Origin of the sequence: Marinobacter sp. ATCH36 (assembly GCF_023555055.1) — a bacterium.
Taxonomy (GTDB): domain Bacteria; phylum Pseudomonadota; class Gammaproteobacteria; order Pseudomonadales; family Oleiphilaceae; genus Marinobacter.
Window position 1 is genome coordinate 171,142 of the sequence record NZ_JAMJPL010000006.1, and the last position, 53,001, is coordinate 224,142.

Genomic DNA, 53,001 nt, shown 5'->3' on the forward strand with positions numbered 1-53,001 from the left:
GCAATCACGGCAGCTCTCCGCACACGGATACCATGGACTATCCCTCGATGGCGGACGATGTGCTGGCGTACATGGATGCCCGGGGGCTGGACAAAGCCGCTATCCTCGGCCATTCGATGGGCGGCAAGACTGCAATGCAGCTGGCGTTGAGGGCCCCGGAGCGCGTTGACCGGATTATCTCGGCAGATATCGCGCCGGTAACCTATCGGCCCCGTCATGATGTTGTTCTGGAAGGGCTCAAATCCCTGGACCTGGGCGCGATCCGCTCACGTCAGGATGCTGACAGGGCGCTGGCTGACTATGTTGAAGAGCCCGGTGTGCGGCAGTTTCTGCTGAAAAATCTGGTGCGCGTAGCCGACGATGAGCGCAACGATTATCCCGGGACTTATCGCTGGCGGCTTAACCTGCCAGTTATCGAACAGTGTTATCCGAAACTTGCCGAGGCGCCCGAGGGTGATGGCCCGTTCGAAGGCCCGGTGTTGTTTATCAAGGGCGCTGACTCTGCCTATATTCAGGAGAAACACCGCGACGAAATTCGCCGGCTTTTCCCCAATGCCGATTTGCGGATTATCTCTGGTACCGGGCACTGGTTGCATGCAGAAAAGCCCGACAGCTTTGCCGCGTTGTGTCGTCGTTTCCTTTCCGACTAGACAGTGTCCCGCCTGGCTGGCGGCGTGGTTACGAGTTTAGCCGCTGGCAGGGGTCTGGTAAGGTGGCAAGACTATATCTGACAGGAACAGGCATCATCTATGAAGTGGCTTCTGGGAGCGTTGCTGATCGGTTTTCTGGTGTTGGGCAGTTTTCTGTTGTCGCCTTCGCCTATCAACAGCCAGTCCTGGAACGCGCCCTCGCCCCAGCCACTAACCGGCGCATTGGCCCCGAACGAGCGCCTGCGGTTGGCAGATCTTCTGGCGAGGGGAGAAGTCCATGGCCCTGAAGACACCACCGTGGATGATAATGGCGTGCTTTACACCGGCACTGCAGATGGGTGGATTGTCCGGGTGCGGCCGGATGGCCAGGTTGAAAACTGGCTGGAAACCGGGGGGCGCCCACTGGGTATGGTGTTCGACCGGCACGGCAATCTGATCGTTGCGGATGCCATGAAAGGGTTGCTATCCATTACGCCGGACAAAACCATTTCCTTGTTGACCCGCGAAGCCGAGGGGCTGCCTTTTCGCCTTACCGACGATGTGGATATTGCCCCGGACGGCCGGATCTATTTTACCGACGCCAGCTCCCGTTTCCGCCTGCCTGATTACCAACTGGATTTGCTTGAAATGCGGCCACACGGCCGTCTGTTGCGTTACGATCCGAGTACGCGGCGAACCGAAGTGCTGCTGAGTAATCTGCATTTTGCCAACGGCGTAGCGGTGTCGCCGGATGGTGAATACGTGCTGGTCAACGAAACCTGGAAGTATCGCATCCTCAAATACTGGATTGGCGGACGCAATCCCGGCCAGGCCGAGGTATTCGCCGATAACCTTCCGGGGTTTCCCGACAACCTGGCCGTCGACGGAAAAGGCCGCTTCTGGGTGGCCTTCCCAACCCTGAGGAATCCTCAGGTTGACGCCATGCACCGGCAGCCCTGGCTCAAGGATCTACTGGCTAAATTGCCCGATTACTTCCTGCCAGAGCCTCAGGAATACGGGCTGGTTGTGGCAATGGACGAACAGGGCCGGGTGATTACCAGCCTGCATGACACCCGTGGTACCCATCTGCAGGAGATAACTTCGATTAACCCCCACAATGGCCACCTGTACTTTGGTTCACTTCACAACGACCGCATCGGCCGGTTAGCGTTGTCGGCCATTCCTGGCCTTGGAGAAGGCAATGATGAGTAATGGCAACCCGGTGAGCTGGGATCTTCCTGAGCCGTTTACCATGACTATTGATGTACGTGATGAGGATACTGACAGGCTCGGCCACGCCAACAACGTGGTCTATGTCCGTTGGCTGGAGGAGATCAGCTGGCAGCATATCGAGAGCCTGGGGATGACCTGGGAGTTGCACGAAAAAACCGGCAAAGCCATGGCAATCACCCGCACAGAGATTGATTACCTGTCTGCCGCCAATGCGGGCGACCGGCTGGTGCTGGCAACCTGGCTGACCGGCTTTGATGGCCGTTTTCGCTCGGCGCGCCAGTTCCAACTGGTTCGGGAGTCCGATGGCAAAGCCCTGGTACGTGCTGTATCCACCCACGCCTGCGTAAACATGAAGAGCCAGCGGCCGTCGCGGATGCCCGTGGAGTTCGCCGAGATCCTCGGTGGTGCGATGGTGCCGGGAGGGCACGGCTTTGATACCACAAGTTGAAGTTTCTGCTAGTCTGAACAAATAATTCTGTCCTGTCCCTGAAGCTGTCTGGAGAACATCATGGAAAACACCGTTGATACGAACGCTGGCAATGCCACGCGCCGGGTGGTCTATGACCGCTTTGGCGATGCCGACGTACTGCGGATCGAATCTTCTGCGATTCCTGAACCGGGTGCCGAGGAAGTATTGTTCAGGGTAGCCGGTGCCGGGTTGAATCCCATTGACTGGAAAACCCGCAAGGGGCTGGGCTTTGTCGCCCGGCAGATTGAAGATCACCTACCCTGGACCCCGGGTTTTGACGCCGCTGGCGAGGTAGTTGCGGTTGGTCGTGACGTAACCAACCTGGTACCGGGTGACCGGGTTATGGGCATGGTGGGCTTTCCCGCCCGCGGCGGGGGCTATTCGGAGCATGCCGTTGCCCGTGCTGACGAGCTGGCCATTGTGCCGGAAGAGCTCGACCTGGTGACCGCAGGTGCCTTGCCCCTCGCCGCGCTGACGGCCTGGCAAGCGCTGTTTGAAGTGGCGGAACTCGAGGCAGGCCAGAAAGTGCTGATTCATGCCGGGGCTGGCGGAGTCGGCCATTTTGCAGTTCAATTCGCACTCGAGCGGGGAGCCCATGTTATCGCCACTGCCTCTGCGAGCAATCGTGATTTTCTGGCCGCCCTGGGTGTCCATGAGGTGATTGATTACCACACCACCGATGTGGTCGACGAATGCTATGGCCTGGACGTGGTGCTGGACCTGGTGGGAGGTGAGGCAGGGAAACGTTCCCTGCACACCCTCAGCGAGCATGGCGTGCTGGTGACGATTCCTACGGTAACGGCAGATGAAATCATTACTGCGGCGGAAGGCCTGGGGCTAAGGGCACACGGCATGACTGTCCGCCCCGATGTTTTTCATCTTGATGAGATTGCCGAGCTGATCGAGGATGGCGACGTGCGGGTTCACATCGACGAAACCTTCTCGCTGGATCAGGTGGCCGATGCTCACCGCATGCTGGAGGGCGGGCACGTCAGGGGCAAGCTGGTTCTTGATTGCCGTACCCGCTGAGCTGCTCAGGCAGGAGCGGGTTCCGGAGCCTCTCCGGTATCCCGTTCCTTACGTTCTTTCCTTGCCTGGGGCGGCACCAGGCTGACCAGGGTCCAGTCTTTCTCGGGTTTGATACTATTCATGCTTTTGACGGGCGTGATGTGTCCGCGAGGGTCGAGCACAAACAGCACCATGGCCTGGCGGTCGTATTTTTCCAGAAAGTCGTCAAACGTGAATTCTTCACTGAGCTGGGTGGTTTTGACTGAATACCCCTGGCTGGCCAGGCTGGCAAGCTTGGCGTAGCTCACCCCGCCAAACAGTCCCCGTGTCATCTGGATTTTTTCCGCCGTCTGGTGCCTGGCTTTCTGGTCCTGGTCCCCTTCTGCCAGAGTCAGTACCGAGTCTTTGCCGAACCAATCGAGAAAGTGATACGTCGCCAGTGAGTTCATGTGCTTATAAGGAGAAATCACCAACAGGTTTCCAATGCCGGTCAGGTCGAGATGGGTGGAGGCATGCTCTGACACCGGGTTGCCGAAGTACACCTGCAGGTCCTCCATCCGCGCCTGTTTGACGTTTTCCCAGTTGGTATCAGCCAGCGTGACCGGCACCTCCAGTTTTTTCAGTGCCAGGCCGATTTTACGTGCCACCGGATTCGCGCCGAGGATGAGAAAGCCGTACTCCGCGGGCTCGGCCACTTTCAGCAACTTGGCCAGCGGTCGTGCAGTCAGGCTTTGCAGGGTGACGGTGGCAATAATCAGCATGAACACCAGCGGCACCAGGGCACCGGCACTCTCGTAGCCCAGTTTCTGCAGCTGGAATGCAAAAAGGGCTGATACCGCGGCGGCCACGATGCCCCGGGGCGCAATCCAGCTCAGGAACAGTTTGTCCCGCCAGTCAAGACTGGTGCCAATGGCAGACAGAAAGATGCTTAGCGGGCGTGCCACCAGCATCAGTAACGCAAGCACGATCACCAGACCCCACCCCAGTTGGGCGATGGCTGTAAATTCCACCCGCGCAGCCAGGATGATGAAAAGCGCGGATATCAGCAGCACACTCAGGGATTCCTTGAATTCCAGAATGCTGTCGATGGGTACCTGTTTCATATTCGCCATCCAGATACCCATGACGGTGACCGTTAACAGGCCGGACTCATGGGCCATCTCGTTGGAAAGCGCATAGACGCCGAGCATGAACGTGAGGGTGCCGGCATTATGCAGGTACTGGGGTAACAGGTGCTTGCGCAGGGCAATACCGTTCAGCCAGCCCGCCACTGCACCCAGCACAAATCCCACCGCCAGCGTTTTTCCAAAGATATACAGAGAGTGGCCGAAAACGTTGCCCTGGCCCCAGGACACGATACCTTCAAAAACCAGAACCGCCAGCAGGGCACCCACCGGGTCGATGATGATGCCTTCCCAGCGCAGGATATTGGCAAGTTTGGCCTCCGGTCTGACGGATCGCAGCAATGGGGCGATTACTGTTGGGCCGGTGACGATGGATATGGCGCCGAACAGCAGCGCCACCTCCCAGGACACATCCAGGATCCAGCGCGCCGCCAGGGTACCGATAAAGCAGGTAACGACGGAGCCGATGGGAATCAGGTTGCGGACCATCTTGCCGTGGCCACGGATTTCTTCATACCGTAGGGTCAGGCTGCCTTCGAACAGAATGATAGCGACTGCCAGGGAGATCACCGGGAACAACAGGTCTCCGAACACCTGTTCCGGGTTCAGAAAGCCGAGCAGTGGCCCCGCAGCAATACCTCCAGCCAGCAGGAACAGGATGGCCGGCATGCGCACGCGCCAGGCGAGCCACTGGCAGAAAAGGGAAAGCACACCAATGCAGGCAAGTAGAAAAACAGTGCTGACGGTCATAATGGCATCAGGTCCGTTGATTCATGGGTTGGTTCTGTCGTCTGATTCCGCCTTGCGAGCGAGCCTTGCAAGAAGCCTGGCTGCTGCAAAAAAACCGAAGCTGGCGGTCACCGGGCTGGCAGCGCCAAATCCTGAGGCGCAATCCAGTCTCACCGGGCCTTCGGTGGCTGGTTTCTGGAGGCAGACCTCACCGTCTCCTGCAGGATACGTGAGCTGTTCGAGGGAGTACACGGCTTCGATTCCGAAACGGCGTTTGGGGTTGCGTGAGAAGCCATACTCCCGTCTCAGCAGGTTACGAACCTTGGCCAGGAGTGGATCCTGGGTGGTCTTGCTGAGGTCGCTGACGCGAATCTGGGTGGGATCCATCTGGCCGCCGGCGCCACCAGCGCAGACCAGCGGAGTTTTCTGGCGTTGGCAGTGCGCAATCAGCGACGCCTTGGCCTTGACGCTGTCAATGGCATCAACCACCCCAGACATCTCCGGGGTAATCAGTTCACTGACATTCCTGGTGTTCAGGAACCCGAAGTGGACACGGATATCGGCTTCGGGGTTGATGCCCCTCAGCCGTTCCGCCATGGCATCCGTTTTGGTGCGACCATACTGGCCGGCAAGCGCGTGTAGCTGCCGATTGGTATTGGACACGCAGATGTCGTCCATATCGATCAGCGTCAGTGTACCGATGCCTGAACGGGCGAGGGCTTCGGCAGCCCATGAGCCGACACCACCCAGGCCGACAACGGCAATATGGGCATGACGGAAGCGCTCAAGGGCCCTGCGGCCATACAGTCGCTCTATACCACCGAAGCGGAAGTGGAAATCGTCACCCGTCATGCTGCAACCCCGCGCAAAAGCCACGATTGTAACCCAGCCCTGCCGTCCGTCTCTATTCCGCGAACGGTCAGGTATCGGAGAGAGCGATTATCAGCCACAAAAAAGGCCATGCAAGAGCATGGCCTGAAAGCAAGTATCAAAAAGTCGATCACGCCGCCCAGTGGTCGTCCTCGAAGGCCATGAGGGAGTCCTTGCCGCTCTCGATGTCCTGCTGCAGCCACTGGATCTCCGGCAGCAACTTCTCGAAATAGAAGCGGGCTGAAACCAGTTTGCCTTCCAGCAGAGGCGTGTTGCCCTCGCCGGCATCCAGTTGCTTCTGCGCTACGCCAGCCATGCGCGACCAGAGGTAAGCGATGACGGTCAGGGCCATCAGACGCAGGTATGGCGTTGCTGCCGCACCGGCCTGCTCCGGATCTTTAGGGGCATTGCTGGCGATCCACAGTGTGGCAGACTCCAGTGACTTGATGGCGCCCTTCAACTCCTCCCGGTGCGGGGCCTCCGGATTCTCCTTGAGGTAGGTGGTGAGCTCGGAGAACAGGGTGCGGACCAGTTGACCACCCTTGAGGCTGAGTTTGCGACCCACCAGGTCCATTGCCTGTATGCCGTTGGTTCCCTCATAGATGCGGGCGATGCGGCCATCCCGCACCAGTTGCTCCAGCGGCCAGTCGGTGGTGAAGCCGGAACCGCCCAGTACCTGCAGGCCGGTGTTGGCGTTGTTGAACCCTTCGTCGGTGAGGAAGGATTTCACCACCGGGGTCAGCAGCTGCACCAGATCGTCCGCGGATTCACGAACAGACTCATCGCCGTGGGCAACAGACAGGTCCAGTTTGTGTCCGGTGAACAGAGCCAGAGCACGCATGCCTTCATTCAGCACCTTCTGTCGCATCAGCATTCGGCGAACATCCGGGTGCACGATGATCGGGTCTGCCGGGCCGTTGGGGTTCTTGGCGCCGCTCAGGGAGCGGCTCTGCAGGCGCTCGCGGGCAAAACCGAGGCTTTCCTGGTAGGCCATCTCGGCCAAGCCCAGGCCTTGCATGCCAACCATCAGACGGGCCTCGTTCATCATGGTGAACATGGCACGCATGCCGTCATTGGGCTCGCCCACCAGCCAGCCTTTGGCACCCTCGAAGTTCATCACGCAAGTGGCGGAACCCTTGATGCCCATCTTGTGTTCGAGGCCGCCACAGTAAGCCGGGTTGCGATCGCCGGAATCCGGCAGCACCTTGGGCACGACGAACAGGGAAATACCCTTGGTGGTGTCCGGTGCGCCGGGAAGCTTGGCAAGTACCAGATGCACAATGTTGTCCACCAGATCGTGTTCGCCACCGGTAATCCAGATTTTGGTACCTTCAATGGCGTAGGAACCGTCATCATTGGGGGTTGCGCGGGTGCGGATCATGCCGAGGTCGGTGCCACACTGCGGCTCCGTCAGGCACATGGTGCCGGTCCATTCGCCAGAGATCAGTTTTTCCAGGTAAGTATCTTTCAGCTCGTCAGAACCGTGGGCATACAGGGCGCTGATGGCTCCGTGGGTCAGGCCCGGGTACATACCGAGAGACAGATTGGTGGAGCAGACCATCTCGTCTACCACGAACTTGAGGGTATGGGGCAGGCCCTGGCCACCGTATTGTAACGGTGCGTCGAGTGCCGTCCAGCCGCCTTCGACGAACTTGGTGTAGGCCTCGCGGAATCCGTCCGGTGTGGTAACGTCGTGGGTCTCAGGATTGTATTGGCACCCCTGGCGGTCGCCGGCCTGGTTGGTGGGCTGGATTACTTCCGCCGCCAGTTTACCGGCTTCGTCGATCACCGCCGAAATCAGGTCGGGAGTGGCGTCCGTGTATTTTTCCAGCTCGTGGAGCCTGTCCGCGCCAAGGACATCAAACAGCAAAAAGCGAAGGTCGTTCGCCGGGGCCTGATATTGCATGGAATTCTCTCCTCAATGCAGGTAATTGTGTCAACGCTACTATTCATACGCCCGTTTTAATCTCTGGTTCACTCTGGCGGTCGGTCTGAAGCTGAAAATATTCGTACCAATTCAGCGGGGCCATCAAATTCACGGGCAGGCCCTAGATGCCGGGAGGTTCTATGAAGCAGGTGTTGATTGCCGGGATGTCCGGGGCTATTGGCCTCGCACTGGCCAGGCGACTGTTGGAACAGGATTCAGAGTTATCCGTGGTCGGGCTGTGTCGTGACCCGTCGTCGGTTGCTTTGAGTCAGGAGCAGGTAAGTCGGGTCACACTGATTCCGTGGGATGCGACCCAAAACGGAAGTGCCCTGGATGTGGTCGAAAAGCTCAAGGCAGTCCTGCCACCGGAGGCAGGGCTGGACACGATGATCTACGCGGCCGGGATACTTCATGGTCCGGGCATGACTCCAGAGAAGCGACTGGAAGACCTGGATGCGAAGGCTTTTGCCCATGCGTTTGCAGTGAATGCTACCGGCTTCGCGATGCTGGTTCAGGCCATCTCCCCCTGGCTTCGTCACCGTGGCTTCAAGCGCATACTGGCTGTTTCTGCCAAGGTCGGGTCTATTACCGATAATGGATTTGGAGGCTGGTATGCCTACCGAAGCTCAAAGGCAGCGCTGAACATGCTGGTACGCAACCTGTCTATTGAATTGCCCAGAAAATACCATCCACTGGCCTGTGTAGCCGTGCATCCCGGAACTACACTGTCGCCATTGAGCGAGCCTTTTACCCGCTCATTGGCGCAACTTCAGGTGCACCAACCCGAGGAGACGGCGGACAATATCCTGCGTGTGGTAACGGGTTTGACCGAAAAGGATAACGGAACCTTTCTGAGCTGGGATGGCTCCGTTATTCCCTGGTAACCGGAAACGGCTGGGGCGGCAAACCGTCTCAGCGTATGAAAGGATTCAGTAACCGGGTGAAGGTGCCGGTGAGTTTTACGGGTGCGCTCAGTACCGACAGGGTGATGCAGTCTTCGCAACCGACGGCAACAGGCTTGTGCTCATCTTCCTGGTTGAGAACGACAAAATCCCATTGGTTGAACACGCCTTTCTGATCAGCAAACGCACCCTGAAGCACGATGGTTGTCTCGTCGCCACGGTGGGTGTGGGCAGGGGCCTTACCACCAGCCGCCAACTTCTGCAGCACAACCTGTTCGCTCTGGCCCGGGAATCGTTCGCTGATATCCAGCACACTGACATCGCCCAGCTGACGTTTCCAGGGCAGGTCGTTCAGGTTATCACCCAACAACTTCTGCAGCGGGCTCTTACGCTTGGCCTGCGAGCTGATGTACTGCTCGGTCATATCCGGCTCGCTGTCAATGCGCGACAGGATGGAATCGAACATGTCAGAGGAAACACCCACCTGGGGCTGGCTTTCCATCATCACAGCACCCAGGCTGTCGAGCGTGTCAACGCGGCTGCGACAGTGAGAGCACTGGTCCAGATGAAGGCGAATACACAACGCGTGGGGCTCACTGAGATTGCCCGCACTGTATTCCATCAGGGTTAATGTGTCTGGATGATGCCGTGTCATACGTTCTGATCCTGCAGAATCACTTTCAGTTTGTTCAATGCCAGGCGGACCCGACTTTTAACGGTGCCCAGCGGAATATTAAGCTCGTCGGCCACCATCTGGTGCGACTTGCTTTCCATGTATACCTTAGCAATAACGGTAATCTGTTCTTCCGGGAGGTGGCTGAGAGATTCCCTGACCCGTCGCTCTGACATCAGGCGGTGCAGCGATGTAACCGGCTCATCCTCGTTTTCACCGGGAATCTGCCACAGATCTTCGGTTTCGACCGGCATCTCTGCGCTGGTGCGCTTCATCTTGCGCAACATATCAATGCGTTGGTTGCGGGCGATGGTAAAAATCCAGGTGGATGCGGCGGCCTTGCGCCAGTCGTAGAGACACGAGCGGCGCCAGATCGATACAAAGACCTCCTGGACCAGCTCTTCGGCATGACTCGCCAGGCCGTTAGCCATGGCGTAGTACTTGATTTGCGGGCCAAAATGTTCGAACAGAGCATGGTAGGCCTGGCGGTCTTGGTTCTTTCCCACCTTTTCCAGCATCTGGCTCCAGGGATCCTTGCGGCCCTCGGCCCGTGCCGGTTTCTGATCCAGTGTGGTCACCGGACGCTCCTTGACTGTTGCATGATTTGAAATTGTTCTATTCATCATTCTATGCACTCGCCCCGAGTTTGTCAGTGTGTATATCTACGGGGCAGAGAGACAGCCGGATCAGCCTGGGGCAGTTTTTTGTGGCTTATTTTTTCGCTTTCCGGTCTCTGTTTATTCCTCCAGGTAGGTATATCCCTCCAGCCCAGCGCCAAGCTCTTCCAGAAGGCTTGTCTGTTCATTCATGGGTAGCCCGCTGGCCACAAATTTCTGCTCATAGGCTCGCAACAGAGCGGCTGGTTCAAAGTTTACGTATTGCAGTACCCGGGCTACGGTATCGCCGTGGATTGGTTCGCTTACCGTATGACCGCCGTCAACGTTGCGCCGCACATCCACCGAGTGGGTATCGCCGAACAGGTTGTGCATGTCGCCCAGGATTTCCTGGTAGGCGCCGGTCATGAAAAAACCCATAAGCATGGGTTCTTCGGGCGCGTCCTCCGGAAGCGGGAAAGTGGTTTCGACCCCCTGACCATCCACGTAGCGGTCAATCCGCCCGTCGGAGTCACAGGTAATGTCCTGTATAACCGCGCGCCGGTTCAGGGGTCGATTCAACCCGTTAATCGGCATGATCGGGAAAATCTGGTCAATACCCCACACGTCCGGCAGTGACTGGAACAGGGAAAAGTTCACGAACAGCTTTTCCGCCAGCTTCTCGTTGAGCTCGTCAATGATTTCCCTGTGTGCCCGGTTGGCTGAGTTCAGCTGGCTTCGGAGTGCCCGGCAGCAGTTGGTGTAGAGGGTTTCCGCACGCGCCCGGTCGGCCAGCGACAGCAGGCCATGAGCAAACTGGGTATGCACATCGGCCATGGCATGAAGTACGTCGTGGTAAATTTCCGCCAGGGAACGGGCGGATTTTTCGTCTTGCAGGCTTTCCAGATCCCGCCACAGATCCTGCAAGGGTGCCGGTGCACTTCCTGCGGGCTGCTCTGGCTGGCGCGTGTCGGGTACTTCCCTGTCGATCACGTTGGTGACCAGCACCGAATGATGAGCTGTCAGTGCCCGCCCCGATTCGCTGATCAGGTTGGGGTGGGGAGTGCCGGCCCGCTCGCATTCCGATTGCAGAATGTGAATCACGTTGTAGGCATACTCATGTACGCTGTAGTTCATGGAACAACTGCTACGGGAACGGGTGCCCTCGTAATCCACACCCAGGCCGCCTCCGATATCCACAGTGCCTACCGGCGCCCCCATTTGTCGCAATTCACTATAGAAGCGGGCGCATTCTCTCAATCCGGTCTGAATGTCACGAATGTTGGCAATCTGCGAGCCCAGGTGGAAATGCAGCAATTGCAGCGACTCCAGCGCTCCGGCGTCGCGCAGGGTCTCAACCACATCCAGTACCTGGCTGGCGGAGAGCCCGAATTTCGACTTCTCGCCACCCGTATTCTGCCAGTTGCCTTTGCCAATGGTGGCCAGCCTCGCCCGTACGCCAATCAACGGGGTCACGCCGAGGCGACGGGCCTGCTCGAGGATCAGTGGCAACTCGGACTGCTTCTCCACCACGATAAATACCCGGTGGCCAAGCTTCTGCCCGATCAGTGCCAGCCGTATGTATTCCCGGTCCTTGTAGCCGTTGCAGATAATTACCGAGCCAGGGTGTTGCGACAGCGCCAGCACCGCCATCAGCTCCGGCTTGCTGCCTGCCTCCAGTCCGATCTGGTTATCGCTGGCGGCCGGCTCCGCACACAGAAGTTCTTCAACCACTCGCCGCTGCTGGTTGACCTTGATGGGGTATACCGCTGTATAGGCGCCCCGATAGCCCTGTTCCCGGGCCACCTTGTTAAAGGCACCGCATAGCGTGTTAACCCGGTCATGGAGAATGTCGGTGAAGCGGATCAGAACAGGCAGCTGTACACCGTTGCTGACAAGGGAACGAGTCAGGTCCGGCAGGTTGATGTCCTCGCCACTGTGGCCCCTGTCTGGCCGGATCAGCACCTCACCGCGAGCATTCACATCGATATAGCCATCACTCCAGTGGGCGATGTTGTACACCTTGTGGGCGGTATTGCCGATTGTTTCACTCATTGGACTGTCCTGTGCCGAATCCGGAACCGGCATGGTGCCGGCGTATGGCGCTCATTGTATGGATTCCAATGGTCTGCTGAAAGAACTGCGCGGGAAAATCCGGCCCCCGACGCGATGATAGTCCTTTAGGTGTGCGAACTCCCCACCTACAATACCTCCAATACGAACAGGCCCCACAAGTAAATCCGGAGAGACGAAATGACTGCACTGAACGACGGCTGGTTTACCGAAGTATTCCAGGACCAGGGAACTGCATTTTCCCTGCAGGTGAAGAAAAAACTGCACGAAGAGCAGACCGAGTTCCAGAAACTGGAAATCTGGGAAACGGAAACCTTCGGCAACCTGATGGTATTGGACGGCTGCGTGATGCTCACCAGTCGCGACAACTTCCTCTATCACGAAATGATGACTCACCCGGCCCTGTTTACCCATAGGGATCCGAAGAAAGTTGTCATCGTCGGCGGTGGTGACTGTGGAACCCTGAAGGAAGTCCTCAAACATCCGGGCGTGGAAGAAGCCTGGCAGGTCGAAATCGACGAGCGCGTCACCCGTAACTCCGAACAGTACTTTCCTGAACTGTGTGAATCCAATACCGATCCCCGCGCCAACTTCTTCTTCGGCGACGGCATCCAGTGGGTACGCGACGCCGTGCCCGAAAGCCTCGATGTCATCATCATCGACAGCACCGACCCGGTCGGCCCCGCCGAAGGCCTGTTCGCCCTCGACTTCTACCGCGACTGCATGATCGCCCTGCGCGACGGCGGCATCATTGTCCAGCAGAGCGAATCACCGCTGCTGCACACCAACACCATCATCAAGACCATCCACGACGACATGAAAAAGGCCGGCTTCGACCACGTCCGCACCTTGCCGTTCCCGCAACCGGTCTACCCCACCGGCTGGTGGAGCTGCACCATGGCAGGCAAGGAAAAGCCGGTGGTGTATTTCCGCGAAGAAGACGCCGACCAGCGTCCCTTTGTGACCCGTTACTACAACGCCGATATCCACCGTGGGGCTTTGGCGATGCCGCAGTTCATGGTGGATGCGTTGGAGGATAAGGTAATGTCAGACGAGGGCTAGTCCCTGGCTGGCGGAGGAGGTGGGAGGCCGCCTTTCCGGGATCGTCAAAAACAGGGATGTTTTTGTCGAGCGTACATGGACGTATTCACCGCGTATCCCGGAAAGGGGACCTGCCACCTCCGGCATACTCCCAAGCTGTTAACTGCAGACCCCAATAAAAAAGGGGCACCCGCAGGCGCCCCCTTTTCAGATCCAGTGTCAGCCAATATTACTTGCTGCTGACAAACTCCGGATAGGCCTCCATACCACACTCGGACAGATCCACACCTTCGTACTCTTCCTCTTCGGTAACCCGGATACCCATAACCGCCTTGAGGATGCCCCAGACAATCAGGCTGGTTACGAAAACCCAGATGAAGATGGTAAGCATGCCGACCAGCTGGCCCATAAAGGTTGCGTCTGCGTCGGACAGGAGAACCGCGAAGATACCCCAGATACCAACCACACCGTGCACCGAGATAGCACCAACCGGATCATCGATGCGAATCTTGTCCAGAGTCACGATCGAGAACACCACGATGATACCGCCGATGGCGCCGATGATGGCTGCCAGTAGGGGCGACGGGTCAGCAGGCTCAGCCGTGATGGCCACCAGGCCAGCCAGCGCGCCGTTCAGGGCCATCGTCAGGTCAGCTTTGCCAAACATGATGCGGCCGACGATCAGGGCTGCAATGAGACCACCGGAAGCGGCCGCATTGGTGTTCAGGAACACGTTGGCTACCTCGTTGGCAACACCAATACCACCCAGCTTCAGGGTAGAACCGCCGTTGAAGCCGAACCAGCCCATCCACAGAATGAACATGCCGAGGGTAGCCAGGGGCAGGTTTGCACCCGGGAATGCCTTGATCTGACCGTCTGCACCGTACTTTCCTTTACGGGCGCCCAGCAGAATAACGCCTGCCAAGGCAGCTGCCGCACCAGCCATGTGCACAATGCCGGAACCGGCGTAGTCGCTGTAGTTAAGCTCGTACATGCCGAAAACCGCGTCGCCGTTCCAGGTCCAGGCACCCTGCATCGGGTAGATGAAGCCACACATGACAACAGCAAATGCCAGGAAGGCCCAGAGCTTCATACGCTCAGCCACGGCACCAGAGACAATCGACATGGCAGTTGCAACGAACACCACCTGGAAGAAGAAGTCGGAAGCACCGGCGTATTCGCCCATCTCGCCGAAGCCAGCTTCGTTGGAGGCAGCGAGAACGCCGGCAATGGCCGCGTCATCCATTTGTGCAACCGTGGTAACACCGCTGAGGAAGAGGCCGCCGCCATACATGATGTCGTAACCGCAGATCAGGTACATGGTACAGGCCACGGCAAACAGGGAGACGTTCTTGGTCAGGATTTCGGTGGTGTTCTTGGCACGCACCAGACCTGCTTCGAGCATCGAGAAGCCCGCGGCCATCCACATGACCAGGGCACCGCAAATCAGGAAGTAGAAGGTATCCAGTGCATACTGGAGTTCAAAAATATGATTAAGATTGCTTTCCATGTGAAGCCCTCCGCACGAGGCTTTTCAAGTTATAAGTTTTTGCGTTGGCTGTCTGATTGATCAGGCTGTGATCAAACCGCTTCTTCGCCGGTTTCCCCGGTTCGGATCCGGATGGCCTGTTCCAGTTCGGTCACGAAAATCTTGCCGTCACCAATTTTTCCGGTGTTGGCTGCCTTGGTAATGGATTCAATGACCTGGTCCAGCAGGTTGTCGCCGATAGCAACTTCAACCTTGACCTTGGGCAGGAAGTCCACCACGTATTCTGCGCCGCGATAGAGCTCGGTATGACCTTTCTGGCGACCGAAGCCTTTGACTTCAGTGACCGTTACGCCTTGTACGCCAATTTCGGATAGTGCCTCACGCACATCATCCAACTTGAAAGGCTTGATGATCGCTGTCACAAGTTTCATTGCTTTCTCCTTGGTAAAGCCGTCTCAACATATGGAACTCATCGGCCCGTTGTTGAGCTCGGGATGCTGCCACCTCGCACACCAATTGTGCGGATTGCGTACAAGGCTTTTAGCATCGTGTGTGCCAACGCAAAAAAATATATTTATATCAATATCTTAAGTACATGCTGATCCAAAATGGACCGCCATGATGCACCAATTTGGGGCCTGACTGTCTAAAGCGAACCAAAATGATGCACAAGACAGGGGCAGGCACTACAAGGTTGCCACAGTCGCATTATACTGCCGATACCGTACAGTATGGCAAAGCAGGCAATGTGTTACACTTCTGACTTTGGCACCGGTATCAGATCCGGACAGAGTTCGAGCCAGTGAGGTGATTTGTGAAAGGTCCGCAGGATTTCTTTACCCAACTCCAGGGCCAGTTTGGCCAGTTTGTTCCAGACATGGCCCGTGCCGCCCGAGAGGATTTCGAGGCCCAGGCCCGGGCAACGGTAATGACCGTACTATCGCGCCTTGAGCTGGTGACTCGTGAAGAGTTTGATGCTCAGCAGGCGGTACTGATGAAAACCCGGGAGAAAGTCGAGGCGCTCGAAAAGCGCGTGGCCGAGCTGGAACGGCAATCCCCGAACAGCTGACTGGCAGGAAGCCCGTCAAGCGGCTGAGCCGCTGATACCCGTCACCATGGAAGGTTTTTATGTTTGCCGTCGTCCATACCCGCGCCAGCATCGGCGTCTCCGCTCCATCCGTTACCGTTGAAGTTCATCTATCTGGCGGTTTGCCTGCGCTTTCCATTGTCGGACTTCCTGAAACCGGGGTTCGGGAGAGCCGCGAGCGTGTTCGTAGTGCACTGCTCAATGCCGGTTTCGAGTTTCCCGCCCGCCGAATAACCATTAATCTGGCCCCTGCTGATTTGCCCAAGGAGGGCGGTCGTTTCGACCTGCCTATTGCCTTGGGTATTCTTGCCGCCTCGGGTCAGATTCCGGCCGAAAGCCTTGCTCAATACGAGTGTGTGGGGGAGTTGTCCCTTGACGGTGCACTGCGCCCCCTCAAAGGTGTGCTTCCCGCTGTATTGGCCGCGCGTGGTGAGGGGCGGCAATTGCTGGTTCCCCAGGCTAATGCAGCCGAAGCCGCTCTTGCCAGCCAGGACGATGTGCTGCCGGCCGGTCATTTGCTGACGGTGTGTGAGCATTTGTGTGAGCGGGCACGTATTTCACCTGTGTCTGCGGCTATTCCGGAGCAAAGTGTCAGGCCTGGCCCTGACCTGGTCGATGTGCGGGGCCAGGCCGTGCCGCGCAGAGCGTTGGAGATCGCCGCAGCCGGAGGGCACAATCTGCTGATGTTTGGCCCGCCGGGAACCGGGAAAAGTATGCTCGCCAGCCGATTGCCCGGCATCCTGCCACCGTTGACCCTGGAGTCTGCGCTGGAGGTAGCCAGCATCCATTCCGTGGCTGGCATGCCGGTTGAAGACGGAGACTGGTGCCGGCCGCCTTACCGGGCGCCCCATCATACCGCCTCGTCCGTCGCCATGGTTGGCGGTGGAGGTAGCCCGCGGCCCGGTGAAATCTCGCTGGCCCATAGTGGTGTATTGTTTCTCGACGAATTGCCGGAATTCGGACGACGTGTGCTGGAAGTGCTGAGAGAACCCATGGAATCTGGTGAGATTGCCATCAGCCGTGCGGCCAGACAGGTGACGTTTCCGGCCCGCTTTCAAGTGATAGCGGCCATGAACCCGTGCCCCTGCGGTTATCTGGGGCATCCTTCGATTGAGTGCCAGTGTACGCCGCAACAGGTGCTCCGTTATCGGGCAAAGATTTCAGGTCCATTGCTGGATCGTTTTGACCTGCACGTTGAAGTTCCGGTGCAGAGTGGCGAGGTGCTGATGCAGCGCGAGGGGGAAGGGGAGTCCAGTACCCAGGTTCGCGAACGTGTCAATCAGGCCCGTCAGCGGCAGGTACAGCGGGGTTGTGTGAATTGCGCCCTGAGTGGAGCGGAGCTCCATGAGTATTGCCGGCTGGACCCGGCCGGTGAAGCAATGTTGTCCTCGGCGATGGAGCGCCTGGGTTTGTCCGCCCGGGCCCTGCATCGCATTCTTCGGGTGGCGCGAACCCTTGCAGATCTGGAGGGTGAGGAATGTATCGGGAATGGCCACCTGGTAGAGGCGTTAGGCTATCGCAAGCTTGATCGGCAGCAGACCAGGAATGCACAGGTCTCCGTGTAGTTGAATCTGACCCGGCAGGGGGCTGACGGGCACAGAAAGCTGGCTGTATAGTGGCGTCTGCAGCAAGTCACTCTGGTAAACTGTCGACATAACCCATTGAAGATGAACCGCGAAAGGGCGGTTGAGGACGTCAGATGACCGATCATAATGATGTTTCCGGCGATTCACCTGTTACCACACGCCGTGGTGTGCGCAGTTTTGTGCTGCGTCAGGGGCGGATGACAGAAGGTCAGAAAAAGGCCTATGAGCGCAGCTGGCCCAAGTATGGCCTGACCCGAGAGCAGGGCATGATCGACCCGCGCCAGGTGTTCGGGCGGGACAATATGCTGAATCTGGAAATCGGCTTCGGCATGGGCCAATCCCTCGCGGACATGGCGGAAGCAGCGCCGGAGCAGGATTTTATCGGTGTGGAGGTGCATCTTCCGGGTGTCGGTGCTCTGTTGAAGGAAATAGAAGACAGGGGGCTGGAAAACGTCCGGATCTATGCCATTGACGCCAACGACGTGATTGACCTGTGCCTGCCCGATGCCGCGCTCGATCGGGTGATGGTGTTTTTCCCGGACCCCTGGCCAAAGAAGCGGCACCACAAACGCCGGCTTATTCAGCATGAGTTTGTTCAGCGACTGCGCCACAAGCTTCGTGTGGGGGGGATCCTGCACCTGGCGACAGACTGGGAGAACTACGCGGAATACATGATGGAAATCATGACTGAGTCGGAGGGCTTCGCCAACACTCAGGAGCGTGGCCAGTATTCACCTCGCCCTGACGATCGCCCGATCACCAAATTCGAGAAGCGCGGAGAAACCCTGGGGCACGGGGTATGGGACCTGGTGTTTTACCGCACCAACTAACTAACACTTACCCAGCGGCGCTACCCGTGGGCCATCGGGCGGCGCCTGGCAGCGCGGATAATGACCAGTCCGGCAGCCCCGAGCATTAGCCCTGTAAACTTGACAAGTGCGCAGATGGTTGCAGACAGGCTGAGCATGTCCGTAGGCGGGTCCATGTTGTTCAGTAACAGGATATTCTCGCCCATGTCGGCGGTACCGGCCGCCACAAACAGGGCCTTGACCCAGCGGGCAACGTTACGCTCTCGTACGCCAGGGCGGTCGCGGGTCAGATGGTTGGTGAGGAAAATCAGCGTCACCAGGTAAGCCGGGACAAACAGGAAGTCCAGCCAGAGGGAAACATGGGCCCATAGCAGGTCACCCTGGCGCCAGCTCCGGATGATGGCCATGGATTGGTCTGCGGTGGCCGCCATCTGGAAGCTGACAATACCCTGCGGTGCTGAGCCCGTCTGCAATGGCTGGTTAATCAGCACCAGAATGATGAGCAGGGCTGCAGTTACCAGAAGACTCAGGTTAAGCCTTTTGGGAAACAGGGTCAGAAGGCGCGGCAGTGGCATCAGAGGAAGCGCTCCAGCAAGCTGTTCAGGTACCGCTGTCCGAGTTCCGTGGTCTGAATTCTTCCCGGTTCCAGCAGGTTTTCTGTTCTTAATGCCTCAAGTTTTACCGCAACTGTGCTCAAGGGTAAACCTGTACGTTCTGTGAACAGGTTTTCCGGTACACCGGAAGTCAGCCGCAAGGCATTCATCAGGAATTCCAGAGGACGTTCGTCAGCCTCGATTACCTGGCTGCCGGCAGTGCGGCTGCCAATCCGGTTCAGGTAGGCATCGGGTTGCCGGGTTTTCCAGAAACGCCGAATTTCGCCGTTGCGCAAGGTGATTTTTCCGTGGGCTCCGGCGCCAAGCGCCAGGTAGTCGCCAAACATCCAATAATTCAGGTTGTGGCGGGAGGCCATTCCGGGCCGGCTCCAGGCTGATACCTCGTAATCCGTGAAACCCTGTTGGTGCAGATAATCCGAGCCCTGGCGATAAATTTCCCACAGGTGGTCTTCGTCCGGTAATTGCGGCGGGCGGCTGTAGAACTCGGTATTGGGTTCGAGGGTCAACTGGTACCAGGACAGGTGTGGCGGCTCCCACGCCATGGCAGCCTCCAGGTCGGCAATGGCCTGTTCCGGTGTCTGGCCCGGCAATCCATGCATAAGATCCAGGTTGAAGTTATCAAAGCCGGCGTTTTGGGCCGCTTCAATGGCACTATGAGCCGCCTTGTCGTCGTGGATACGGCCCAGCGCTTTCAGGCGCTGGGCGTTGAAGCTCTGGATGCCGATGGACAGGCGGTTTATTCCCGCTGCCCGGAAGCCCTGGAATCGGTGTTGTTCTACCGTTCCCGGATTGGCCTCCAGGGTGATCTCGGCACCATCAGCGAAATTGAGGTGTTTCCGCAGCTGGTGGAACAGGCGCTTATAGAAGTCGGGCGACATCAGTGACGGTGTACCACCCCCGATGAACACCGTTTGGATGCGGCGGCCCTGAACCAGCGTCAGGTCGCTGGCGAGATCCTCCACGATGGCTTTCAGGTAGTGGTCTTCCGGGATTTCACCGGTCAGGACGTGTGAATTGAAGTCACAGTAAGGGCATTTTTTCACGCACCAGGGAACGTGTATGTAGAGGCTAAGCGGGGGTAGCTCGTTGTTCCGCCAGGTATCCGTGAGGGGCATGGTCACGCCGCCCCGGCACCCAGTTGCTCTAGGAGCTGGGTAAGCGCTCGTCCGCGATGGCTTATTCTGCCCTTGTCTTCCCTGGACAGCTCAGCGGCGCTGGTTCCAGTCTCCGGAACCAGAAATACCGGGTCATACCCGAACCCCCCTTCTCCCCTGGGGTGTGCCAGTATATGCCCGGGCCAGCGACCGTGGCAGATAACCGGTGTCGGGTCATCGGCATGGCGCAGGTAGACCAGTACGCAGTGAAACTGGGCGGTGCGCTGATTTTCAGGCACCTCTTCCATCGCCGACAACAGCGCCCGGACATTGTCCTCGTCGCTGGCGGATTCTCCGGCATATCGGGCAGATCTTACGCCTGGCTCACCACCGAGTGCGTCGACCGCCAGCCCTGAATCGTCCGCCAGGGCGGGTAAGCCTGTGATGCGGGCAGCATGTCGTGCTTTAAGTATGGCGTTTTCCACAAAGGTGACTGCCGGCTCTTCCGCTTCGCCAACTCCGAGTTCGCCCTGAGCAACGGGCGTCAGCCCCAGGGGTTTCAGCAGCTCGGCGAGCTCGGCAATCTTGCCTTTGTTGTTGCTGGCTATTACCAGTCTGTCAGTAGTTTCAGTCATCAGTCATTAAACAACGTGTGGGCGAAACGAATGGGCAGGTCTCCACTGCTTCCGGTGGGCCGGGCGGTTATCTGGAAGGTCATCAGTTCGGCGTTGCTGTACTGATATTCCGCGATGAAGTAGACAGCATTACCTTCCTGAATTCTGCGGAATCCCAGGAACTTCACCTGTTGCACGTCGTTCAGTACCTTGCCTTCCACTTGCCCTGATACTGGCTCCAGACCACCGGTTTCGGTTTCCTGCATGATGGAAATATTAACGATCCCAATGCTTTTGCTGCGATTGAGGTTGTTCTCGCGAGCAACCTCGGGTGCCAGGAAGGTGCTGGGGAACACGCTCCAGTGTACCTGGAATTCACCGAAATCCTTCGAGCCGGCGTGGCTCTGGGTGGCGAAAAAAGCCAGACAGGCCAGTGATACAAGGGCAAAGTAATGATTACGAATGGTCTTGGTCATGATCCCTCCCGGGTTATCCGGTAAATGGCAATTTGTCCCAACATGTTGGGCCACAGGCGGCTTAGCCAGCGATCCTGGTGTTCACCATCTACCACCGTACGAGTCAGGATGCGGAAGCCTTTGCGGTAACACAAGGCCTCAAAATCCTTGAAGGTGCACAGATGGATGTTGGGCGTGTTATACCATTTATACGGCAAAGTTTCGGATTCGGGCATACGGCCCCGACGCATCAGGTACCAGCGTAGCTTCCAGTAGGCAAAATTGGGGAAGGTTACTATGCCTTCGCGACCAACCCGCATCATTTCATCAAGCACCATGTCGGGGCGACGCACAGCCTGCAGTGCCTGGGTCATCAGCACAGTGTCGAAAGTATGGTCCTCGAAGTTGCCCAACCCCTGGGTATCGAGATTCTGTTCGATAACCGATACACCACGGCCCACGCAGGTTGTTATGTGCTCCTGGTTGATTTCCAGGCCGAAGCCGGTGGCCTGCTTTTCCTGTTGCAGGTAATCCAGCAGGGTACCGTCGCCGCAACCCAGGTCCAGCACATGGCTTCCGGGTTTGATCCATTGCTCGATGATTTTCAGGTCGGTTCTCATGCGCCGGCCTCCCTTGCTATCCGGTCCATGTACGCTTCGAAGATAGCGGTGTATCTGGGGGTTGGTATCAGGAAGGCATCGTGGCCCCAGGGCGCGTCGATTTCCGCATAACTGACCTTGCAGCGAGCCGAAATCATGGCATTCACCAGCTCTTCAGACCTTGCCGGTGTAAATCGCCAGTCGGTGCTGAATGACAGCACCAGGAATTCGCAGCGGGCGCCGCGCAGAGCTTTCGCCAGGTCGTTGTCGTGTTCGTAGGCGGGGTCAAAATAGTCCAGCGCCTTGGTCATCAGCATGTAGGTGTTGGCGTCAAATGATTCGGAAAAACGTTCACCCTGATATCGCAGGTAACTTTCCACCTGGAATTCGGCGTCGAAGCCGAACTTGTAAGCCTGGTCCCGCAACTCGCGGCCGAATTTTTCGCCCATGGAAGCGTCAGACAGATAGGTAATGTGCCCGACCATCCGTGCCAGCATCAGTCCGCGCCGGGGCAAGGTGTTGTACTCGTAGTAGCGGCCTTCGTGAAATTCCCGGTCTGACGTGATGGCCTGTCTTGCCACCTCGTTGAAGGCAATGTTCTGGGCGCTGAGGCGTGGGGTAGACGCAATAACCACGGCGTGTCGCAGGCGATCAGGATAATCCAGGCTCCATTGCAGGGCCTGCATGCCTCCCAGAGAGCCGCCAACTACCGCAGCCCAGCATTTGATCCCCAGCCGGTCGGCAAGCAGTGCCTGGCTGTGGACCCAGTCTCGAACGGTGATAACAGGAAAATCGGGTCCGTAGGGCTGACCGGTTTGGGGGTTTGTGCTGCCCGGGCCGGTACTGCCATGGCAGCCGCCCAGGTTGTTCAGGCTGACAACGAAAAAACGGTTGGTGTCGATAGGCTTGCCCGGGCCAATGCAGCTGTCCCACCAGCCGGGTTTCCGATCCTCCTTGCTGTGATAACCGGCTGCATGATGGTGACCGCTCAGGGCGTGACAGATCAGCACCGCGTTGCTGGCATCCTCGTTCAGTCTGCCATAGGTCTCGACCACCAGGTCATAACTTTCCAGTGTCCGGTTGCACGCCAGGGTGATCGGCGTGTCGAAGTGCAGTGTCTGTGGGGTAACTATCCCTACAGAATCCGTTGGCAAGGGATCGGGCATTGGCGCGACAGGTTCCTGATTCGGTCCATAGTATCTGCAAGAAGATTGAGGCAATGGCCGCGCCGGATAGCCCGTTTGAAGGCAGGCTCGATGAAATGGCCGGCTGATTGCCAGCCAAGCAGTTTAAAGGCCGGCCTGCGTGGCTGCAACCGCCGTTTCCGGCGCTTATCAGACAGCGCCGGAAATATTGACCACTTTCTGCTGGATCAGGGTTGGTGCCGGTTTGCGGATCTGCCTTTGCATGGCATCGGCCAGTTCCAGTTGTCGCTTCAGGTCGTTGATGGTGTTTTGCAGCCGTTCCCGCTCGGCGCGGCTGTCGCGGTCACTGCGCACCATGTCCCGTAGCCGGCGAATCTGATGTTCCAGTAACTGCTTCTGTTCCATGGAGTACTGCATGATGGGTAAGAGTGCCTCTGAAGGCCAGCGCTCTACATCCGTCCGCACCCGCAGGTGCAGCGTGCGCGCTTCCTCCACCATGACATTGAAAAATCGGCGCACCAGTAGTGACTGTTCTGTCAGCAGATTTTTCGGGCTGATACGGAATCGCCTGGCCTTCTTGCGTAGTTCCCTCACGGCAATCACGTGACGCCCCGCCCGCAGGGGGATAGGTTCCAGGTGTCGGGCACGGGTATCTTCGTTGTAGCGGCGATAGATGGCTGCCACCATTTTCTCTGCCAGGCGCCCTTCGCTGAGCAGGTTGGTCAGGTCACTTTCCAGTAATTCGAAAAAGTGATCCATGCCGTGATTCATACCGGCGGTCGTCCAGCTTTTGGACATCTTCCGGCGGGTATTTTCGGCGTGGGCCTCAAACCTGTCCTCGCTGACCAGCCCCTTGAGAATATCGCCCTGGGAGTCCATCAGCCGGCGACTGGAGCGCAAGGTGATCAGCTTCTTGTAATAGAAATCATAATCATGCTGGGCGCGGTCCGCCAGGCGACGCAATGCGTCCTTGTCCATGGTGACGCCGGCACAGGCTTCCAGCTCTTCCTCAAGTGCATCAAGCCGGGTCTGCATGGCGGCCTGGCTGTTCTGTAGCATACCCAGCAAGTCATTGATCAGGCTCTGGGTGATCAGCTGTTCCTTGTGCATCAGAATACGCTGGACAATCAACTGCTCCAGCTGGCCAATATTTGAGCGCCCGAAAAGCTCCTCATTACCTTTGACCCGGGCCACCAGGCCCTGCTTTGCAGAGAGCGGAATAACATCATTCTGGCGTATGCCCAGATGATCGGCGGTATAGCCGCGTACACGGTCGATTGCTTCCTGGGTATGCTTTTCGCCCTGCAGATCATCCCAGAGCACGTCGATCTTGTTCAGTACCGCAAAGCGCCCGGCGCGGTGGTCTGCATGCTCAGTATCGATATGCTCTTTCCAGATGGTCATATCACTGGCGGTAACACCGGTGTCGGCGCTGAGCAGGAAAATAATGGCGTGGGCACGGGGTAGCATACTGATGGTCAGTTCCGGCTCGGAGCCCAGTGCGTTCAGCCCCGGGGTGTCCAGAATCCGCAGGCCACGCTCAAACAGGGGGTGGCGAATACTGACCTGGGCATTGCGCCAGGCCGGAACCAGTACGTTCCCGGGCCGGTTGCGGTCATGCTCCAGCATGTCTTCATCAAATCCGAGGCCACGCGCTTCCTGGGGGTTGACGCTCTTGACCCGTGCCACTTCGGCCAGTACTTCCCGCATGATTTCAGGGTCGCGCTCATCCAGGTCATGTTTGACCCAACGCTCGGGTTGTTTGCGCAGTTGCTGCAGAGAAAGCTCGCCGGTGCGGGTTTCGATGGGAAGCAGCAGCAGGTAGTTGCTGTTGGATGTGCGATCGAAAAACAGCTCGGTTGGGCACATGGTGGTGCGGCCTGCCTGGGAGGGCAGCATGCGCTGGCCGTATTCGGAGAAGAACAGGGCGTTGATCAGTTCCGTTTTACCGCGGGAGTACTCGCCGACAAAGGCTATGGTGAGCTCGTCTTCGATCAGCAATTCCAGACCATGACGGATGCGATTGCTGACATCGTCCGAAAACAGATTATTATCCTGCAGCCACAGGCGATACCGGCCAATCTGGCGAATTAGTTCCTTTTTCCAGCCGTGGTAGGCCTCTACCTGCTGCGACAGGGTTCCTTGCTTGTTCATCGGACTATCCTTCTGCGCGACTTCCGGGCAACTGCTCAGGGCATTGGTTGGATAAAGTTGTGCCAAAAATATAGTTAATGTTACCGCAATGTTCCGGTAAGTCTGCGGGGCCGATCACAGATCTGTACGCCAGGGCTACGTGTCGATGGCAAAAAAAGCAGCTGATTCAATAAGATGAATCAGCTGCTGGAAAGGGTGTTTTATTGTCCCCATGTGTAACGGAATGTGTTTTTGGGAAGTAGTCTACATTCCGACGATGGATCCCATGCCGGCTGCAATCTTCATGTGGTCAATCACCACCGAAATCACGTTGAGGATCAGGAATACAATAATGGGTGACAGGTCCAGACCACCGAGGGATGGCATCACGCTGCGCACCGGCCGCATGACCGGTTCGGTAATCTGGGCAACCAGCTGGATGGCAGGATGGTTGCTTTGCGGTGCGATCCAGCTCACCACCACAACGGCGATGACGGACCAGAAGTAGATTTTGACGATCAGGTCCAGCACATTGAGTATCGACCAGCTCAGCAATGTCAGGGGGTTGATCGCCGGAATACCGCCGTTAAGCGCAAAAAGGATCAGAAAAAAGGTGATGGCCTGAATGATGACGGCCAGCACAAGCGCGGCGCCGTCGATGCCGCCCCAGCCGGGAATAAAGCGGCGCAAAGGGCGTAGCAGCGGATTCGTTGCCTTCACCGCGAACTGGGTGATCGGGTTGTAGAAATCGGCTCTTGCCAGTTGCAGCAGGAAGCGCAGCAACACGATGGTCAGGTAAAACGTCGAGGCAATGAGCAGAATGGTGATCAGAATGTCAGCCAGCATGAAGCCGTGTCTCCCTTTATCGGTTACTGTTTTTTGGCAAGTTCTTTGGCCATTTCCCCGGAGCGCTTATAGGCTGCCGAATAGGCTTGTTTCACCAGATCCCTGAGGCCACCCTGTTCAAAGGTCTGGATGGCCTGTTCCGTTGTCCCGCCGGGAGACATGACATTGCGCTTGAGTTGGCCCGGGTCATGCTCACTTCGTCCGGCCATTTCAGCGGCTCCGGCCATGGTCTGAATGGCAAGCGCCCTTGCCGTTTCGCTGGCAATGCCCGCGTCGGTGGCGGCTTCTTCAAGTGCTTCCAGCATCAGGAAGAAGTAGGCCGGACCACTGCCAGAGAGAGCAGTGACAGCATGCAGCAGCGTTTCGTCCTCGACCCAGAGAGCCGTGCCGATGCTATTGAAGACCGATTCAACCATGGTCTTCTGCTTGTCTTTCACCTGGTCATTGGCGTACAGGCCGGCCGCCCCCTTGCCTACCAGTGAGGGTGTATTTGGCATCACCCTTACCAGCGGCAGGCCACCGCCCAGCCATTCGTCCAGAGTGGACGCTTCCAGGCCGGCAGCGATGGATACCATCAGCGGGCGGGTATTCTGCACTACCGGGGCGATATCCTGACAAACATCCGCCATAACCTGTGGCTTGACCGCCAGAACCACCATATCTGCCTGCTGGGCGCAGTACCGGTTGTCAGTGGTAACGCTGACGCCAAACTGCTTGCGGATGGATTGAAGGTGATTGTCATCGGGGGCGCTGACCCAGATATTGGCGGCCTGGAAGCCGCTGTCCAGCATGCCACCGATAATAGCGCTGGCCATGTTGCCGGCGCCGATAAAGGAAATCGTTGGTGATGTGCTCAAGGTTCACTCCGCGTTTGGATCAGTAGTGGTCAATTGTCGATCTGCTGGTGATGATAACAGGAACTTCGCCTATCAGCCTCCGCTTACCGGGGGCCGAAAAGGGCGGTTCCAACCCTGACCCAGGTAGAGCCTTCTTCAATGGCCATTTCCAGGTCGTCAGACATACCCATGGAGAGCGTGTCCAGAGGGCCAGACGCAGGTGCTTCCTGCCGCAATCTTTTCAGGGCATTGGCCAGTTTGCGGAAGCTTGATCGCAAACTTGCTTCTGGCTGATCAGGGTCCGGAATCGCCATCAGGCCCCTGAGAGACAGGTTTGGCATCTCTTCAATGGCGTCCGCAAGTTCAATGAGATCCTCCAGTGAGCAGCCGGACTTGGACTCTTCATTATTGATGTTCACCTGAAGGCAGATATTCAGCGGCGGATGGGCGTCCCCGCGTTGCTCATTCAGCCGGTGAGCAATCTTGATCCGGTCCACGCTGTGAACCCAGTCAAAGGCCTCAGCAATCTGACGGGTCTTGTTGGACTGGACCGGGCCAATAAAGTGCCACTCAATGGTTGCCAGGTCGGCCAGGGCTTCCATCTTGTCCAGCGCTTCCTGAACATAGCTTTCGCCGAACGCACGCTGGCCGGCAGCGTGGGCATCCCGAAGGTCGTCTGCCGGTCTTTTTTTGCTCACAGCGAGCAAATTCACCGACTTTGCGTTGCGGCCGGCCTTCAATGTTGCTTTTTGTATGCGTCGGGTTACGGTCCCGATGTTGTCTGCTATGCTGCTCATAGTGCGAATCTGCCGACTCCGGTCTGTCACTGATATGGTGACACGTTACCCGCAGGTCACTGAAATGCCAAGTGAACCTGTTCGGGGCCTGCTGCCGGAAGCCGGCGCATACCGGGATAAAAGAAAAAAGCCTTCCGAGGACCCCTATGGATATTACTGAACTGCTTGCCTTTTCGGCCAAACAGGGTGCATCCGACTTGCACCTTTCGGCTGGTCTCCCCCCGATGATCCGTGTTGATGGCGACGTGCGCCGTATCAACCTTCCGCCCATGGAGCACAAAGAAGTCCACGGGTTGATCTACGACATCATGAACGACAAGCAGCGCAAGGACTACGAAGAGTTTCTGGAAACCGACTTTTCCTTCGAAGTTCCGGGCGTAGCCCGCTTCCGCGTCAACGCATTCAACCAGAACCGGGGCTCCGGCGCGGTCTTCCGTACCATCCCGTCAAAAGTGCTGACCATGGAAGACCTGGGCATGGGCCAGGTTTTCAAGGATATTGCATCGGTGCCACGTGGTCTGGTGCTGGTCACCGGCCCGACGGGTTCCGGTAAGTCCACCACGCTGGCGGCGATGGTCGATTACATCAACGACACTCGCTATGAGCACATCCTCACCATCGAGGACCCCATCGAATTTGTTCACGAATCCAAGAAATGCCTGCTCAACCAGCGGGAAGTGCACCGTGACACCCTGGGCTTCAACGAAGCATTGCGCTCGGCATTGCGGGAAGACCCCGACATCATCCTGGTAGGCGAGCTGCGGGACCTGGAAACCATCCGCCTGGCACTGACTGCGGCTGAAACCGGCCACCTGGTATTCGGTACTTTGCACACAACCTCCGCCGCCAAGACCATTGATCGGGTGGTGGACGTGTTCCCGGCGGAAGAGAAGTCCATGGTGCGCTCCATGTTGTCGGAGTCTTTGCAGGCGGTTATCTCCCAGAGTTTGATGAAGAAAATGGGCGGTGGCCGGATTGCGGCCCACGAAATCATGATTGGTACCTCAGCGATCCGAAACCTGATCCGCGAAGATAAGATTGCGCAAATGTACTCGGCAATCCAGACCGGTGGTTCGATTGGCATGACAACCCTGGATCAGTGCCTTGAGAAACTGTTGAAAAAAGGCCTCATCTCCCGCGAAGCTGCGAGAATGAAGGCGAAAATGCCAGATAATTTTTAATCTTTGCCGAAGGCTCGGCACTCTGTTCGGAGGGTGTCGGGCAGGGCTGGCCCAGGGCCAGCCCTGCCCGACGCCCAAACACCGAAAGCCAGAAACACAGGTAAAAAATCATGGAATTCGAAAAACTACTTCGTTTGATGGTGGACAAGGGCGGTTCGGACCTGTTTATAACGGCTGGTGTGCCGCCGTCCATGAAAGTGAACGGTAAAGTGTTACCTGTCACCAAGAATGCACTTACCCCGGAGCAGACTCGGGAATTCGTTTACGGTTCCATGAACGACAAGCAGCGGGCCGAGTTCGATGAGAGCCACGAGTGCAACTTCGCCATCAGTGCCCGTGGCATCGGCCGTTTCCGTGTCAGCGCTTTCTTCCAGCGTAACCTGTGCGGCATGGTGCTACGGCGGATTGAGGTGAAAATCCCGCAGATTGACGACCTTGCCTTGCCCGAGGTAATCAAGGAACTGGCCATGACCAAGCGTGGCCTGATCATGTTTGTGGGTGCCACCGGTACCGGTAAATCCACTTCGCTGGCGGCCATGCTCGGGCATCGTAATCGCAACAGCCGCGGTCATATCATTTCCATTGAGGACCCGATCGAATTCGTCCACCAGCACCAGGGCTGTATTGTTACCCAGCGGGAAGTGGGCATTGATACCGAAAGTTTTGAAGTGGCATTGAAGAACACACTGCGTCAGGCGCCCGACGTCATTCTGATTGGCGAGGTGCGTACCCGCCAGACAATGGAATATTCAGTGCAGTTTGCCGAAACAGGCCACCTCTGCCTGGCCACCCTGCACGCCAACAACGCCAACCAGGCGCTGGACCGGATTATCCAGTTTTTCCCGCCGGAGCAGCACAACCAGATCTGGATGGATTTGTCCCTGAACCTCAAGGCCATCGTGGCTCAGCAGTTGATTCCGACACCGGACGGGCAGGGTCGGAAAGCGGTTATCGAAGTGTTGATCAACACGCCTCTGGTCGCAGACATGATTCGCAAGGGCGAAGTGCACAGGCTCAAGGAGCTGATGTCCAAGTCCAACGAGACTGGCATGCGCACCTTTGATCAGGCGCTATACACCCTCTATGCCGAAGGTTCCATCACCTACGAAGACGCCCTTGCCCATGCCGACTCTGCTAACGATCTGCGCCTGATGATCAAGTTGGGTGCCGATTCCCAGGGGGCGGATAAACTGGCGTCCAGTGTCGACAAGTTGTCTATTCAGGACGACTGAGTGCTAATAAGACTTTAGTATTAGATAGATAGGCCCCTGAAACAGTAGGGTTGGCAATTGAGGCCATCGACTCACCCTGCGTATACTTCGCCGCGTCACCACACGGAGGAATTATGCGCAACAAAAAGTCCAACCTTTACTCTGCTATTAGGTACACCACACTCGCCGCTGCAGTCGCGCCGGCGAGTGCCCTGGCCGGCGGTTTCGCGCTCAACGAGCAAAGCGCCAGTGCCATGGGTGTTGCCAATGCCGGTACCGCCGCCAACCCTGAAAATGCCACCACCGTTCTGTTTAACCCTGCTGGCATGAGCCAGCTGTCCGGAACCAATCTGTCGTTCGGTGCAGCTGTGCTGGATATTGACGCGGAAGCCAAAGAGGGCGTAATCGCTCGTCGCAAAGATGGCACCACCTTTAGAGATGGCCGCGGTGGAGATATTGCTGATCCTGCTGTACTGCCAAACCTGTATATGACCCACGAAGTGAATGATTCCGTCGATGTAGGGTTTGGTATCCATGCGCCTTACGGACTTTCCGCAGATTACGACGATGATTTTACGGGCCGCTACTTTGCCGACGAAACGGAGCTGACCGTGATTTCATTCAGCCCATCCGTTTCCATCAACAATGGTGAAGGCCTCTCTATGGGGGCGGGCATCAATATCATGCATGCTCAGGGAAAGCTGACGAAGTTCCAGGACTATAGTGATCTGCAGGCACTTGCAGGCACTCCTCTGGAAGATGGTTATGCCGATATCGAGGGTGACGATGTAGCGGTCAACTTTCGCGTTGGTTTCCTGTATGAGCTATCAAAGCGAACGCAATTTGGTCTGACGTTGCAAACCGGAACTGAGTTTGAGCTAGATGGCGATGCAGAGGTTTCGAATGTTCCTGATCTCGCGCCGAACCCTGACCCTGTCACCAGCCCACAATTCCCTGTCGTTCCAACGGGCGGCCAAACTGACCAGTCTGAAAAAGTTACCGTACCGCTGGCTATTCCCGAGAGTGCTACCTTCGGTGTTCGCCACCAGCTAACTGACACCATAACCCTGCTGGGTGGCGCTACCTATGCCAAGTGGAGCCGCTTTGAAGAACTCGATGTGGTAAGCAGAGAAGGCGGGCAAGGCGCAATTTCTTCGGCTAGCGGCGATCCTATTTCGCACGTCACAGAAGATTGGCAGAATACCTGGCAGTTCAACCTTGGTGGTATCTGGCAGGCGACCCCCGAGTGGGCCTTCAAGACTGGTTATGCGTTTGACGAGTCGCCGGTTAATGAAGACTACGTGACTGCCCGAATCCCCTCCAATGATCGTCACTGGCTGACGCTTGGTGCACAGTGGAGTGATGATAGCAGTGGCTGGACCGTTGATGTGGCCGCTGGCACCCTGATCTTTGAGGATGATGCGAAGGTCAATGAATTTGAATACGACCACGACGACCCAACAGGCGAACCTGTGAACGCAAGCAACTATCAGGGCGAACATGAACTCGAGGCCTGGAGCGCAGGCATTCAAGTCAGCAAACGGTTCTGATCATAGTTGCCGAAGGCTGACCGGATATTTCGGTCAGCCGACCACTTGCCCGCGATAAATTCGCTTCGATCTTTGCGGCTGGGGCGTTTGCCCTTCCGCATCCATTTCTCTGCCAGCCTCTCGGTCTTCTGCGATGACCTGTCCACGGCTATTTCGCTTGACTCCCTCTTCGTCTTCTTCCGGTTCAGCAAGCCTGAGCTGCGGAACCTGCTCTGTCAGTGTGGCCCAGATGCGGGAGAGTTGGCTGGAGCGCGTTTTACGGGCGTAGTCAGCCAGTTGTTGTTCCAGGTGTTCATCGGTGAGATGCAGCTTTACGCCGAATTCTGTGTGAATCAGGCGTCGGCACTGGTGGACCAGCTTTAGTGGGCCAGGCTCCATCAGCCAGCTTCTTTGAGATGCCAGGTATGTCATGGTAACGGCCTCGGGAAAGATGTGTCACAACCTGGTCCCTGCCTGGTCAGGCAGGGACCGACAATCTTAATAGCAAGCGAATTTCATGCCGTCTTGTGAAAAAAGCGTGGTTGTGCGATTCCGTGCGCAAATGGTGGTCATAAATGGGGCGTTTCAGTGTCAGGCTGCTCCAAAATGGACATGTCTAGTGTGCTTCGTCCCAGTTATTGCCGACGCCGGCTTCCACCAACAGCGGCACGTCCAGCCTGGCAGCGGCTGACATACGCTTCTCGAGGCCTTCGCGGATTTTATCCACCGCTGATTCGCGCACTTCGAGAATCAGTTCGTCGTGTACCTGAAGGATCATCCGGGCGTCATTCTGATGATTGTTCAGCAGCCAGTCTTCCACGCTTACCATGGCCCGCTTGATGATGTCTGCTGCGGTGCCCTGCATGGGCGCATTGATGGCAGTGCGCTCCGCAGCCTGCTGCATCTGCTTGTTGCGGGCGTTGATTTCTGGCAGGTAGAGGCGGCGACCATAAAGCGTTTCCACGTAGCCGTCGTCGTGAGCCTGTTTGCGAATGTTGTCCATGTACTTGAGGACACCGGGATAACGCTCGAAATAACGGTCGATGTATTCCTGGGCCTGGTTACGGCCCACATCCAGCTGGCGGGCCAGGCCAAACGCCGACATGCCATAAATCAGCCCGAAGTTGATGGCCTTGGCGCTGCGGCGCTGGTCGCCGGACACATCCTCAACAGCAACGCCAAAAACTTCTGCTGCCGTTGCGCGGTGAATATCCTCGCCTTTCTCGAACGCGGTCAGCAGGCCCTTGTCGCCAGACAGGTGAGCCATAATTCGCAGTTCAATCTGGGAATAGTCCGCGGCCATGAGTTTGTACCCGTCCGGCGCCACGAATGCCTGGCGAATACGACGGCCCTGTTCACTGCGGATGGGGATGTTCTGCAGATTGGGTTCCGACGATGATAGCCGCCCGGTGGCCGTCACTGCCTGATGATAGGAGGTGTGTATCCGGCCGGTACGATGATGGATAAGCTCCGGCAGGGTGTCTGTGTAAGTGGATTTGAGCTTGCTCAGGCTGCGGTGCTCCAGTATCAGCCGCGGCAGGGCGTGCTCATGGGCGAGTTCCTGAAGCACCGGCTCCGCGGTGGAAGGCGCGCCTTTTGGCGTTTTCTTCACTACCGGCAGCCCCATCTTGTCATAGAAGATGGTTTGCAGTTGCTTGGGGGAGCCCAGGTTGAAGGTTTCGCCTGCTTCCTCATGGGCTTCCTTTTCCAGTTCCGCCATGCGCTCCGCCAGTTCCTGGCTATGCTTGCGGAGGGTGCTGGCACTGATCATCGCGCCCCGTTGTTCCATCCGGGAGAGCACCGGCACCAGTGGCAGGTCAATGTTTTCATACACTTCCCGCAGGCGGCCGGTTTTTTCCAGTTGCGGGCGCAGCACCTGATGCAGCCGCAGGGTGATGTCGGCATCTTCGGCGGCATAGGGGCCTGCCTGCGCCAGATCGATCTGGTTGAAGGTCAGCTGCTTGGCACCTTTGCCGGCAATGGACTCGAATGTAATCGTCTGTTCGCCCAGGTGCTGCATGGCCAGTGAGTCCATGTCGTGGCGGGAGCCCACGGAATTGAGAACGTAGGACTGCAGCATGGTGTCCTCGGCAATACCTTCCAGGCTGATGCCGTGGTTGGCCAGAACATTCTTGTCGTATTTGAGATTCTGGCCGAGCTTGGGCCTTTTGGGATTTTCCAGCAGAGGCTTCAGCTGTTTCAGTACCTTGTCCCGGTCCAGTTGCTCCGGGGCGCCCATGTAATCATGGCCGAAGGGTACATAGGCGGCTTCGCCTGCCTCGATAGCAAAGGAGACACCAACAACTTCTGCGTCCATATAGCGCAGGCTGGTGGTTTCGGTGTCGAATGCAAACAAATGTGCCTTGCTGAGACGTTCAATCCAGTTGTCCAGTTCTGCCTGGTCAGTGACAACCGAGTACTTCTTGATTGTTGAGGCAGACTCTTCGCTACGGGTGTTGTCGGCACTGCTCGTGTTGGAGGCGCCGTTGCCACTGCTTTCCAGCTCCGCAATCCAGGACCGGAGCTCGTATTCCCGGAACAGTTCGAGCAGCTTGTCGTCATCCTGGGTTCTCAGCTCAAGATCTTCCAGCCCGAACTCCAGTTCCACATCGGTTTTAATGGTGGCCAGCTCACGGCTCAGCGGCAGGGTTTCCTGGGCCTCGCGAAGGTACTCGCCAATTTTGCCTTTGACCTCGTCGGCATGCTCGATAATGCTGTCCAGGTTCTCCCAGGTCTGTAGCCATTTAACCGCGGTTTTGGGGCCGCATTTGTTAACGCCGGGAATGTTGTCTACCTTGTCGCCCACCAATGCCAGGTAATCCACGATCTGTTCGGGGGCAATGCCGAACTTTTCCACCACGCCGTCGCGGTCCATGCGTGTGTCGGTCATGGTGTTGATCAGGGTGACGTGGTCGCTCACCAGTTGTGCCATGTCCTTGTCGCCGGTCGACACCACCACATCAATGCCTTTGCTGGTGGCTTCGTCCGACAGGGTGCCGATCACATCGTCAGCTTCTACCCCGCTGATAATCAGTAGCGGCAAGCCCATGGCGCGAACCATGTCGTGAATGGGCTGGATCTGCACGGCCAGGTCGTCCGGCATGGGCGGGCGGGTCGCCTTGTAATCTTCGTACAGGTCGTTGCGGAAGGTTTTTCCCTTGGCGTCAAACACCACCACCATTTTCGAGCCCGGAAAATCCTGCTCCAGCTTCCGGATCATACTGATAACGCCCTTGATAGCTCCGGTTGGATGCCCCTTGCTGGTCATCAGAGGTGGCAGGGCATGATAGGCGCGGAAAAGGTACGACGAACCGTCGACAAGAACCACGGGCGGAGTCTGTTGTTGTGTCATATCAAAACGGATCCGGATTCTGATTGAAGCGTTGAATGGCTTGTGCAACTCTGACAGTACGGAGGCATTGGTTCGCAGTGTCAGGGCGGCTTTGAGCGTCTTTTAACAGAATGGAAGAGTAACATGAAAATGAAACGTATCGCGTGCTCGGGTCTTGTTTTGAGTGTGTTGGCGGCGCCGGTGATGGCACAGGAAGGCATGGATGACAGTGACGTTGTCCAGACGCCTCAGGAGCCCCTGGTGGTATCTGACTACCAGCCATCTGCCGACGGCCCCCAGATCGTGATCCGCCCCGGTGATGATGAAGTGTTCTATGAGTACCGGGTGAACGGCCAGCTGATGGAGATCAAGGTGGTGCCGGAAGTGGGGCCGGAGTATTACCTTGTGCCCGCGGACGGTGGCGGATGGATTCGCGAGAATGAAACCGACATGCTGGTGCCAAGCTGGGTTATTTTCAGCTGGTAATCGTTCAGGTCAGGTCAACGTGGACCACGTCGGAACGAAAGATTTCCGGGTTTAGTATGAACATTCTAATTTTAGCCCGTAGCATCTCCCATGTGATCACAAGTCGGCACAGATTCGCTGGCCGCCACGATGCAACCTTTTAACGTTATGCATCCACAAAACCAAGGAGATCCATCATGGGTAAACTCAAGAGCTATCAGGAACAACTTCAGGAAATCGTAGAGAAAGGCATTAACGCTGCAGAAGAGCAGCAGAAAAAGCTGTCTTCCAAGCCTTTTGAATACGCTGAAAAGCTGGAATCAGAAGCACGCGAGTACAGCGTAAAGAACTTGCGTACCCGTTATTACGGCTACAGCGAAAGCCTGTTTGACCAGCTGCGCAGCCTGAACAGCCGTGTCGGTAGCTTTGCCGCCGATCTGGTCTCCAAGCTCGAGAAAGAAGCGGCTGAAGGTGCAGATGTCGTTGCCGACGCAGCGGACGAAGTGACCAGCGTTGCCCAGTCAACCAAGGCCACTGCCCAGGCCAAGAAGCCGGCTGCACGCAAAACTACAGCCCGCAAGAGCACCAGCACAGCCAAGGACACTTCCGCCACTGCCTGATTCGCAGCCGGAAGTCTGGTAAACAAAAAAGGTCGCCCTTCGAGGTGACCTTTTTTGTGTTTGTGTTTGTGTTCCACTTGGCAGCCTGGCTGCTATTTCTCAGCCTCGTCTGGATCCAACGGTACCGTTCGTTCCTTGCCCGTTATTTCCTCAAGCCGTTCGATATCCTTTTCGAACTCTTCCCTCAAAGCCTTTATGTCGGCATTTTGCGAGTTGATTTCCCGTTCGATATCCCGAATCTGGGCTTCCAGTCGCCGAATCTTCTCAAGTGTTGACTCCGGAATGTCGCGGCCGGAGCGTTCAAGGTCTGCTGCCCGGCTCTGCTCGCTGTCCAACTGGCTGTCGATGACGGAAATGTTGCCCCGCTTGAGCTGGTTCAGTCCCTGAAGTTCGCGGATTTTTCTGTGCATTGCACGCACCGCTTCATCCGGGTGACTGAAACGTTCAAGAAGCTTTTTGTCCAGCCCCCGCTGTCGTGCCTCTTCGGCCTTGCGCTGTTCTTCAGCTTCTCTGGCGGCAATTTCCTCTTCCGTGGGCTCGGGGTCAATGGTTTCAATCACGCGACCGTTTTTACTGAGGATGTCGTAGCCCCGCCTGGAAGCCTCCCGGGGAATGGTGTTGCTGATAACAACCTGGCCGTTCTCATCCGTGTAACGGTACATCCTGGCTTCCGCAATTGTGGCAACCATTAGTGTGGCCACAGCAGATACAGCGATTGAAAACCTGGTCAGACGGTTCATGATGAAGAACTGGCGCTCCGCTAAATACGAATTGTGTCAGCAGGAAGCATAACAAAAGCTGGAAGATAAACCATGCTCGGTTTCAGACACCGTACTCGTCCCGGTATGCGGCGACTTTTTGAGCATGTTCGTCGAAACCGGGCCGGCTTTTCAGGTAATCAAGCACCTGGTCGAGTGTGATGATGCTGATAACCGGAATGCCGAATTCTTTTTTGACTTCCTGTATTGCCGAGAGTTTGCCCGCGCCGCGTTCCTGGCGATCAAGTGCAATCAAAACCCCGGCGGGCGTGGCACCTGCGGCGCGAATAATTTCGATGGACTCGCGAATGGCAGTGCCAGCGGTGATAACATCGTCAATAATCAGCACATTACCCTGCAGGGGCGTACCGACGATATTGCCACCTTCACCGTGGTCTTTCTTCTCTTTGCGATTGAAGGCAAAGGATTTGTTCTCGCCATTTGCGGCCAGGGCCATGGCAGTCACGGTCGCCAACGGTATGCCCTTATAGGCAGGCCCGAAAATAATGTCATAATCCAGCCCGCTGCGTTGAAGCGCGGCGGCATAAGCCTTGCTTAACTCAAGCAGATCTTCCCCGGTATTGAACAACCCTGCGTTGAAAAAGTAGGGGCTGGTGCGGCCGGATTTGAGCGTGAACTCGCCGAAGCGAAGAACATTACGGCGAATGGCAAATTCAATAAAATTTTGCTGATAGTCGTGCATGACAGGGCTTCTGGCGGGTGTGGATCTTTAATTAACGCGTAAAACCGGTATCATACACACAAACCGAATCAGGGAACACGTATGCGGGTAGTAACAATCAGCGTCAACGGCCTCGCTCAGGCAGTTGAAAAAGGTTTCTTTGAATGGCTGGCCAGGCAAGATGCTGACGTGGTCTGCGTTCAGGACCACCGCATGCGGGCCTATGAGATCGAGGATTACAACCTGATCCCGGAGGGCTACGAAGGCTATTTCATTGATGGCGAACACAATGAGGACGGCGGCGTGGGTATCTATACCCGGCATTTCCCCAAAGCCATCATGTACGGTTTCGCCAATGAGCAGGCGGACCGCGAGGGCCGGTTTATCCAGGCAGACTTTGACAAGGTGTCCGTTGCCTGCGTTCTTTCACCCTGCGCTCTTGGCCGTGAAGAAGAACTTATTGGTGAAGACGACCTGACGGTTCTTGATCACAAGGACGACTTCATGGATGCCTTTGGCCTCCACATGCAGAAAACCCTGCGCAAACGCCGCCAGTTCATCTTCTGCGCCAACCTGCAGACAGCCCACCACGTAACCGATGCCAGCCCGCTCTATCACAAACTGGACTTCTCCGGTTTTCTGCCCCATGAAAGGGCATGGTTAGACCGCCTGTTTGATGAAATGGGGTGTGTTGATGCGTTTCGGGATATCAACAAGCAGAGTAACCAGTTTACCTGGTGGCCAGAGCAGGCCGAGGGCTCACGCAAGAATGCGGGTATTCGGGTCGACTACCAGTTACTGACACCGGGTATCCGCAAGACCATCCGCGATGGCTGGATCGATGACAGCACCCGTTTTTCCGATCACGCGCCGGTGATTATGGATTACGATATCGAAATTGGTTTGTAAATTATGGAGTTAGCGGTCTCGGGAAGATGGTCCGGGAAGGCCCATCTTCCCAAGCCCGCCCAGACCTTGAAGCTAACGGCTACTAAGCTAAAGCCGCCTTCTGAGCCTCAAACAACTGCGAAATCCCCAGCTTGGCCAGCTTTAGCATACCGTCCAGTTCTTCCTGCTCAAACGGCGCGCCTTCGGCGGTTCCCTGAATCTCGATAAAGCCACCCTTGTCGGTCATGATCACATTCATGTCCGTTTCGGCTTCGGAGTCCTCCGGGTAATCCAGGTCCAGCACCGGCGTGCCCTTGTAAACACCGACAGAAAATGCAGCCACCATCTGTTTCAGCGGCGATTCCTTCAGCCGGCCTTCTTTCACCAGATGATTCAGCGCATCAACCAATGCCACACAGCCACCGGTAATGGCCGCGGTGCGGGTGCCACCGTCCGCCTGGATGACATCGCAGTCGATAGTGATCGAGTGCTCACCCAGTGCGCTCAGATCGACGGCGGCGCGCAGGGAGCGGCCAATCAGGCGCTGGATTTCCACGGTGCGGCCACCCTGTTTGCCCCGGGCGGCTTCACGGCCCATGCGACTGCCGGTGGAGCGTGGAAGCATGCCATATTCCGCAGTAATCCAGCCTTTGCCTTCGCCGCGCAGAAACGGTGGAACCTTGTTCTCAATAGAGGCGGTGCAGATCACCTTGGTGTCGCCAAACTCCACCAGCACGGAACCTTCGGCGTGGCGGGTATAGTGGCGTGTGATGCGAATATCTCGGGATTGTTCCGGCGTTCTTCCGCTCGGTCTCATAGTCATTCCTGGTATCTGTAGTGAGTGTCCGGGACTTTAGCCCCGGTCGATTGCAATATCGAAAGATTGCGGAGTATAACACGCAGCCAGGGTCGTCTGTTCGATGTTCGGGCAGTCACCCTGCTAGACTGATAGCTCGGCTTCTTTCCAAACGTGGAGTCACCATGATCAGAAGTATGACGGCCTTTGCCCGCCAGGATACCCAGGAAGATTGGGGAACGCTGACCTGTGAGATTCGTACGGTCAACCACCGTTATCTGGAACCGTCTTTTCGATTGCCAGAAGCACTCCGCGAACTGGAGAACAGCTTTCGCGAACAACTGCGTAAACAACTGCGGCGAGGTAAGGTGGATGTGGCCATGCGCCTGCAGACCACTGAAGCCACCGCTCAAGGGTTTGAGATCGACGAGGATGTGGCCCATGCCGTGAATGAGGCGGCTAATTACATCAACAAGATGCTGGATAATCCGGCTCACATCAGTGCCCTGGACATTCTCAGGTGGCCGGGCGTGCTGGCCTCCGCCGAGCAGGATTACGGTCCGGCCCGCAAGGCGGCAGGGGAGCTTTTTGAGCGCACGGTGAGCGAGCTGGTGACGGTGAGGGAACGGGAAGGAGAACGCTTACGCCCACTTTTTGAAGACAGGCTGGCCACAATGGACAACCTTGTTTCTGAGGTGCGAGAGCTCATGCCCGAATTGATTCGCGCCCAGGAAGAGCACCTGAAAAGCCGCTTCGAGCAGGCAAAGGTCGAGATTGATCCGGACCGCATTGCCCAGGAAATGGTGATGCTGGCCCAGAAAAGTGACGTCGCCGAAGAGTTGGACCGTCTGGACGCCCATATCACCGAAGTGTCAGAAACCCTCCAGGGTGATGACGCCATCGGGCGTCGGCTGGATTTCCTGATGCAGGAACTCAATCGCGAGGCCAACACCCTCAGCAGCAAAAGTATCGATGCCCGGGTGACCAGGGCTGCCGTTGATCTGAAGGTGCTCATCGAGCAGATGCGGGAGCAGGTGCAGAACATAGAGTAACGTGAGTTGGGTGCAGGGGCTGCGCAAACGCCGTATAATTCCGCCTCCATTTTTATTGTGTTGGTTGCGTGGTCCCGCGCCAGCTCAAATACCAGTCAAGCTCCGGAGTTGTCTGCGCCATGAGCCAGGAATCAGAACAAGGCACGCTGTATGTAATTTCCGCCCCGTCGGGCGCCGGCAAAACCAGCCTGGTGGCGGGAATGTTGGAGCAGGATGGCAAACTTGGCGTTTCCGTGTCTCATACAACCCGCCCCATGCGTGATGGAGAGCAGAACGGCGTCAACTACCATTTTGTCAGCCGTGATGATTTTGAGGCGATGATCACTCGTGGCGAGTTTCTGGAGCACGCCGATGTTTTCGGGAATTACTACGGCACATCCCAGGTCTGGGTGAAACAGACCCTCGCCAGAGGGCAGGATGTGATTCTCGAAATCGACTGGCAGGGGGCCGAGCAAATTCGCAGGCTGATGCCGGGGTGCGTAAGTATTTTCATCGTGCCGCCATCGCCGGAGGCGCTGGAAGAGCGGCTCACAGGCCGCGGTACTGATGCACCTGAAGTGGTTGAGCGGCGCCTGAAAGAGGCATCCGATGAATGCAGTCATGCCCTGGAGTTTGATTTTCTGGTGGTTAACGACAACTTCGATATCGCTCTCGAGGATTTGTTGTCGATCGTCCGGAGCCAGCGGTTGCGAATGCAGGTCCAGCAGGTCAGGCACTCCGGTTTACTGACGAGACTGTCAGCCGGTTGATCCGGTGCTTTACCTGTATACAAATTGAACCAGTCAGACTAAACTACTCGGTCTGCTCAAATCAGTCATTTTTGCTATTGTCGGGGAAGTTATGGCACGAGTTACCGTTGAAGATTGCCTTGAACACGTTGATAACCGGTTCCAACTGGTTATGCTGGCCACCAAGCGCGCCCGCCAGATCGCGACCAAGGGCTTTGAGCCTCTGGTTGCCGAAGAGAACGATAAGCCAACCGTTATTGCCCTGCGCGAAATCGCCGAAGGCAAGATCTCTCGTGATCTCCTCACCGAGGATGACGACGAGTAAGGTGCGAAACGGGAATATTTTCTGTTAACCCGTCGAAAGCATTGAAATCTGGTCTTTCGGTTTTATAGTGTATCTATAAGCATTACCGGAAGACCCTCGGAAGGACCCGAATGCATGCATTCGGGTTTTTTTATCCCTGAAAATCAGTATCCCCACGGAGGCGCGGTGTCGGCAGAGGCAACGGTTGATGTGCTGGCCAGTGAGCTCAGCACCTATCTTGATACCAATCGCATCAATCAGGTGCGACGAGCCTACTATTATGCCGAACAGGCCCATGAAGGGCAGATGCGCAAAAGTGGTGACCGTTACATTACCCATCCCCTGGCGGTTGCTCATATCCTCGCTGGCCTGAGGCTGGACCACCAGAGCCTGATGGCGGCCATGCTCCATGATGTCATCGAAGACACCGGTATTCCCAAGGACGCGCTGGCGGAGCAGTTTGGTGAAGATGTGGCCGAACTGGTGGACGGTGTCAGTAAACTGACCCAGATCGAATTCCGCTCACGGGCCGAAGCCCAGGCCGAGAACTTCCAGAAAATGACTCTGGCGATGGCGCGGGATATCCGGGTGATACTGGTCAAGCTGGCGGACCGCCTGCACAACATGCGCACACTGGGCCCCATGCCCTACGAAAAACGTCAGCGCATTGCCAACGAAACCCTCGATATCTACGCACCCATTGCCAACCGCCTGGGCATGCACTCCATCTGTACCGAGCTGGAAGATCTGGGTTTTTCGTCGTTGTACCCGATGCGCTCGAAGTACATATCCAAGGCCGTGGCGAAACTGCGGGGAAGCCACCGGGAAATTATTGACGACATCCGGGGCAAGTTACAGGAGAAGCTGGAAGAGCGTAGCTTGCCGGGGCGGATTCTGGGCCGGGAAAAACACCTGAACAGCATCTACAACAAGATGAAGTTCAAGCAGAAATCCTTCCATGAAATAATGGATGTGTACGCCTTCCGAATCATTACCGACACCGAGGACGACTGCTACCGCATCCTTGGTGCCGTGCACAGCCTCTACAAGCCGCTGCCGGGCCGTTTCAAGGACTATATAGCCATGCCCAAGGCCAATGGCTACCAGTCTTTGCACACCACCCTCTTTGGTATGCACGTGAATATTGAAATCCAGATCCGCACCGAGGAGATGGAGCACATTGCCAATAATGGTATTGCGGCCCACTGGATGTATAAAAACGAGTCTTCCAACGGGCTGAGTGTGAACCAGTCACGGGTAGACCGATGGGTTCAGGGCCTGATGGAAATGCGGGAGCGTGCAGACGACTCACTGGAGTTCATTGAGCACGTGAAGGTGGATCTTTTCCCGGATGAGATCTATGTGTTCACACCCAAGGGCAAAATCATGGAGTTGCCCAGCGGGGCCACGCCGGTGGACTTCGCTTATGCCATTCATACCGACATTGGTAACGCCTGCGTAGCCTGCCGGATCAACCGCAACCTTGGCTCTTTGAGCCAGCCACTGCAAAGCGGGCAGACCGTCGAGATCATTACGGCGCCGGGAGCGCGGCCCAATCCTGCCTGGCTCAGCTTTGTGGTCACCGGTAAGGCCCGCAGCAGTATTCGCCATGTACTCAAAAACCAGAAGCGGGCGGAGTCTCTGGATCTGGGTAAAACCTTGCTCAAGAAGTCTCTCAAAGGCTTCGGAACCAGTCTGTCCAAGATCAGCGAACAGCAGATCCAGGCAGTGGTCAGCCACAACCAGGTAAACAGCTTCGAGGATCTGGTCAGCGACATCGGCCTGGGCAATCGTATGGCCTACCTGGTTGCGCGGCAACTGGTCAGTGGTAGCGCCGAAGGTGAAGCTCCGAATGACGCCTCATCGCCTGACATGGGCAAGGCTGACAACAGTCCTGTCACCATCCGCGGTACTGAAGGCCTGCTGGTTCGCTTTGCCAGTTGCTGCAAACCAATTCCCGGCGATCCGGTAGTGGGAATCATGGATTCCGGAAACGGCATGGTCATCCATTCCGATACCTGCTCCCGTTTACCGGAGGATAATGAGGGCCGGGCGCGCCTTACCCATCTGAAGTGGGCGAAGGACATTGCCAACGAGTTTTCCGTTGAGCTTAGGGTAGAGCTGGAGCGCCAGCGCGGGGTCATCGCGGAGCTGGCCAACGCCGTAGCCATGGCGGACGGCAATATTGAGCGCATCAATGTGGAAGAGCAGAATGCCAGGCTGGGTATTGTCAGCCTGGTGGTGCACGTAAATGGACGCCGGCACCTTGCCAGGTTAATGCGGCGGATCAGGAATATTCGCGCTGTTACCCATATAAATCGGGTAAGGCACTGAAGCAGCTGTCGGGTTAAAAGGCCCGGGGCGCGACTTTCAGCGTGTTGACAGGCTGGTCGCCCAAGGGCGACGATTGGCGTTTTGCAATAGAGGGCCCCAAGCTCATGACCAACAAATCCATAATCCAGACCGAAAATGCGCCCCAGGCCATCGGTACCTACTCCCAGGCTGTCAAAGCCGGTGATACGGTTTACATTTCCGGACAGATTCCGCTGGTGCCGGAGACCATGGAGGTAGTGGCGGGCGACTTCGCCGCCAAGACCCGGCAGGTCTTCGAAAACCTGAAGGCCGTTTGCGAAGCCGCCGGCGGTGAGCTCAAGGACATCGTCAAGGTCAACATTTACATGACGGACCTGAGCAACTTCGCCACGGTAAACGAGATCATGGCTACCTATTTCCAGGAGCCCTATCCGGCGCGTGCCGCTGTAGGCGTGGCGGCCCTGCCTAAGGGAGTTCCTGTGGAAATGGAAGCGGTGATGGTGCTGAGCTGATCTCAGTACCCGCGAATCGGTGAGGCGGCCTGCTGCAGGCCGCCTTTTTCATTTCTGCCGGTCGATCAGTTCCCGGTAACCTGCCCGAAAATCCGGATAACGATAACGGAACCCGGATTCCAGCAATCGTTTGTTGCTGCAGCGTTTGCTCCCTGCGCGGCCACCCTTGCGGGCATCCGGCCCGGGAGCCGCACAGGGAATCTGCTCCCGCACCCAGGCTACGACTTCATCCAGCCTGACGGGTTCGCAGTCGCTGGCAAGGTAGCACTGATCCATGGGTTGTCCTTCCAGCGACCGGTTCACCAGGTGACAAACCGCTGCTACGGCGTCAGCTTCGTGAATCCGGTTGCTGAACGGGGCAGGGGATACAGGATCCATACGGCCGTTTATGACCGCTTCCAGAAATTGCTGGCGCGTAGGCCCGTAAATGCCGCTGAAACGTATAGTAGTGGCGGGATTGCCACTGTCCAGAGCGGTGCGCTCGCCTTCGAGGACCATCTGGCCACTGAAGCGGGCAGGTTCGGTCGGGCTGGTTTCGTCAACCCAGGAGTCGTCATTCTGGGAATACACACTGCTGCTGCTGATAAAAAACAGGCGATTCAATGATTGCGTGCCGAGGGCGGTCATCAGATTCTCAAGGCCGCGGACGTAGGCATTACGATAGCCCTCTTCGTCGTAACTGGAGGGCGTCAGGCAATAGATCACGACATCAAGATTATCTGGTAGCACCGACTGAACCTGTGCCGGGTCCAGCAGGTCGCCACCCAGGGCATGAACCCCTTGCGGAATCCGGGCGGGATTGCGACGTAAACCGAATACCTCTGCCTGCCGGGACAGCGATTCTGCAACAGCGCCACCGAGTTTGCCGCATCCGGCGACCAGTATGCGTGGTGTTTGCTTGTGTTCGGTGATTGCCATAGGCAATATCAATCCTTATGCTTTGTCTAATAAATTAACAGGGCGCTTCATGGCGCCATGAGCTGGATGACATCTGACCGGAGCCCACCATGACTCTCACCGAGTTAAGATACGTTGTTACCCTCGCACGGGAAAGGCATTTTGGCCGCGCCGCCGAGCGTTGTCACGTCAGCCAGCCTACCCTGAGTGTGGCGGTCAAGAAGCTGGAAGACGAACTGGGTATTCCCCTGTTTGAACGCAGCAAGAGCAGCATTCGTGTCACCGAAACCGGCAAGCGGATTATTGAGCAGTCGCAGCGGGTGCTGGACCAGGTGGGTGTTATCCGCGACATGGCGCAGGATGGCAAGAACCAGCTCAATGCACCGTTGAAAGTCGGGGCCATTTACACCATCGGGCCCTACCTGTTTCCGCATTTGTTGCCTGAACTGCGCCGTGCTGCACCGGACATGCCTCTTTACATTGAGGAAAACTACACGGCTACCCTACGCCAGAAACTGCGCCAGTCAGATCTGGATGCGATTATCATCGCCCTGCCTTTCGAGGAGCCGGAAGTGGTGACGCTTCCGCTCTACGACGAGCCCTTTGTGGTCCTTCTGCCCGGAGACCATCACCTGACCAAGCGGGAAAGCCTGACGGCCGAGGAACTGGCCCAGGAACAGTTGCTTCTGCTCGGTCCCGGCCACTGCTTCCGTGACCAGGTTTTGGAGTCTTGCCCGCCACTGGTGGATGCGGTTACCCGCAACCCCAACGCCAAGGCTCCGTCACTGGTTACCGAGGGCAGTTCCCTGGAAACCATTCGCCATATGGTGGCTTCTGGTCTGGGTATCACGGTACTGCCGCTTTCCGCTGCAACCGCCATGCAATACGACGAGAGTATTCTGGCGGTTCGGCCTTTTACGGCACCGGTACCCTTCCGAACGGTAGCGCTGGCCTGGCGGGTAACCTTTCCGCGTCCCAAGGCGATTGACGTGTTGTCGTTGGCAGCCAGCCAGTGCCGGGTCATCGAAAAAGCGAAGATTGAAACCCCGGCCGCTGCCGCAACCGCCTGAGCCAGGATATGACGTCACTGGAAGACATCCCGGTCACCACACTGAAAGGCGTCGGTGGTGCCTTGGCAGAAAAGCTTGCGAAGCTGGGTATCCAGTCGCTTCAGGACTTGCTGTTTCATCTGCCACACCGATATGAGGATCGCACCCGGATTATTCCCATGGGTAACCTGCGCATCGGCGACGTGGGGGTGGTGGAAGGTGAAGTGATGAAGGCCGACCTGGTAATGGGGCGGCGACGCAGTCTGCAGGTAACTCTGAAAGATAGCAGTGGTTTTCTGGTCATGCGGTTCTTCCACTTCAATGCTGCCCAGAAGAACCAGTTAACGGAGGGCGCGCGGGTCCGGTGCTTCGGCGAGGTAAGGCCTGGCCGTGCGGGTTACGAATTCTATCACCCGGAATATCAGGTCAATCCCCCGCCTATGCCTGCCCCCGGTGAAGCGACGCTGACGCCGGTTTATCCCCTCACCGAAGGCATCCAGCAGCCGCGGGTGCGCAGCCTGTGCCAACAGGCATTGGGCTACCTCAAACGCTACCCGATCCGCGAATGGCTTCCGGCGGAATTGCTGGCAAGCTATCAGTTGCCCGGCATCACCGAGGCGGTAGGGTTGGTGCATTCTCCGCCGGCCAGTGCGCCGGTGCATTTGCTGGTGGAGGGGCGACATCCGGCCCAGCAGCGACTGGTGATGGAGGAGTTGCTCGCCCATCAGCTCAGCCTGTTGCAGGTTCGCCAGCAAGTTCAGGCCAGGGAAGCCCTGCCACTGCTCCCAACGGGTGATCTGCCAGAGCGTTTTCTTGACCTGCTTCCCTTCAGCCTCACCGGTGCCCAGCGCCAGGTGATGAGTGAGATCCGTCAGGATCTGAGCCAGCCGGTTCCCATGTTGCGACTGGTTCAGGGGGATGTCGGGTCCGGTAAAACCGTGGTAGCCGCACTGGCTGCGCTGCAGACAATTGGTGCCGGCGCCCAGGTCGCTCTGATGGCGCCTACAGAAATACTGGCTGAACAGCATTACCAGAACTTTCGAGGCTGGCTGGAACCTCTGGGTATCCGCGTGGCGTGGCTGTCCGGGAAGATCAAGGGCAGGGCGCGTAAGGAGGCACTGGAGGACATCGACAGTGGCAATGCTTCGGTGGTTATTGGCACCCACGCTCTGTTCCAGGAAGACGTTGCCTTCAGCCGGTTGGCGCTGGTGATTGTGGATGAGCAGCACCGTTTTGGGGTACATCAGCGCCTGGCTCTGCGTGAGAAAGGCGTTGGTGGCACCATGGCACCACACCAGCTGATCATGACAGCGACCCCGATCCCCCGCACTCTGGCCATGAGTGCCTATGCGGATCTGGACACCTCGGTGATTGACGAATTACCCCCTGGCCGCAAACCCATTGAAACCATAGCCATTCCCGACAGTCGCCGTGATGATGTGACCGATCGGGTACGGAAAGCCTGCAAGGAAGGCCGTCAGGCGTACTGGGTGTGTACGCTGATAGAGGAGTCCGAGGCGTTACAGTGCCAGGCCGCAGAGGTGACGGCCCAGGAACTGGCTGAGCGTCTGCCGGACCTGAAGGTCGGGCTTGTGCATGGCCGTCTGAAGGCTGCGGAAAAGGCGTCCGTGATGGAGCAGTTCAAGAACGGTGAGCTGGACCTGCTGGTGGCCACCACGGTGATCGAAGTGGGCGTTGATGTACCCAACGCCTCGTTGATTATTATCGAGAACCCGGAGCGTCTTGGCCTTGCTCAATTGCACCAGCTTCGGGGTCGGGTAGGCCGCGGCGAAGAGGCCAGTTTTTGTGTGCTGATGTACCACCCGCCCCTGTCGCTCAATGGCAAGGCGCGGCTGCAGGCGTTGCGAGATAGTCAGAATGGCTTTGTAATCGCCGAGAAAGACCTAGAGATTCGGGGCCCCGGCGAGGTTCTGGGCACCCGTCAGACCGGCATGATGCAGTTTCGCCTGGCGGATTTCGAGCGGGACAAAGGCTGGATTGAGCCAGTGCGTGAAATGGCACCGGGGCTGATGAAGCAGCCTGCCCTGGTGCATGGCCTTATCCGCCGCTGGCTTGGTGAGCGAATTCGCTACGGCGACGTATAACCGCTGCGCTGGTTCGCGCCAAAAACTTGCAGAAACTAGGCTGAAGTCAAAGTCGGGTTGTTGTTTGTACCCTATACTGGACGATAACCAGTGTGCCCGACGCGGTACCGTCAACATTTTGGGAGAGACTTATGGAGCTACCTGTCGCAGTCCGGCAGGCACTGGGTGACTCGGCAGCCGGTGTTTCCCTGCGTGATGTAAGTCAGGCCAGGGATAACGAATTGTTGCGTATGGTGTTGCTCAGCGACGACCAGGGAAATCTCCAGGCCATCTGTCGGCAGGGGGATCTGCTTGATATCAATGCCCTGAATAAAGAGCTCGGTCGTGACCTGCGGGTACTGAAACGGCGGGAGCAGGTTCGTGTACGGGAGCGCTCCGGCCTCGCCGAACTGCCAGCGCTGCCTTCCCTGACCGGATGGCCTTCTGTGGTTGATACCCGGGTGGATGAGCTGGCCTCTGTTGCCATGGTTCTCGGTGACCAGAACCTGTGCATGGTGATGCCCGGTGATGAGTTCAGGGCGATTACCGCTGCCGCTGAGAGACGGGCATTTTCGGTTCCGCGAGACACCATAGCTGTCAACCTGAGCAGCCCTGAACAGGACCGGGATCAGTTGCATTCGGCCATACGGCGATTCACCACTCTGCGTATCCAGCAGCGCCTTGAGGACACTCTCGAATTGCCGCCGCTGCCAGAAACCGCGCAGCGCATCATTCATCTGCGGGTGAACCCTAATGCCGTCATGGGTGATCTGGTGGACGTTGTGGAAAGTGACCCCAGCCTGGCCGCCCAGGTGGTCAGCTGGGCGTCGTCATCGTTCTATGCCGCGGCTGGGCAGGTACGCTCGGTGCATGACGCGGTGTCGCGGATTCTGGGGTTTGACCTGGTCATGAACCTGGCTATGGGGTTGTCGCTGGGGCGCGCCCTGAAGCAGCCCCAGGACCATCCCGAAGGCTACGTCGACTACTGGCAGCAGGCTATCTGGCAGGCCCAGTCGGCCGGTATCCTGGCCAGCATGATGCCCCGCGGTAAACGCCCGATTTTCGGCCTGGCATACCTGTCAGGGCTATTGCATAACTTCGGCTACCTGGTTCTGGCTCAGGTCTTCCCGCCTCACTTCAAGCTGGTCTGCCGGGCCCTGGAAGCCAATCCTCATATGGACTCCTCACTGATCGAGCATTATCTGCTGGGTGTCACCCGCGAGCAGATCGCGGCGGAGTTGATGCAGAACTGGGGAATGCCAGACGAAGTCTGCCTGTCCATTCGTAACCAGAAGAATCCTGGCTATGACGGCCCTCACGCAGTTTACGGAAAGCTGCTATGGCTGGGCCGGCAATTGTTGACCCTGCGCGGTGTGGCTCTTGGGGCTGGGGAAGAAGTGAGCGTGGAATTTTACGAGTCCCTGGGGCTGGACCCACAGAAAGTTGAAGAACAGTTCGACGAACTCGTCGAAAACAGGGACAGCATCATGGCCATGGCGGGCATGATGAGCCAGTAACCGCAAAAAAGCCGGCCCGAAGGCCGGCAAGCTCACCCGCTTGTTGCAGATCAAACCAAACGTGTTCAGGAGAAAACAATCAGAGCCGTTGCTGGGTCAGTAATGGCAACGTTCTGAATTAAACTTAGCCAATCCGGAGGGAAATAAAAGCCGGCCAGGCTGGGGTTTTCTGAACGAGCGCCGTGTCATATATCGGTAACGTCTGAAGAGATTGATTTGTAAAGCTAATCATATTTCCTGGCTTCAGGAGCAATTACAAAACATTACAAAAATGGTTGAAGACCTGCCAGATGACCAGCCAGAAACTGGTCCAGCCCTAGAAGCGATGGTGGCGAATGGCCGTTGCCGCACGCCGAATCGCGTCGGCGTGCTCTTCCTCAACAGCCAGTCTTTCCCGGTCCATCTTCTCCACGAATCGGTTTTCGGTTTCCTGGCGTGTCCGGTGGGTGGGCATGTGCTGAATCAGGTCATGCACTTCCTGGAAGACCCGGAAAGGCGACGTCTCCAGCAATTCCGGGGCGACGTGATCCAGCAGGCCCTTGATACGCAGGCAGGCCTCGGAGTATTCCATCTGGTCTTCTTCCACGGCCATCGCCAAAACCCGAATACTTTCCACCATGCTTTCCCGGCGCTCCTTCTGGAATGCCTCGGATTTGGCCTGTCGTTTTCTGTCGTCCTGCAGGGTGCGGGACTGGCGAATAATAAACGCCACCAGTAAAGCGATAGCCAGCAGGCCGGCAATAATCAGTGTCCATTGAAGCCACTGGGGCATAAAATTCTCCGTTCAGAGGTTCAGGCCATTTTGCGAGTGGGCTCGGCGCGCCAGACTTTCACATTGACCACCTGTCCGTTAAGTACGGATGTACCAACCAGCGGATCTGTTTCCTGGTCGCTGATAACATCATTAATGCTTGCCCCGGCATGAGCAACGGCGACTGACTGCCGGGTACCCTCACGATGATGGCCCCAGCCATGGGGCACCGAGACCACACCCGCCATGATGTCGTCGGTAATTTCCACAGGTAATACTATCTTGCCTGCGGAAGAGGCGACTTCGGCCGAATCACCTGCCTGAAGTCCGCAACGGGCCGCATCCTGAGGATGCATCATCAGGGTACAGCGCTCTTTGCCTTTTACCAACCGCTGGCTGTTGTGCATCCAGGAATTATTGCTGCGAACGTGCCGTCGCCCGATCAGCAGCAAACCGTCGGTGGGCGGAGCTGATAGCAGGGAGTGCAGTCGCTCCAGATCCTGCAGGTAGCGGCGTGGGGCGAGGTTTACCTTGCTGTCCCGGGTGAACAGTCGGCCAGGCATGCAGGGGCGAAGCGGCCCCAGGTCCACTCCGTTGGGCAGTTGTTTCAGGGCACTGATGGAAAGCCCCTTGGGCAGATCCTGCCAGTGCCGGTTCAGCGGGCTGAGCTTAGCAAGGCCGCGCAATGGATGGCGCTCGGGGAGTATGTCCATGACCAGATCAACGGCTGGCTGAACCAACCCACGGGCACGACCAATGTCAGCACCATAGGGCCCCGCCCGCAACATCACGTCGAGAATCGGATCCGGCCCGATCTGCTTGAAAGCGCGCCAGCCCATTTCTGCTCTTACCGGCAGCCTGCCACCTTTGCGTTTTTTCTCGAGACGATGGGCCAGCTCGAGGAGGATCTGCCAGTCGTGGCGGGTGTCCTTGCCGGCATCAAACAGCGCAGGGCTGTACTTGGCGGTGTTACGCACCGCAAACATGCTGAAAATCAGGTCGTAGTGGCTGCGCTCCAGACCTGCTGTTGGTGGCAGTATGACGTCGGCATGGCGAGTGGTTTCGTTGAGGTAATAATCCACCGATACCATGAATTCCAGGCCGCCGAAGGCCTTATCGAGACGGCCACCGTTGGGGCTGGAAAGCACCGGGTTCCCAGCCACGGTCACGAAGGCACGGATCTGGCCATTACCCGGGGTCAGTATCTCATCGGCAATGGTGCTGGAGGGGTATTCACCACCAAACTCAGGTAACTTTTTCACCCGGCTGAAGCGCTTGGCAAAATGGCCCTTCTGGCCGGCCATTCCGCCCAGTGCGATCAGATCAATCGCGGGTTGGGTGAACATCATGCCCCCGGTGCTGTCCAGCTTTCCGGTCAGAATGTTCAGCACATAGGCAAGCCAGGTGGCAACGCCGCCGAAAGCCTGGGTGCTGGTGCCCATGCGGGTATAGAGAGCGGCTCGTTGTGTGCTGGCAAGCTGGCGGGCCAGGTTGCGGATGTCCACGGCCGGCATACCGGTGTGCTCACTCACCGCTTCCGGTGTAAACCCGAGGGATGCCAGCCGCACCAGGTCAACATCCTTGGTCCAGGGTTCCGCATGACCCAGATTAACGAGGTTCTCCTCAAACAGGGTGCGAACCATCGCCATCAGCAAGAGGGCATCTGTGCCCGGGCGGATAAAGTGGAATTTGTCGGCCAGCTTGCCGGTTTCGGTGCGGCGGGGATCCACTACTACCATTTTGCCGCCGCGGGCCTTGAGGGCCTTCAGGCGACCCCGGAAATCCGGCACCGTCATCAGGCTGCCGTTGGAAGCCATGGGGTTGGCGCCGATGCAGATGAAAAGATCGGTGCGGTCAATATCGGGGATGGGAAACAGGATCTGGTGACCGAACATCTCCAGGCTCGCCAGCATATGGGGCAACTGGTCGTTGGAGGTGGCCGAGAAGCGGTTCTGGGTGCCCAGCGCCCGCAGGAATGGCATGGTGGTCACCAGTGTGCCGTGGTTATGCACGTTGGGATTGCCCAGGTAGGCGCCGATGCTGTTGCGGCCGTGTTCTTTGCGTACGCTGTGCAGGCGGTCTGCTACCAGGTCGAAGGCGTCATCCCACTCCATTTCCTGCCAGCCATCGGCTGTGCGTCGTACCGGCTTGCGCAGGCGTTCCGGGTCTTCGTGGAGGTCCTGAAGGGCCACCGCCTTGGGACAGATGTGTCCCAGGCTTAACGGGTCGTTCTCATCACCCTTGATTGAGGCGATATGGCCATCCTTTACCTCAATCGCCACGCCGCACATGGCTTCACACAAATGACAGGTACGGTAGTGGGTGCCGTTTTCCATGGGTCTCTCCGAATAGGTTTTTATTGTCTTGCTCTGAGCACGGCCAAGCGGGGACGGTGTTCCGAAACACGCTGTGAATACATCCCTGTACGCTCGGGCTCCGCCATCCATGGCTCCGCACGGTTTCGGAACACCGTCCCCGCTCGGCCCCGGACTTTGGAGTTAGTTTCAACAGGCAACCAGATTAGCAGGAAATTAAGGCGAGGGGAAAACCGGTTGTTGGCCCATCAGGCCACAAAAAAGGCCAGCCCGAGGGCTGGCCATAAGTAGCGGAGCCTGAAGGTTAGTACTCTGCTGGTATTTCCTTGATTGGGTTGGAGATGAAGTTGAGGTATAGGCCGTTTTCCGGGATGACCAGGGGAATAAAGACGGCACCGTCTTCGTCTGCTGCGGGCTCGTTAAATAAATCCTCGCAAGCCCCGAGATCAAAACCAAGGAAGCCGATCAGGCAGGTGCCCAGGTCGAGGGCTCCGTCCAATACCTCGCTCTCGGTGGTAACTAGTGCCCATCCAGAAACTCATAATTCATTGATTTCTGGTTAATATTATTGATCAGGCATAAAAAAATCCTCTTGGATCTGGTATGTTTTAAGCGCGAACCAAAACCACCAACCCAAGAGGAT

Annotated in this window: 49 protein-coding genes and 1 pseudogene (1 of these 50 only partly in view); 23 read left to right on the top strand and 27 right to left on the bottom strand. The window is 57.2% G+C overall.

Annotated features, from left to right (window positions below; genetic code table 11):
* The 4 genes from M8010_RS16740 to M8010_RS16755 form a co-directional block, all read left to right on the top strand.
* On the top strand, positions 1 to 650 hold the 3' portion of the coding sequence (locus M8010_RS16740; RefSeq protein WP_250093844.1) for an alpha/beta fold hydrolase. 142 nt of this gene lie to the left of the window's left edge; only the last 650 of its 792 coding nucleotides appear in the window; its start codon lies off the left edge, out of view; it ends in the stop codon at positions 648 to 650.
* A gap of 99 nt (positions 651 to 749) precedes the next feature.
* Positions 750 to 1,841: an SMP-30/gluconolactonase/LRE family protein gene (locus M8010_RS16745; RefSeq protein ID WP_250093846.1), complete on the top strand. Its 1,092-nt coding sequence runs from the start codon at positions 750 to 752 to the stop codon at positions 1,839 to 1,841.
* The gene (locus tag M8010_RS16750; protein WP_250093907.1) at positions 1,834 to 2,310 is read left to right on the top strand and encodes an acyl-CoA thioesterase; all 477 of its coding nucleotides are present in this window, start codon (positions 1,834 to 1,836) and stop codon (positions 2,308 to 2,310) included. Before M8010_RS16745 ends, M8010_RS16750 begins: the two co-directional genes overlap by 8 nt.
* Positions 2,311 to 2,370: 60 nt before the next feature.
* Positions 2,371 to 3,360, top strand: coding sequence for an NADP-dependent oxidoreductase (locus M8010_RS16755; RefSeq protein WP_250093848.1), 990 nt, complete (start codon positions 2,371 to 2,373; stop codon positions 3,358 to 3,360).
* Positions 3,361 to 3,365: 5 nt separating this feature from the next.
* Here the strand turns inward: M8010_RS16755 and M8010_RS16760 are convergent, their stop codons facing one another.
* The 3 genes from M8010_RS16760 to M8010_RS16770 all read right to left on the bottom strand — a co-directional run bounded on the left by M8010_RS16760 (position 3,366) and on the right by M8010_RS16770 (position 7,968).
* Complete coding sequence (locus M8010_RS16760; protein WP_250093850.1) at positions 3,366 to 5,213, bottom strand: cation:proton antiporter; 1,848 nt, start codon at positions 5,211 to 5,213, stop codon at positions 3,366 to 3,368.
* Positions 5,214 to 5,234: 21 nt separating this feature from the next.
* Positions 5,235 to 6,044, bottom strand: a complete 810-nt coding sequence (gene tcdA / locus M8010_RS16765) for a tRNA cyclic N6-threonylcarbamoyladenosine(37) synthase TcdA (RefSeq protein ID WP_250093851.1) — start codon at positions 6,042 to 6,044, stop codon at positions 5,235 to 5,237.
* Positions 6,045 to 6,192: 148 nt separating this feature from the next.
* On the bottom strand, positions 6,193 to 7,968 hold the full coding sequence (locus tag M8010_RS16770; RefSeq protein ID WP_250093852.1) for an acyl-CoA dehydrogenase C-terminal domain-containing protein: 1,776 nt from the start codon (positions 7,966 to 7,968) through the stop codon (positions 6,193 to 6,195).
* Between the two features lie 161 nt (positions 7,969 to 8,129).
* Between M8010_RS16770 and M8010_RS16775 the strand changes: the two genes are divergently transcribed.
* Positions 8,130 to 8,873, top strand: coding sequence for an SDR family oxidoreductase (locus tag M8010_RS16775; RefSeq protein WP_250093853.1), 744 nt, complete (start codon positions 8,130 to 8,132; stop codon positions 8,871 to 8,873).
* A 28-nt stretch (positions 8,874 to 8,901) separates the two neighbouring features.
* On the opposite strand, the gene M8010_RS16780 is transcribed toward M8010_RS16775, so the two are convergent.
* The 3 genes from M8010_RS16780 to speA all read right to left on the bottom strand — a co-directional run bounded on the left by M8010_RS16780 (position 8,902) and on the right by speA (position 12,212).
* On the bottom strand, positions 8,902 to 9,546 hold the full coding sequence (locus M8010_RS16780) for a ChrR family anti-sigma-E factor (protein WP_250093854.1): 645 nt from the start codon (positions 9,544 to 9,546) through the stop codon (positions 8,902 to 8,904).
* Positions 9,543 to 10,142, bottom strand: a complete 600-nt coding sequence (locus tag M8010_RS16785; protein WP_250093855.1) for a sigma-70 family RNA polymerase sigma factor — start codon at positions 10,140 to 10,142, stop codon at positions 9,543 to 9,545. Before M8010_RS16785 ends, M8010_RS16780 begins: the two co-directional genes overlap by 4 nt.
* A 159-nt stretch (positions 10,143 to 10,301) precedes the next feature.
* Positions 10,302 to 12,212: a biosynthetic arginine decarboxylase gene (speA, locus tag M8010_RS16790; protein WP_250093856.1), complete on the bottom strand. Its 1,911-nt coding sequence runs from the start codon at positions 12,210 to 12,212 to the stop codon at positions 10,302 to 10,304.
* A gap of 198 nt (positions 12,213 to 12,410) precedes the next feature.
* Here speA and speE point away from each other — a divergent pair, with 198 nt between their 5' ends.
* Positions 12,411 to 13,292, top strand: coding sequence for a polyamine aminopropyltransferase (gene speE, locus M8010_RS16795; protein WP_250093857.1), 882 nt, complete (start codon positions 12,411 to 12,413; stop codon positions 13,290 to 13,292).
* 208 nt (positions 13,293 to 13,500) lie between these two features.
* Here the strand turns inward: speE and M8010_RS16800 are convergent, their stop codons facing one another.
* Both M8010_RS16800 and glnK read right to left on the bottom strand, forming a co-directional pair.
* Complete coding sequence (locus M8010_RS16800; RefSeq protein ID WP_250093859.1) at positions 13,501 to 14,781, bottom strand: ammonium transporter AmtB; 1,281 nt, start codon at positions 14,779 to 14,781, stop codon at positions 13,501 to 13,503.
* A gap of 71 nt (positions 14,782 to 14,852) precedes the next feature.
* A complete protein-coding gene (glnK, locus tag M8010_RS16805; RefSeq protein ID WP_004578958.1) occupies positions 14,853 to 15,191 on the bottom strand; it encodes a P-II family nitrogen regulator in 339 nt (112 codons plus the stop codon).
* Between the two features lie 383 nt (positions 15,192 to 15,574).
* Here glnK and M8010_RS16810 point away from each other — a divergent pair, with 383 nt between their 5' ends.
* The 3 genes from M8010_RS16810 (at position 15,575) to trmB (ending at position 18,263) form a co-directional block, all read left to right on the top strand.
* On the top strand, positions 15,575 to 15,829 hold the full coding sequence (locus M8010_RS16810) for an accessory factor UbiK family protein (protein ID WP_250093860.1): 255 nt from the start codon (positions 15,575 to 15,577) through the stop codon (positions 15,827 to 15,829).
* Between the two features lie 59 nt (positions 15,830 to 15,888).
* Positions 15,889 to 17,412 (top strand): YifB family Mg chelatase-like AAA ATPase, encoded by a 1,524-nt coding sequence (locus tag M8010_RS16815; RefSeq protein WP_250093861.1) that lies wholly within the window; start codon positions 15,889 to 15,891, stop codon positions 17,410 to 17,412.
* A gap of 134 nt (positions 17,413 to 17,546) precedes the next feature.
* Positions 17,547 to 18,263 carry a tRNA (guanosine(46)-N7)-methyltransferase TrmB gene (gene trmB / locus M8010_RS16820; protein ID WP_250093862.1) on the top strand — a complete coding sequence of 239 codons (717 nt, stop codon included), beginning with the start codon at positions 17,547 to 17,549 and terminating at the stop codon, positions 18,261 to 18,263.
* Positions 18,264 to 18,283: 20 nt separating this feature from the next.
* Here the strand turns inward: trmB and M8010_RS16825 are convergent, their stop codons facing one another.
* From M8010_RS16825 to M8010_RS16870, 10 genes and pseudogenes are all read right to left on the bottom strand, one after another.
* On the bottom strand, positions 18,284 to 18,817 hold the full coding sequence (locus tag M8010_RS16825) for a hypothetical protein (RefSeq protein ID WP_250093863.1): 534 nt from the start codon (positions 18,815 to 18,817) through the stop codon (positions 18,284 to 18,286).
* Positions 18,817 to 19,971 (bottom strand): radical SAM family heme chaperone HemW, encoded by a 1,155-nt coding sequence (hemW, locus tag M8010_RS16830; protein WP_250093864.1) that lies wholly within the window; start codon positions 19,969 to 19,971, stop codon positions 18,817 to 18,819. The genes M8010_RS16825 and hemW overlap by 1 nt, the downstream gene beginning before the upstream one ends.
* A gap of 2 nt (positions 19,972 to 19,973) precedes the next feature.
* A complete protein-coding gene (rdgB, locus tag M8010_RS16835) occupies positions 19,974 to 20,585 on the bottom strand; it encodes an RdgB/HAM1 family non-canonical purine NTP pyrophosphatase (RefSeq protein ID WP_250093865.1) in 612 nt (203 codons plus the stop codon).
* The gene (locus M8010_RS16840) at positions 20,585 to 21,040 is read right to left on the bottom strand and encodes a DUF4426 domain-containing protein (RefSeq protein ID WP_250093866.1); all 456 of its coding nucleotides are present in this window, start codon (positions 21,038 to 21,040) and stop codon (positions 20,585 to 20,587) included. The genes rdgB and M8010_RS16840 overlap by 1 nt, the downstream gene beginning before the upstream one ends.
* Positions 21,037 to 21,639 carry a methionine biosynthesis protein MetW gene (metW, locus tag M8010_RS16845; RefSeq protein WP_250093867.1) on the bottom strand — a complete coding sequence of 201 codons (603 nt, stop codon included), beginning with the start codon at positions 21,637 to 21,639 and terminating at the stop codon, positions 21,037 to 21,039. Before metW ends, M8010_RS16840 begins: the two co-directional genes overlap by 4 nt.
* The gene (gene metX / locus M8010_RS16850) at positions 21,636 to 22,784 is read right to left on the bottom strand and encodes a homoserine O-succinyltransferase MetX (RefSeq protein ID WP_250093868.1); all 1,149 of its coding nucleotides are present in this window, start codon (positions 22,782 to 22,784) and stop codon (positions 21,636 to 21,638) included. The genes metW and metX overlap by 4 nt, the downstream gene beginning before the upstream one ends.
* A gap of 1,323 nt (positions 22,785 to 24,107) precedes the next feature.
* A pseudogene (locus M8010_RS20160) lies at positions 24,108 to 24,917 on the bottom strand (dynamin family protein); the annotation flags it as partial.
* Between the two features lie 243 nt (positions 24,918 to 25,160).
* Complete coding sequence (locus tag M8010_RS16860) at positions 25,161 to 25,742, bottom strand: YggT family protein (protein WP_250093871.1); 582 nt, start codon at positions 25,740 to 25,742, stop codon at positions 25,161 to 25,163.
* Positions 25,743 to 25,765: 23 nt separating this feature from the next.
* A complete protein-coding gene (proC, locus tag M8010_RS16865; RefSeq protein ID WP_250093873.1) occupies positions 25,766 to 26,599 on the bottom strand; it encodes a pyrroline-5-carboxylate reductase in 834 nt (277 codons plus the stop codon).
* 83 nt (positions 26,600 to 26,682) lie between these two features.
* Positions 26,683 to 27,375, bottom strand: coding sequence for a YggS family pyridoxal phosphate-dependent enzyme (locus M8010_RS16870; protein ID WP_250093874.1), 693 nt, complete (start codon positions 27,373 to 27,375; stop codon positions 26,683 to 26,685).
* A gap of 146 nt (positions 27,376 to 27,521) precedes the next feature.
* On the opposite strand from M8010_RS16870, the gene M8010_RS16875 reads away from it, so the two are divergent.
* The 3 genes from M8010_RS16875 to M8010_RS16885 all read left to right on the top strand — a co-directional run bounded on the left by M8010_RS16875 (position 27,522) and on the right by M8010_RS16885 (position 31,317).
* The gene (locus M8010_RS16875; protein WP_250093875.1) at positions 27,522 to 28,556 is read left to right on the top strand and encodes a type IV pilus twitching motility protein PilT; all 1,035 of its coding nucleotides are present in this window, start codon (positions 27,522 to 27,524) and stop codon (positions 28,554 to 28,556) included.
* A gap of 110 nt (positions 28,557 to 28,666) precedes the next feature.
* Entirely contained in the window at positions 28,667 to 29,788 is a 1,122-nt protein-coding gene (locus tag M8010_RS16880) for a PilT/PilU family type 4a pilus ATPase (RefSeq protein WP_250093876.1), read from the top strand.
* 113 nt (positions 29,789 to 29,901) lie between these two features.
* Positions 29,902 to 31,317: an OmpP1/FadL family transporter gene (locus M8010_RS16885; RefSeq protein ID WP_250093877.1), complete on the top strand. Its 1,416-nt coding sequence runs from the start codon at positions 29,902 to 29,904 to the stop codon at positions 31,315 to 31,317.
* 33 nt (positions 31,318 to 31,350) lie between these two features.
* On the opposite strand, the gene M8010_RS16890 is transcribed toward M8010_RS16885, so the two are convergent.
* Together M8010_RS16890 and polA are read right to left on the bottom strand one after the other, a co-directional pair.
* The gene (locus M8010_RS16890; protein ID WP_250093878.1) at positions 31,351 to 31,728 is read right to left on the bottom strand and encodes a hypothetical protein; all 378 of its coding nucleotides are present in this window, start codon (positions 31,726 to 31,728) and stop codon (positions 31,351 to 31,353) included.
* 184 nt (positions 31,729 to 31,912) lie between these two features.
* Positions 31,913 to 34,648, bottom strand: coding sequence for a DNA polymerase I (gene polA / locus M8010_RS16895; protein ID WP_250093879.1), 2,736 nt, complete (start codon positions 34,646 to 34,648; stop codon positions 31,913 to 31,915).
* A 129-nt stretch (positions 34,649 to 34,777) separates the two neighbouring features.
* Between polA and M8010_RS16900 the strand changes: the two genes are divergently transcribed.
* Positions 34,778 to 35,113: a DUF2782 domain-containing protein gene (locus M8010_RS16900; RefSeq protein WP_250093908.1), complete on the top strand. Its 336-nt coding sequence runs from the start codon at positions 34,778 to 34,780 to the stop codon at positions 35,111 to 35,113.
* 176 nt (positions 35,114 to 35,289) lie between these two features.
* Entirely contained in the window at positions 35,290 to 35,712 is a 423-nt protein-coding gene (locus tag M8010_RS16905) for a hypothetical protein (protein WP_250093880.1), read from the top strand.
* 92 nt (positions 35,713 to 35,804) lie between these two features.
* Here the strand turns inward: M8010_RS16905 and M8010_RS16910 are convergent, their stop codons facing one another.
* On the bottom strand, positions 35,805 to 36,452 hold the full coding sequence (locus tag M8010_RS16910) for a DUF4124 domain-containing protein (RefSeq protein WP_284048172.1): 648 nt from the start codon (positions 36,450 to 36,452) through the stop codon (positions 35,805 to 35,807).
* Positions 36,453 to 36,534: 82 nt separating this feature from the next.
* Complete coding sequence (pyrE, locus tag M8010_RS16915) at positions 36,535 to 37,173, bottom strand: orotate phosphoribosyltransferase (RefSeq protein ID WP_250093882.1); 639 nt, start codon at positions 37,171 to 37,173, stop codon at positions 36,535 to 36,537.
* Positions 37,174 to 37,254: 81 nt separating this feature from the next.
* Here pyrE and M8010_RS16920 point away from each other — a divergent pair, with 81 nt between their 5' ends.
* Positions 37,255 to 38,061, top strand: coding sequence for an exodeoxyribonuclease III (locus M8010_RS16920; protein ID WP_250093883.1), 807 nt, complete (start codon positions 37,255 to 37,257; stop codon positions 38,059 to 38,061).
* An 82-nt stretch (positions 38,062 to 38,143) separates the two neighbouring features.
* On the opposite strand, the gene rph is transcribed toward M8010_RS16920, so the two are convergent.
* On the bottom strand, positions 38,144 to 38,857 hold the full coding sequence (gene rph / locus M8010_RS16925; protein ID WP_250093884.1) for a ribonuclease PH: 714 nt from the start codon (positions 38,855 to 38,857) through the stop codon (positions 38,144 to 38,146).
* Between the two features lie 164 nt (positions 38,858 to 39,021).
* Between rph and M8010_RS16930 the strand changes: the two genes are divergently transcribed.
* From M8010_RS16930 to ridA, 5 genes are all read left to right on the top strand, one after another.
* Positions 39,022 to 39,888 (top strand): YicC/YloC family endoribonuclease, encoded by an 867-nt coding sequence (locus M8010_RS16930; protein ID WP_250093885.1) that lies wholly within the window; start codon positions 39,022 to 39,024, stop codon positions 39,886 to 39,888.
* Between the two features lie 119 nt (positions 39,889 to 40,007).
* A complete protein-coding gene (gene gmk / locus M8010_RS16935) occupies positions 40,008 to 40,637 on the top strand; it encodes a guanylate kinase (protein ID WP_250093887.1) in 630 nt (209 codons plus the stop codon).
* A 91-nt stretch (positions 40,638 to 40,728) separates the two neighbouring features.
* Entirely contained in the window at positions 40,729 to 40,941 is a 213-nt protein-coding gene (gene rpoZ / locus M8010_RS16940) for a DNA-directed RNA polymerase subunit omega (RefSeq protein ID WP_036203173.1), read from the top strand.
* Positions 40,942 to 41,106: 165 nt separating this feature from the next.
* Entirely contained in the window at positions 41,107 to 43,254 is a 2,148-nt protein-coding gene (locus tag M8010_RS16945; protein WP_250093909.1) for a RelA/SpoT family protein, read from the top strand.
* A gap of 104 nt (positions 43,255 to 43,358) precedes the next feature.
* A complete protein-coding gene (gene ridA, locus M8010_RS16950) occupies positions 43,359 to 43,745 on the top strand; it encodes a deaminase RidA (protein WP_250093888.1) in 387 nt (128 codons plus the stop codon).
* 48 nt (positions 43,746 to 43,793) lie between these two features.
* Here ridA and M8010_RS16955 read toward each other — a convergent pair whose 3' ends face one another.
* Positions 43,794 to 44,663 (bottom strand): NAD-dependent epimerase/dehydratase family protein, encoded by an 870-nt coding sequence (locus M8010_RS16955; RefSeq protein ID WP_250093889.1) that lies wholly within the window; start codon positions 44,661 to 44,663, stop codon positions 43,794 to 43,796.
* An 89-nt stretch (positions 44,664 to 44,752) separates the two neighbouring features.
* Between M8010_RS16955 and M8010_RS16960 the strand changes: the two genes are divergently transcribed.
* From M8010_RS16960 to M8010_RS16970, 3 genes are all read left to right on the top strand, one after another.
* Positions 44,753 to 45,712: a hydrogen peroxide-inducible genes activator gene (locus M8010_RS16960; protein WP_250093890.1), complete on the top strand. Its 960-nt coding sequence runs from the start codon at positions 44,753 to 44,755 to the stop codon at positions 45,710 to 45,712.
* Between the two features lie 8 nt (positions 45,713 to 45,720).
* Positions 45,721 to 47,796: an ATP-dependent DNA helicase RecG gene (gene recG / locus M8010_RS16965; protein WP_250093892.1), complete on the top strand. Its 2,076-nt coding sequence runs from the start codon at positions 45,721 to 45,723 to the stop codon at positions 47,794 to 47,796.
* A 131-nt stretch (positions 47,797 to 47,927) separates the two neighbouring features.
* Entirely contained in the window at positions 47,928 to 49,292 is a 1,365-nt protein-coding gene (locus M8010_RS16970; protein ID WP_250093893.1) for an HDOD domain-containing protein, read from the top strand.
* A gap of 316 nt (positions 49,293 to 49,608) precedes the next feature.
* On the opposite strand, the gene M8010_RS16975 is transcribed toward M8010_RS16970, so the two are convergent.
* From M8010_RS16975 to M8010_RS16985, 3 genes are all read right to left on the bottom strand, one after another.
* A complete protein-coding gene (locus M8010_RS16975; RefSeq protein ID WP_250093895.1) occupies positions 49,609 to 50,064 on the bottom strand; it encodes a DUF2489 domain-containing protein in 456 nt (151 codons plus the stop codon).
* Positions 50,065 to 50,084: 20 nt separating this feature from the next.
* The gene (locus M8010_RS16980) at positions 50,085 to 52,379 is read right to left on the bottom strand and encodes a molybdopterin-dependent oxidoreductase (RefSeq protein ID WP_250093897.1); all 2,295 of its coding nucleotides are present in this window, start codon (positions 52,377 to 52,379) and stop codon (positions 50,085 to 50,087) included.
* Between the two features lie 283 nt (positions 52,380 to 52,662).
* Positions 52,663 to 52,857, bottom strand: a complete 195-nt coding sequence (locus M8010_RS16985; RefSeq protein WP_250093898.1) for a hypothetical protein — start codon at positions 52,855 to 52,857, stop codon at positions 52,663 to 52,665.
* Positions 52,858 to 53,001: the final 144 nt, after the last annotated feature.

Bases quoted from the DNA above. Each gene is read 5' to 3' on its own strand.
- M8010_RS16975 (WP_250093895.1), bottom strand. From the start codon at position 50,064: ATGCCCCAGTGGCTTCAATGGACACTGATTATTGCCGGCCTGCTGGCT.
- recG (WP_250093892.1), top strand. From the start codon at position 45,721: ATGACGTCACTGGAAGACATCCCGGTCACCACACTGAAAGGCGTCGGT.
- M8010_RS16910 (WP_284048172.1), bottom strand. From the start codon at position 36,452: ATGAACCGTCTGACCAGGTTTTCAATCGCTGTATCTGCTGTGGCCACA.
- M8010_RS16880 (WP_250093876.1), top strand. From the start codon at position 28,667: ATGGAATTCGAAAAACTACTTCGTTTGATGGTGGACAAGGGCGGTTCG.
- glnK (WP_004578958.1), bottom strand. From the start codon at position 15,191: ATGAAACTTGTGACAGCGATCATCAAGCCTTTCAAGTTGGATGATGTG.
- M8010_RS16770 (WP_250093852.1), bottom strand. From the start codon at position 7,968: ATGCAATATCAGGCCCCGGCGAACGACCTTCGCTTTTTGCTGTTTGAT.
- speE (WP_250093857.1), top strand. From the start codon at position 12,411: ATGACTGCACTGAACGACGGCTGGTTTACCGAAGTATTCCAGGACCAG.
- metW (WP_250093867.1), bottom strand. From the start codon at position 21,639: ATGAGAACCGACCTGAAAATCATCGAGCAATGGATCAAACCCGGAAGC.
- M8010_RS16800 (WP_250093859.1), bottom strand. From the start codon at position 14,781: ATGGAAAGCAATCTTAATCATATTTTTGAACTCCAGTATGCACTGGAT.
- M8010_RS16970 (WP_250093893.1), top strand. From the start codon at position 47,928: ATGGAGCTACCTGTCGCAGTCCGGCAGGCACTGGGTGACTCGGCAGCC.
- M8010_RS16780 (WP_250093854.1), bottom strand. From the start codon at position 9,546: ATGACACGGCATCATCCAGACACATTAACCCTGATGGAATACAGTGCG.
- M8010_RS16960 (WP_250093890.1), top strand. From the start codon at position 44,753: ATGACTCTCACCGAGTTAAGATACGTTGTTACCCTCGCACGGGAAAGG.
- M8010_RS16870 (WP_250093874.1), bottom strand. From the start codon at position 27,375: ATGAGCAGCATAGCAGACAACATCGGGACCGTAACCCGACGCATACAA.
- gmk (WP_250093887.1), top strand. From the start codon at position 40,008: ATGAGCCAGGAATCAGAACAAGGCACGCTGTATGTAATTTCCGCCCCG.
- ridA (WP_250093888.1), top strand. From the start codon at position 43,359: ATGACCAACAAATCCATAATCCAGACCGAAAATGCGCCCCAGGCCATC.
- M8010_RS16755 (WP_250093848.1), top strand. From the start codon at position 2,371: ATGGAAAACACCGTTGATACGAACGCTGGCAATGCCACGCGCCGGGTG.
- rdgB (WP_250093865.1), bottom strand. From the start codon at position 20,585: ATGACTGAAACTACTGACAGACTGGTAATAGCCAGCAACAACAAAGGC.
- M8010_RS16875 (WP_250093875.1), top strand. From the start codon at position 27,522: ATGGATATTACTGAACTGCTTGCCTTTTCGGCCAAACAGGGTGCATCC.
- pyrE (WP_250093882.1), bottom strand. From the start codon at position 37,173: ATGCACGACTATCAGCAAAATTTTATTGAATTTGCCATTCGCCGTAAT.
- M8010_RS16840 (WP_250093866.1), bottom strand. From the start codon at position 21,040: ATGACCAAGACCATTCGTAATCATTACTTTGCCCTTGTATCACTGGCC.
- M8010_RS16745 (WP_250093846.1), top strand. From the start codon at position 750: ATGAAGTGGCTTCTGGGAGCGTTGCTGATCGGTTTTCTGGTGTTGGGC.
- M8010_RS16890 (WP_250093878.1), bottom strand. From the start codon at position 31,728: ATGACATACCTGGCATCTCAAAGAAGCTGGCTGATGGAGCCTGGCCCA.
- speA (WP_250093856.1), bottom strand. From the start codon at position 12,212: ATGAGTGAAACAATCGGCAATACCGCCCACAAGGTGTACAACATCGCC.
- M8010_RS16905 (WP_250093880.1), top strand. From the start codon at position 35,290: ATGGGTAAACTCAAGAGCTATCAGGAACAACTTCAGGAAATCGTAGAG.
- M8010_RS16750 (WP_250093907.1), top strand. From the start codon at position 1,834: ATGAGTAATGGCAACCCGGTGAGCTGGGATCTTCCTGAGCCGTTTACC.
- rpoZ (WP_036203173.1), top strand. From the start codon at position 40,729: ATGGCACGAGTTACCGTTGAAGATTGCCTTGAACACGTTGATAACCGG.
- M8010_RS16775 (WP_250093853.1), top strand. From the start codon at position 8,130: ATGAAGCAGGTGTTGATTGCCGGGATGTCCGGGGCTATTGGCCTCGCA.
- M8010_RS16900 (WP_250093908.1), top strand. From the start codon at position 34,778: ATGAAACGTATCGCGTGCTCGGGTCTTGTTTTGAGTGTGTTGGCGGCG.
- M8010_RS16980 (WP_250093897.1), bottom strand. From the start codon at position 52,379: ATGGAAAACGGCACCCACTACCGTACCTGTCATTTGTGTGAAGCCATG.
- metX (WP_250093868.1), bottom strand. From the start codon at position 22,784: ATGCCCGATCCCTTGCCAACGGATTCTGTAGGGATAGTTACCCCACAG.
- M8010_RS16825 (WP_250093863.1), bottom strand. From the start codon at position 18,817: ATGCCACTGCCGCGCCTTCTGACCCTGTTTCCCAAAAGGCTTAACCTG.
- M8010_RS16955 (WP_250093889.1), bottom strand. From the start codon at position 44,663: ATGGCAATCACCGAACACAAGCAAACACCACGCATACTGGTCGCCGGA.
- M8010_RS16860 (WP_250093871.1), bottom strand. From the start codon at position 25,742: ATGCTGGCTGACATTCTGATCACCATTCTGCTCATTGCCTCGACGTTT.
- M8010_RS16760 (WP_250093850.1), bottom strand. From the start codon at position 5,213: ATGACCGTCAGCACTGTTTTTCTACTTGCCTGCATTGGTGTGCTTTCC.
- M8010_RS16815 (WP_250093861.1), top strand. From the start codon at position 15,889: ATGTTTGCCGTCGTCCATACCCGCGCCAGCATCGGCGTCTCCGCTCCA.
- rph (WP_250093884.1), bottom strand. From the start codon at position 38,857: ATGAGACCGAGCGGAAGAACGCCGGAACAATCCCGAGATATTCGCATC.
- polA (WP_250093879.1), bottom strand. From the start codon at position 34,648: ATGACACAACAACAGACTCCGCCCGTGGTTCTTGTCGACGGTTCGTCG.
- M8010_RS16930 (WP_250093885.1), top strand. From the start codon at position 39,022: ATGATCAGAAGTATGACGGCCTTTGCCCGCCAGGATACCCAGGAAGAT.
- trmB (WP_250093862.1), top strand. From the start codon at position 17,547: ATGACCGATCATAATGATGTTTCCGGCGATTCACCTGTTACCACACGC.
- M8010_RS16920 (WP_250093883.1), top strand. From the start codon at position 37,255: ATGCGGGTAGTAACAATCAGCGTCAACGGCCTCGCTCAGGCAGTTGAA.
- hemW (WP_250093864.1), bottom strand. From the start codon at position 19,971: ATGCCCCTCACGGATACCTGGCGGAACAACGAGCTACCCCCGCTTAGC.
- M8010_RS16885 (WP_250093877.1), top strand. From the start codon at position 29,902: ATGCGCAACAAAAAGTCCAACCTTTACTCTGCTATTAGGTACACCACA.
- tcdA (WP_250093851.1), bottom strand. From the start codon at position 6,044: ATGACGGGTGACGATTTCCACTTCCGCTTCGGTGGTATAGAGCGACTG.